At 44.8% G+C, this 50,910-nt stretch carries 45 protein-coding genes and 3 pseudogenes; 25 read left to right on the top strand and 23 right to left on the bottom strand.

Annotated elements, in window-relative coordinates; translation table 11 throughout:
• From ACYPWY_RS11785 to ACYPWY_RS11770, 4 genes are all read right to left on the bottom strand, one after another.
• Positions 1-250 (bottom strand): hypothetical protein (locus ACYPWY_RS11785; protein WP_459685725.1); only part of this gene is annotated, 250 nt, incomplete at its 3' end.
• Positions 251-506: 256 nt separating this feature from the next.
• Positions 507-839: a hypothetical protein gene (locus tag ACYPWY_RS11780; protein ID WP_459685724.1), complete on the bottom strand. Its 333-nt coding sequence runs from the start codon at positions 837-839 to the stop codon at positions 507-509.
• A 119-nt stretch (positions 840-958) separates the two neighbouring features.
• On the bottom strand, positions 959-1,453 hold the full coding sequence (locus ACYPWY_RS11775; protein ID WP_459685723.1) for a phage virion morphogenesis protein: 495 nt from the start codon (positions 1,451-1,453) through the stop codon (positions 959-961).
• A 143-nt stretch (positions 1,454-1,596) separates the two neighbouring features.
• Entirely contained in the window at positions 1,597-2,529 is a 933-nt protein-coding gene (locus tag ACYPWY_RS11770; RefSeq protein ID WP_459685722.1) for a CdiA C-terminal domain-containing protein, read from the bottom strand.
• Positions 2,530-2,592: 63 nt separating this feature from the next.
• Here ACYPWY_RS11770 and ACYPWY_RS11765 point away from each other — a divergent pair, with 63 nt between their 5' ends.
• The gene (locus tag ACYPWY_RS11765) at positions 2,593-3,828 is read left to right on the top strand and encodes a serpin family protein (protein WP_459685721.1); all 1,236 of its coding nucleotides are present in this window, start codon (positions 2,593-2,595) and stop codon (positions 3,826-3,828) included.
• A gap of 139 nt (positions 3,829-3,967) precedes the next feature.
• On the opposite strand, the gene ACYPWY_RS11760 is transcribed toward ACYPWY_RS11765, so the two are convergent.
• Complete coding sequence (locus tag ACYPWY_RS11760) at positions 3,968-4,816, bottom strand: 1-acyl-sn-glycerol-3-phosphate acyltransferase (RefSeq protein WP_459685720.1); 849 nt, start codon at positions 4,814-4,816, stop codon at positions 3,968-3,970.
• A gap of 279 nt (positions 4,817-5,095) precedes the next feature.
• Between ACYPWY_RS11760 and ACYPWY_RS11755 the strand changes: the two genes are divergently transcribed.
• The 8 genes and pseudogenes from ACYPWY_RS11755 (at position 5,096) to ACYPWY_RS11720 (ending at position 16,580) form a co-directional block, all read left to right on the top strand.
• Positions 5,096-6,526 (top strand): MBOAT family O-acyltransferase, encoded by a 1,431-nt coding sequence (locus ACYPWY_RS11755; RefSeq protein ID WP_459685719.1) that lies wholly within the window; start codon positions 5,096-5,098, stop codon positions 6,524-6,526.
• Between the two features lie 13 nt (positions 6,527-6,539).
• Positions 6,540-7,460: a hypothetical protein gene (locus ACYPWY_RS11750; RefSeq protein WP_459685718.1), complete on the top strand. Its 921-nt coding sequence runs from the start codon at positions 6,540-6,542 to the stop codon at positions 7,458-7,460.
• Positions 7,461-7,507: 47 nt separating this feature from the next.
• Complete coding sequence (locus ACYPWY_RS11745; protein ID WP_459685717.1) at positions 7,508-9,067, top strand: NAD(P)/FAD-dependent oxidoreductase; 1,560 nt, start codon at positions 7,508-7,510, stop codon at positions 9,065-9,067.
• 9 nt (positions 9,068-9,076) lie between these two features.
• Positions 9,077-10,348, top strand: coding sequence for an MFS transporter (locus ACYPWY_RS11740; RefSeq protein WP_459685716.1), 1,272 nt, complete (start codon positions 9,077-9,079; stop codon positions 10,346-10,348).
• Positions 10,349-11,063: 715 nt separating this feature from the next.
• A complete protein-coding gene (locus tag ACYPWY_RS11735) occupies positions 11,064-12,326 on the top strand; it encodes an ATP-binding protein (RefSeq protein WP_459685715.1) in 1,263 nt (420 codons plus the stop codon).
• A gap of 298 nt (positions 12,327-12,624) precedes the next feature.
• Positions 12,625-13,602 (top strand): annotated as a pseudogene (locus ACYPWY_RS11730) (family 43 glycosylhydrolase); the annotation flags it as partial.
• Positions 13,603-13,650: 48 nt separating this feature from the next.
• Entirely contained in the window at positions 13,651-14,757 is a 1,107-nt protein-coding gene (locus ACYPWY_RS11725) for a carbohydrate-binding protein (protein ID WP_459685727.1), read from the top strand.
• 464 nt (positions 14,758-15,221) lie between these two features.
• Positions 15,222-16,580: a Gfo/Idh/MocA family protein gene (locus tag ACYPWY_RS11720; RefSeq protein ID WP_459685714.1), complete on the top strand. Its 1,359-nt coding sequence runs from the start codon at positions 15,222-15,224 to the stop codon at positions 16,578-16,580.
• Between the two features lie 98 nt (positions 16,581-16,678).
• On the opposite strand, the gene ACYPWY_RS11715 is transcribed toward ACYPWY_RS11720, so the two are convergent.
• The 6 genes and pseudogenes from ACYPWY_RS11715 to ACYPWY_RS11690 form a co-directional block, all read right to left on the bottom strand.
• A complete protein-coding gene (locus ACYPWY_RS11715; RefSeq protein ID WP_459685713.1) occupies positions 16,679-17,059 on the bottom strand; it encodes a heavy-metal-associated domain-containing protein in 381 nt (126 codons plus the stop codon).
• A gap of 178 nt (positions 17,060-17,237) precedes the next feature.
• Positions 17,238-18,566, bottom strand: a complete 1,329-nt coding sequence (locus ACYPWY_RS11710) for an efflux RND transporter periplasmic adaptor subunit (RefSeq protein ID WP_459685712.1) — start codon at positions 18,564-18,566, stop codon at positions 17,238-17,240.
• 12 nt (positions 18,567-18,578) lie between these two features.
• Entirely contained in the window at positions 18,579-20,108 is a 1,530-nt protein-coding gene (locus tag ACYPWY_RS11705; RefSeq protein WP_459685711.1) for a TolC family protein, read from the bottom strand.
• Between the two features lie 11 nt (positions 20,109-20,119).
• A pseudogene (locus tag ACYPWY_RS11700) lies at positions 20,120-21,496 on the bottom strand (efflux RND transporter permease subunit); the annotation flags it as partial.
• Positions 21,497-21,573: 77 nt separating this feature from the next.
• Positions 21,574-23,983, bottom strand: a pseudogene (locus ACYPWY_RS11695) (efflux RND transporter permease subunit); the annotation flags it as partial.
• 101 nt (positions 23,984-24,084) lie between these two features.
• A complete protein-coding gene (locus tag ACYPWY_RS11690) occupies positions 24,085-24,525 on the bottom strand; it encodes an HYC_CC_PP family protein (protein ID WP_459685710.1) in 441 nt (146 codons plus the stop codon).
• A gap of 185 nt (positions 24,526-24,710) precedes the next feature.
• Here ACYPWY_RS11690 and ACYPWY_RS11685 point away from each other — a divergent pair, with 185 nt between their 5' ends.
• From ACYPWY_RS11685 to ACYPWY_RS11670, 4 genes are all read left to right on the top strand, one after another.
• Positions 24,711-25,010 carry a hypothetical protein gene (locus tag ACYPWY_RS11685; RefSeq protein WP_459685709.1) on the top strand — a complete coding sequence of 100 codons (300 nt, stop codon included), beginning with the start codon at positions 24,711-24,713 and terminating at the stop codon, positions 25,008-25,010.
• Between the two features lie 112 nt (positions 25,011-25,122).
• A complete protein-coding gene (locus tag ACYPWY_RS11680) occupies positions 25,123-26,640 on the top strand; it encodes a DUF4301 family protein (RefSeq protein WP_459685708.1) in 1,518 nt (505 codons plus the stop codon).
• Positions 26,641-26,698: 58 nt separating this feature from the next.
• Positions 26,699-28,810, top strand: coding sequence for a cation:proton antiporter (locus ACYPWY_RS11675; RefSeq protein WP_459685707.1), 2,112 nt, complete (start codon positions 26,699-26,701; stop codon positions 28,808-28,810).
• 74 nt (positions 28,811-28,884) lie between these two features.
• Complete coding sequence (locus ACYPWY_RS11670) at positions 28,885-30,564, top strand: M23 family metallopeptidase (RefSeq protein WP_459685706.1); 1,680 nt, start codon at positions 28,885-28,887, stop codon at positions 30,562-30,564.
• Between the two features lie 72 nt (positions 30,565-30,636).
• On the opposite strand, the gene ACYPWY_RS11665 is transcribed toward ACYPWY_RS11670, so the two are convergent.
• The 7 genes from ACYPWY_RS11665 to ACYPWY_RS11635 all read right to left on the bottom strand — a co-directional run bounded on the left by ACYPWY_RS11665 (position 30,637) and on the right by ACYPWY_RS11635 (position 39,061).
• Positions 30,637-31,638: an acyltransferase family protein gene (locus tag ACYPWY_RS11665; RefSeq protein ID WP_459685726.1), complete on the bottom strand. Its 1,002-nt coding sequence runs from the start codon at positions 31,636-31,638 to the stop codon at positions 30,637-30,639.
• A complete protein-coding gene (locus tag ACYPWY_RS11660; protein WP_459685728.1) occupies positions 31,577-32,026 on the bottom strand; it encodes a hypothetical protein in 450 nt (149 codons plus the stop codon). Before ACYPWY_RS11660 ends, ACYPWY_RS11665 begins: the two co-directional genes overlap by 62 nt.
• 42 nt (positions 32,027-32,068) lie before the next feature.
• Complete coding sequence (locus ACYPWY_RS11655) at positions 32,069-33,685, bottom strand: ABC-F family ATP-binding cassette domain-containing protein (protein ID WP_459685705.1); 1,617 nt, start codon at positions 33,683-33,685, stop codon at positions 32,069-32,071.
• Between the two features lie 75 nt (positions 33,686-33,760).
• Positions 33,761-35,176 (bottom strand): PDZ domain-containing protein, encoded by a 1,416-nt coding sequence (locus ACYPWY_RS11650; protein ID WP_459685704.1) that lies wholly within the window; start codon positions 35,174-35,176, stop codon positions 33,761-33,763.
• 159 nt (positions 35,177-35,335) lie between these two features.
• The gene (locus ACYPWY_RS11645; RefSeq protein ID WP_459685703.1) at positions 35,336-37,573 is read right to left on the bottom strand and encodes a S8 family serine peptidase; all 2,238 of its coding nucleotides are present in this window, start codon (positions 37,571-37,573) and stop codon (positions 35,336-35,338) included.
• 12 nt (positions 37,574-37,585) lie between these two features.
• Complete coding sequence (locus tag ACYPWY_RS11640; RefSeq protein ID WP_459685702.1) at positions 37,586-38,380, bottom strand: hypothetical protein; 795 nt, start codon at positions 38,378-38,380, stop codon at positions 37,586-37,588.
• A 12-nt stretch (positions 38,381-38,392) separates the two neighbouring features.
• Positions 38,393-39,061, bottom strand: coding sequence for a hypothetical protein (locus ACYPWY_RS11635; RefSeq protein ID WP_459685701.1), 669 nt, complete (start codon positions 39,059-39,061; stop codon positions 38,393-38,395).
• A gap of 184 nt (positions 39,062-39,245) precedes the next feature.
• Here ACYPWY_RS11635 and ACYPWY_RS11630 point away from each other — a divergent pair, with 184 nt between their 5' ends.
• The 9 genes from ACYPWY_RS11630 (at position 39,246) to ACYPWY_RS11590 (ending at position 44,394) form a co-directional block, all read left to right on the top strand.
• The gene (locus ACYPWY_RS11630) at positions 39,246-39,848 is read left to right on the top strand and encodes a riboflavin synthase (protein WP_459685700.1); all 603 of its coding nucleotides are present in this window, start codon (positions 39,246-39,248) and stop codon (positions 39,846-39,848) included.
• Positions 39,849-39,857: 9 nt separating this feature from the next.
• The gene (locus tag ACYPWY_RS11625) at positions 39,858-40,403 is read left to right on the top strand and encodes a nitroreductase family protein (protein WP_459685699.1); all 546 of its coding nucleotides are present in this window, start codon (positions 39,858-39,860) and stop codon (positions 40,401-40,403) included.
• A 3-nt stretch (positions 40,404-40,406) separates the two neighbouring features.
• Positions 40,407-41,357, top strand: a complete 951-nt coding sequence (locus tag ACYPWY_RS11620) for a DMT family transporter (RefSeq protein WP_459685698.1) — start codon at positions 40,407-40,409, stop codon at positions 41,355-41,357.
• Positions 41,354-41,848 carry a metallophosphoesterase family protein gene (locus ACYPWY_RS11615; protein WP_459685697.1) on the top strand — a complete coding sequence of 165 codons (495 nt, stop codon included), beginning with the start codon at positions 41,354-41,356 and terminating at the stop codon, positions 41,846-41,848. The genes ACYPWY_RS11620 and ACYPWY_RS11615 overlap by 4 nt, the downstream gene beginning before the upstream one ends.
• A gap of 65 nt (positions 41,849-41,913) precedes the next feature.
• Positions 41,914-42,108: a hypothetical protein gene (locus ACYPWY_RS11610; protein ID WP_459685696.1), complete on the top strand. Its 195-nt coding sequence runs from the start codon at positions 41,914-41,916 to the stop codon at positions 42,106-42,108.
• Positions 42,109-42,206: 98 nt separating this feature from the next.
• Positions 42,207-42,464 (top strand): hypothetical protein, encoded by a 258-nt coding sequence (locus tag ACYPWY_RS11605; protein WP_459685695.1) that lies wholly within the window; start codon positions 42,207-42,209, stop codon positions 42,462-42,464.
• Between the two features lie 2 nt (positions 42,465-42,466).
• Positions 42,467-42,637, top strand: a complete 171-nt coding sequence (locus ACYPWY_RS11600) for a hypothetical protein (RefSeq protein ID WP_459685694.1) — start codon at positions 42,467-42,469, stop codon at positions 42,635-42,637.
• 51 nt (positions 42,638-42,688) lie between these two features.
• Entirely contained in the window at positions 42,689-43,537 is an 849-nt protein-coding gene (locus ACYPWY_RS11595; RefSeq protein WP_459685693.1) for a hypothetical protein, read from the top strand.
• A 14-nt stretch (positions 43,538-43,551) separates the two neighbouring features.
• Positions 43,552-44,394 (top strand): hypothetical protein, encoded by an 843-nt coding sequence (locus tag ACYPWY_RS11590; RefSeq protein WP_459685692.1) that lies wholly within the window; start codon positions 43,552-43,554, stop codon positions 44,392-44,394.
• 210 nt (positions 44,395-44,604) lie between these two features.
• Here ACYPWY_RS11590 and ACYPWY_RS11585 read toward each other — a convergent pair whose 3' ends face one another.
• The 5 genes from ACYPWY_RS11585 to ACYPWY_RS11565 form a co-directional block, all read right to left on the bottom strand.
• Positions 44,605-45,633, bottom strand: coding sequence for a hypothetical protein (locus tag ACYPWY_RS11585; RefSeq protein WP_459685691.1), 1,029 nt, complete (start codon positions 45,631-45,633; stop codon positions 44,605-44,607).
• A gap of 38 nt (positions 45,634-45,671) precedes the next feature.
• Positions 45,672-45,899 (bottom strand): hypothetical protein, encoded by a 228-nt coding sequence (locus ACYPWY_RS11580; protein ID WP_459685690.1) that lies wholly within the window; start codon positions 45,897-45,899, stop codon positions 45,672-45,674.
• Between the two features lie 201 nt (positions 45,900-46,100).
• The gene (locus ACYPWY_RS11575) at positions 46,101-46,322 is read right to left on the bottom strand and encodes a hypothetical protein (RefSeq protein ID WP_459685689.1); all 222 of its coding nucleotides are present in this window, start codon (positions 46,320-46,322) and stop codon (positions 46,101-46,103) included.
• Between the two features lie 12 nt (positions 46,323-46,334).
• Positions 46,335-46,616 (bottom strand): hypothetical protein, encoded by a 282-nt coding sequence (locus tag ACYPWY_RS11570; protein ID WP_459685688.1) that lies wholly within the window; start codon positions 46,614-46,616, stop codon positions 46,335-46,337.
• A 19-nt stretch (positions 46,617-46,635) separates the two neighbouring features.
• The gene (locus ACYPWY_RS11565; RefSeq protein WP_459685687.1) at positions 46,636-47,364 is read right to left on the bottom strand and encodes a hypothetical protein; all 729 of its coding nucleotides are present in this window, start codon (positions 47,362-47,364) and stop codon (positions 46,636-46,638) included.
• A gap of 515 nt (positions 47,365-47,879) precedes the next feature.
• On the opposite strand from ACYPWY_RS11565, the gene ACYPWY_RS11560 reads away from it, so the two are divergent.
• Genes ACYPWY_RS11560 through ACYPWY_RS11550 form a run of 3 tightly spaced genes read left to right on the top strand, consistent with a single transcriptional unit; the run spans position 47,880 to position 50,850 of the window.
• Positions 47,880-48,467 (top strand): hypothetical protein, encoded by a 588-nt coding sequence (locus ACYPWY_RS11560; RefSeq protein ID WP_459685686.1) that lies wholly within the window; start codon positions 47,880-47,882, stop codon positions 48,465-48,467.
• A gap of 23 nt (positions 48,468-48,490) precedes the next feature.
• Complete coding sequence (locus ACYPWY_RS11555; RefSeq protein ID WP_459685685.1) at positions 48,491-49,909, top strand: T9SS type A sorting domain-containing protein; 1,419 nt, start codon at positions 48,491-48,493, stop codon at positions 49,907-49,909.
• 20 nt (positions 49,910-49,929) lie between these two features.
• The gene (locus ACYPWY_RS11550) at positions 49,930-50,850 is read left to right on the top strand and encodes a hypothetical protein (RefSeq protein ID WP_459685684.1); all 921 of its coding nucleotides are present in this window, start codon (positions 49,930-49,932) and stop codon (positions 50,848-50,850) included.
• The last annotated feature ends 60 nt before the right edge of the window (positions 50,851-50,910 follow it).

Genomic DNA, 50,910 nt, shown 5'->3' with positions numbered 1-50,910 from the left:
TTATAAATCCGTACCAAGTTACAAAATTGAGTAAAGAATCCGCCAACCTAATGACGAAAGCATTCAAAACAGTCGTTAAATGTAATATGGTTTTTATTATATAACAAGCTACTTTGTGAAAGAAGGTAGAAATATGCAGTATTTTGGGTGGAATTCCCAGATCAGCCCTGTGCATTGCACGACACAATTGTAGGGGCGTATGGCATACGCCCGATACACGCATTGTCGAAACGCGCAAATGTTTCATCATTGCATGTATTTTGATTGTCGTGTGCTGGGCGTATGCCATACGCCCCTACGATGCGTTCTGCAATGCATGAGGTTGTGTTCGCGCTTGGGGGATTGCGGGTCGGGGCCGCAATGACAGACAGACAAAAAAGGGCGAATAATAAAATTATTTGCGAAAATTTGTGTAATCTGCGTAATTTGCGTTCTATAATCTCCAAATCAAAAAGTACATAGCACATTAAAAAATTGATTAATGTCGCTTTGCGCCAATCAGCAAATCAGCAAATCAGCAAATCGGTAAACTGCGTTTCAAATACTGTCTGATAGACGAACAGGTCGGGGCGCTGCACTTCGGTCTGCGATTTGCGGCTAAGGCTGTCGAACTCTGCGGTTCCGTATCCTTGCAGCAGGCCGACTACCCCGTTAATCACGTCGTAGGGGTTGAGGCCCTGCTCGCGCACCTCTTCGGGCGCATTGGCGGCTGTGCGACCATAGCTCTGCGGGTCGAATGACAGGGTAACTGTTACGCTGGCGCGGCAATCCTGCACGTTGTCCGTCAAGTCCGTCGCGCTGATTATACCCATCCTGACCAGGGCACAGGGAAATGCCACCGGATAGCGATTTTTAACTGACTTCTTGAGTTGTCCCCTGTCGAGGTCTATCCAGCGCAGGCGCTCCTGCTCGACAAGCGGCTGCAATTGTGCCATAATGGCATTGTAGATTGTTTTCATTACACTATTTTTTTAAGTTCACGTACTATTTTCTCGTTGATTCGCCTGTTCAGTTCAGGCGTTGCCTTCATAAATGGGCGGGCGGGCATCTGGAAAGCTTTTTTTCCGTATATTTTGGCCGGCAGCCCGAATTGATGCACGCGGGCGTAGGGCGTGTTGTTTATGATTTTCACACCATTCTCGGTGCGTTGGTAGCTGAACGAATCGCCCAGCAGGCCTGTTTCCCCGGTCAGGACGCTGCGCGTTGTGGCCGCGCTCGAAAACCGCTTGCCCTCGGCATTCTTTTCGCTGCTGTGTCCGAACCACTTGCTTGACGGGTCCCTGCGCTTCACATCCTGCCAGTTTTCGCCATCCATACCCTCATTCTGGAACGATTCCCGAAAATAGCTTATCGCTTCCGTGGCCACAATATCTTTCATCGGCTCGCCGGTTAGCAGTTCCTCTATTTCGGCCAGTTTATCGGGCAGGGCTTTTTCAAACTGTTCCAAATCCATATTTTTTTGAGCGTTTAATTATTATTTAAGGGGCGGTTAATTGGTTATTCAATAATTATTTGTATCTTTGTGGCATTCGGGGTAGGGAACCAGTAACCATTCTGGCAATTCGTACCTTTTAAGATGAGGTTCTTTCGGGAATCTCATCTTATTTTTACTACCTCTTCCTGCACTACACAGACTATTTCTTTTATTCGGACATTTTTGGTCTCGTTTTCAAATAAATTCCATTGGTGCAGCGCCTTTTCTTCCGAGAACATTTTTTTATCGTGGAAGTACAAAACAACGACCTCAGCGCCTTGTCTGTTTGCCTTTTTAAAAGCATTTTTGATGGTGTATTTACCATCAACCTCAATGCCTTTTATGTCCATTATTTTCCCGTTCAGTTTTCCGTCGGGCGTTTTCAAACCATTGATTGACTTTTCGCTTTCAAGCACAATTTTATTGCCTTTCGCGAACAGTGCATTCACCGCCAGTCGCTCGTATTCGCCGCGTGCAATGCCCAGCGCGCCAATTTCCCTGTCAAAATTATGCTCCTTGTGAATAGCCGTCATAGCGCCTGTTTTAGCATCGAATCGAATGCCGCTATAGTTTTTGTCCGATACCAGCCTGCCGTATTCTTTTTTGCTGTTTTCAATTTTTTCTTTCGCGGCTTGACTTTCAGCCTGCAGCCTTTGCCCCTCTTTTATCACCGCCTCCCTCAGTTCCGGATCGGTATGCCTGTAATACGGCGTCTGCCGAATGTTGACAAACGAGGCGTGCAGGTAGGCATTGTTGTCGAATAGCGGGTCAAAGTCGTCGGGTTTTTCCGGCGCGCCTGTAACCGGCTTGTCCGTCTGCCGCACGCTGCACAAGCAGCCCCAGCGCGAGGGTGGCATCAGCCACATCCATGCGGGGTGATGGAACGGCAACACCGTGCCCACATAGCTCTCGTGGATGCCATCGGGCACGGCTGCCCGCGTATGCAGGTATTCGAGATTGGGATACAGCTTGAGGTTCTTCTCGTAGCCCTTGAGGTTCGCCGCCGTATTCAAGGCCCGTACCAGGGTGTTGTTAACAAATTTTCCATTTCCCATGCAACAAAACGAAAATTCCTGCATCTATATAATGGAAATATTTACCATTAAAAAACAATGACCATGAGAATCAAGCTATTAGCAGTAATTGGGTGCTGTATATTTTTTGCATCCTGCGAAAGTAACGAGCCAAACCAACCGCAGAAACTTCAGGAGCCGATAAAAATCAGATTGACGACTAATGAATCGGACATGACGGAGATGAACAGTAATTTTGCCTTGAAATTTTTCAGCGCTGTTTACGAGAACGAGAGCAACGAAAATATAGTGATCTCGCCGTTTAGCATGAGCATGGCGCTGGCTATGGTGCGGAATGGCGCGGAAAGCGAAACCAAACAAGCCATTCAGGAAGCCATGGGGATGGGCGATTTTCCCGAAACGGAAATAAACGACTATTTTAAGAAATTGCGCGAAAACTTTATCAAGACAGACCCTTCGCTCTCACTGGCCATTGCCAATTCGATATGGTACGATAAAAACCGGTTCCAAATCAAAAACGACTTTGTTGAGCTCAACCGGACGTACTACAACGCTCCCGTTACCGGCTTGGATTATAGCTCGCCCGATGCCCTTAAAACCGTCAACAAATGGTGTTCGGACAATACCAACGGACTGATAGATAAAATATTGGATAGACTGTACGATGTGAATATTTTGAATGCCTTATACTTCAAAGGCGACTGGACATATAAATTTGACAAACAACGCACCCGAAAGCAAGCCTTTAGCAAAGAGGACGGAACGAGCGTCAATGCGGACATGATGTCGGCCTCCGTTAGGCTGGATTATTACGAAGACGAATATTTGTCGTCCACTGCCCTGCCATACGGCAACGAGGCCTACCGGATGCTGTTCCTGCTTCCAAAAGCGGGCGTTTCGTTCAACGATATGCTGAACCGGTTGCAGGCGCCTGACTATTGGGCAACATGTATCAGCTATCGCAATCCGTGCGAAGTGGATGTTCTCATTCCCAAGTTCAAATTGAGCTATGAAAATAAGGAATTGACTAAAGTACTTTCGCAAATGGGAATGGAAATTGCTTGCAACAAAGGGCGGGCATATTTTCCGCACATAGCCGAGAATGTGAATTTTTACATTGCCAACGTTACACAGAAAACCTATATTGAGGTGGACGAAGAAGGGACAGAAGCCGCTGCTGTTACATCAATCGGGATGGCAGTTACCGGCATCAGGGAGACTCCATCTTTTGTAGCCGACCATCCATTTTTGTTTGCCATACAGGAAAATTCTACCGGAAGTATTCTGTTCGTGGGCAAGATTGGCAATCCAGCCCCCTAATTCCCCCGTGAGAGGCTGCCTCAAAAGTCTGTCATCCCGTGCCTGACACGGGATCTCCTAACAAAATCATTTGACTGTTAGGAGATTGCGGGTCGGAGCCCGCAATGACAACCTCAGAAGAACAGTTATGAGACAACCTCTACAAAGCCTCCACGGGAGGCGGGGAGGCTAAAGCATACGTCTTAGCTTTCAGAAACTCGCCAAATTTTTTTAAATTGGTATGTTGGGCTTGTTCGGCAGGCGTGATGGGGTTGCCCAGACGGATGTAGATGGTCTTGCCCTTTTTGTTATAGACTTCGTGCCCCAGCCTTAGCGAGCGCAAACGCCAATCGACCAAATCGAGGAAATTGAATATCCACGAGTTTTTTCCGCTGAAATACATCGGTATTACGGGGACTTTCGCTTTTTTTATCAGCTTGAGCACCGAGGCTTGCCATTCCCTGTCCTCGACTTCCAGCCCGAAATGCCTGATTTTTGTTTTTGAAACAGCTCCGGCAGGGAAGAAGCCCAGCGGGTGATTTTCGTTCAGGTGATTGATGGAAGCTTTTACTCCTTCAAGGCTCGACTTGTCGGCCAGTTTTCCACTGCTATACGGGTTGACGGTAATAAAATTCATGGCCATGGTGTCAATCATTCCCAGCACGAAGTTGACCATCATTTTGTAATCGGGACGTATGGAGGCCACAGTAGCAATGGCGGCAATACCGTCGATATGCCCGTAAGCATGATTCGATACGGTAATAAAGGGCTTGTCTTTAAATTGCTCCAGTACCCCGGCATTTTCCACAACGATATTTACGCCCACATCGGCCAGTAAATGCTTGCAAAATTCCACCCCTTCAAATTGCTTGGAGGAGTCATATATGCGGTTAACCTTGTTCATTCCGGTCAACCTCATCCCCAAATAGATGAGAATATCGCCGAATCGCCCTCTGAACAAAGGACTTATTTTCCGAATATCGTCTTTACTTATTAGCTTTTCTTTCATCGAAATTTACCAATTCTCTTAATCCGGTGCAAAGATAGGGATTTTTGAGATTGGTTTCAAAACCAGAATACTTCAATGTAGGGCAAACGCATGAAAAAAGTTAGAGCCTGCTCGTAAGGCAACGCCATAAGGTTAAGGCTGAAGGCCTTTAAGCATTAGCCTATCAGGACTTCTTTCATGCGTTTGCCTCACACATACCCCGAATCTGATAAAAAACAACTACATCTGTTTATCGCCTTACAAAAAATATATACCTTTGCCCAACTAAAAAAGATGTGAATGTTTTTCGATTCGTTGCAGTATGCCCTATTTCTGCCGGTGGTATTTATTCTCTATTGGCTCGTCTTCCGAAGCTATAGGTGGCAAAATGCGCTACTACTGGCAGCCAGTTTTTTCTTTTATAGTTGCTGGGACTGGCGGTTTGTGTCTTTGCTGGCATTCTCAATTCTTATCAACTACTGGGCGGGCCTACGCCTCAGCAAACCCGATAAACACAGCAAACTTTGCCTGACAATTGTCGTGATAGCGAATCTGGCTGTTTTATGCTTTTTCAAGTATTTCAACTTTTTCATCGAATCGTTCAACGACTTGCTTATTTCTTTTGGCTCCGGTTCGGGCTTGAAATCGCTGCATATTATTCTGCCTGTGGGTATTTCGTTTTATACCTTCCATGGCCTGTCCTACATTTTCGATATTTATAACAAGAAGATAGAACCTACCCGGAATATTATTGATTATTCGCTGTTTGTCAGCTACTTCCCCTTGCTGGTTGCCGGGCCTATCGAACGAGCCTCTCACTTGCTCCCACAGGTAAAAAAGCCGCGTTTGTTCAGTTACAGGCAAGCGGCTGACGGATTGAAACAAATATTGTGGGGGCTATTCAAGAAACTGGCAATTGCCGATGTCTGCGGGCAATTCGCCGACAGGATATTCGATAATTCGGCCAATTATTCGGCCAGCACATTGCTTTTGGGCGGATTGTATTTTACCTGCCAGATATATTGCGATTTTTCGGGCTATTCCGATATTGCACTGGGAACATCACGGCTTTTCGGCATCGAACTGCTCAAGAATTTCAATTATCCCTACTTTTCGAGAAACATTGCCGAATTTTGGCGAAGATGGCATATTTCGTTGTCATCGTGGTTCAGAGATTATCTCTACATTCCCTTGGGGGGAAGCCGGGGCGGAACATGGATGCGCATAAGGAACACATTTATCATATTCATTGCCAGCGGATTTTGGCATGGAGCCAATTGGACATTCATCTTCTGGGGAGGCCTGAATGCATTTTTTATTCTGCCGTCAATCGTCCTTCGCACCAACCGGAAGATGCTGAATACGGTAGCCGAAAACCGGTTGTTGCCCAATATAAAGGAGCTGGGACAATTGCTGCTGACATTTGTATTGTGTATCTTTGCCTGGATAGTTTTCAGAGCCAACAGCATTACACATGCCTACGAGTACATCACTGGAATATTCAACAAGAACTTGTTTTCCATGCCTGAGGTATATTACAAAGCCCCGCTCGTTTTGTTCGCTTTTTTGATGGTAGTAGAGTGGTTTGCCCGCACAAAAAATCATGGGCTCGAAAACTTGGGCAGCAACTGGCCGAGAGCTGTCCGGTGGGCTTTTTATTACCTGCTCATCATCCTGATTCTCGCATACAAAATAGTAGGGCCGCAACAATTTATCTATTTCCAATTCTGAAAGACTAAGGGCAATGAAAAAATTACTGGCAAATCTGTTTCTTTTTGTTGCAATCTTTGTGGTTGCGGTTATTCTCTTGTTGCTTTTTGCCCCTGTTCCCGAGATGCGGAAAACCAATATGCTCAATGGTATAGTTCAAAAAGATTCGTTGATGGAGCATGTTCCTCAGCCACGCATTATTGTCATCGGAGGTTCAAATGCGGCATTCGGACTGAATAGCCGGATGATAAAAGATTCGTTGAATGTGAACCCCATCAATGCAAGTCTGCACGCCGGTATCGGATTGGTTTTTGCGATGAATGAAGCCAGGCATTACCTTAAACCCGGTGATGTTTTAATCATATCGCCCGAATACAATCAGTTTTTTGGCGAAGTAGCTTATGGCGGAACAGAGGCGCTTCATGTTATATTTGATGTTTCCCTGTCCAATCTCAAATACCTGGATTTTTCCAATTACCACGCCTTCTCCAATTATCTTTATTATTACCTCCGCAGTAAAATTGATGAAGCCGGGTCGTTGAAGAAATCGGAGCTGTTTTATTCCGATAAGGCATTTAACCAGTATGGAGACATTGATACTCACTGGCCGCTAGAAAGAAGGAAGGCCACAACCATGATAGAAATTCTGGGAGAAATAAACCCCGGCGTGGTAGAAAAAGTGGAAGCGTTTTCGTCCGAAATGGAAGCGAAAGACATAAAAGTATATCTTGCCTATCCCGGATTACAGGCTTTTTCTTTCGATTCTTCCCGCGAGAGCATACACCAGCTGGACGACTTGTTCAGGAAATACAAGCTGAACTTGCTGGGGACGCCCGAAAGGTACCGGATGCCCGATTCGTTGATTTTCGACACACCCTACCACCTCACCGAAGATGGCGCAAACTACCGTACAAAACGCCTGATTGAAGACCTTAGAACGGCAGGATACAAATAAGGCGATCGGAAATAACCGGACGCCTCAAAAAACAGAAGCTAAATTATATGCAAAAAGATGTTGACCTGCGCATTACGCCCAAACAAGCGGCGGATGCGGATACAATAAAAACGATTTTTTCCGCCGAAACAGGCGTACTTTACCGCGACATAACATCGGTACGGATTCTCCGCCGTTCCATTGACGCCCGCCAGCGTAACATATTCGTCAACTTGCGTGTGCGCGCCTATATAAACGAAACGGCGCCCGAAATTCAGTTCGAGCGAGTTACATATCCCGATGTATCATATTCGCCCAAGGCGATTGTTGTGGGGGCAGGCCCTGCCGGTTTGTTCGCCGCCCTGCGCCTCATCGAACTGGGGATATGCCCTGTGGTGGTTGAGCGAGGCAAAAACGTGAAAGACAGGAAACAAGACACGGCGCTGATGAACCGCGAGCACATTGTCAATCCCGAATCGAACTATTGTTTTGGCGAAGGTGGAGCCGGAGCGTTTTCGGACGGGAAATTATATACCCGCAGCAATAAGCGCGGAAATATAGCGAAAATACTGACTGTTTTTTGCCAGCACGGCGCCAATTCCGATATACTGGTAGATGCTCATCCGCATATTGGGACAGACAAATTGCCGGACATCATCGAAAAAATGCGTCTGCAAATCATCGAATCGGGTGGCGAAATTCACTTCCTGACGCGTATGGATGCGCTTATCCTCGAAAATAAGGAGGTCAAAGGCATCGAAACCAATACCGGACAGACTTTTTATGGGCCGGTTATCCTTGCTACCGGCCATTCGGCGCGTGATGTCTATCGCATGTTACACCGGCAGGGCGTGCGTATCGAAGCCAAAAGCATGGCCATAGGCGTCCGCATAGAGCATCCCGCAGAGCTGATCGACCAAATACAATACCATAACCCCGAAGGCAGGGGCGAATACCTGCCCGCTGCCGAATACAGTTTTGTGGAACAAGTCAACGGACGGGGTGTTTATTCGTTTTGCATGTGTCCGGGTGGGATTATCGTTCCGGCGGCAAGCAACGGGCGACAGGTGGTAGTGAATGGCATGTCGTCGTCGAACCGGGGGTCGAAATGGTCTAATTCGGGCATTGTAACCGAAATTCATCCCGAAGATTTTCCCGAATATGCCAAATACGGAGAACTCTCCCTGCTTCATTTTCAGGAAGAATTGGAAGAACAAGCCTGGATACACGGCGGAAAAACCCAGGTGGCTCCCGCCCAGCGAATGGACGATTTTGTAAACAAACGCCTGAGCAAAGACCTGCCGCCAACATCCTACGCGCCGGGTATTGTTTCATCGCCTCTGCACGAATGGATGCCCCAGCCAATCAGTTCGCGTTTGCAGGAAGCATTCGGACTGGTCGAGAAAAAACACAGAGGCTACCTGAGCAATGAGGCCGTTTTGTTAGGGGTCGAAAGCCGCAGCTCTTCACCGGTCCGGATTGTTCGCGACAGGGAAAGCCTGCAACATACCGAAATCGCAGGGCTGTACCCTTGTGGCGAAGGCGCCGGTTATGCGGGAGGAATTGTCTCGGCAGCCATGGACGGTGAGAAATGCGCCGAAGCCATAGCTCTCCGGTTGAAAAAATAACAGAACACGATGGAGAACAACAAAACGAATTGGAAAAGGACATTCGCTATTATATGGGCCGGACAGCTGTTTTCTACGCTCACTAGTTCTATTGTTGGCTATGCGGTGGTATTCTGGCTAAGCATCGAAACCGGATCGGCTGAGGTGCTGGCTTTTTCGATGATTGCGACTCTTTTGCCACAGCTCGCGCTGGGCTTGGTTATGGGTGTATTTATCGACCGCTGGGACCGGAAGCGCACCATGATATTCGCCGATGGCTTTATAGCTGCCTGTACGGCTGTGCTTTGCCTGATGCTCTTGTTTGGAGAAGCGGAGATTTGGCATATTTACGTTTTGCTGGCAGCCCGCTCGTTGGGCAGCGCTTTTCATTCTCCGGCCATGCAAGCAAGCGTGCCTCTGCTTGCCCCCGAATCGGAATTGATGCGTATAGCAGGCGTTAATCAAATGATTTATTCGATAAGCAGTATAGCAGGGCCTGCTTTGGCGGCATTGCTCATCAGCTTGTTCAACATAACCTGCGTGCTTGTGCTCGATATTGCCGGAGCTATTATCGCATGTACCTCCCTGCTGTTCGTTACCATTCCCAATCCCGAAAAGGAAGAAGGGAAAGAGCGGCACATTTTCAGGGAAATGAAAGAGGGGTTGTATGCTATTTTCTCGAAACGCGGACTGGCCTGGTTGTTTTGTTGCGATGTGTTGGTGATGTTTTTCATTATCCCCATCTCGGTACTGTTCCCCTTGATGACGCTCAATCATTTCATGGGCAATACTTACCAGATGAGCGTGGTGGAAATTTCGTGGGGAATAGGTATGCTTGCAGGCGGGGCGGTAATAAGTTTGAAGCGAATGAAAAAAGCCAATAAAATTATTCTGATAGCCCTGACCTGTATCACCATTGGGTTGACGTTCTTTTTATCGGGACTGTTACCCGCCACAGGACTAATCGCATTTGTTTTGCTGACAGCCATCAGCGGCCTGGCAGCCGCCATTTGGAACAGCGCGTTTACGGTAATACTGCAAACCAAAATCGACACGGCTCTGCAAGGCCGCGTATTTTCTACCTACGACAGCCTGATGCTAATACCTTCCATACCCGGCTTGCTGGCCACCGGCTTCATCGCCGAAAGCATCGGCTTGACAAACGCCTTCGTTTATTCAGGAATAATCATCTGCATAGTAGGTATTGCCCTGTTCTTTATACCATCGGTTATGGAATTGGGGAAGATTCACCTCTCCCCCGCCCCTCTCCACAAGGAGAGGGGAGAGAGTACGCTCCCGTGATTTTGTTATATGATGATTTTTTTCTGTCGCTATTGCCGCTGGCGCGGGCTTGCAGCCCGTGCCCCAATTGTCTGAATCAGAATTTACAGGATTATAGGATTTGCAGGATTTCAACATTCCCCGGCTGTCATTGCGGGCCTGACCCGCAATCCCCCAAGCGCGAGCCCAACCCCGTGCATTGCACAACGAATTGTAGGGGCGTATGGCATACGCCCGATACACAAACTATCGAAACCGGCAAATGTTTCATCATTGCATTGATTGGGGTTATTGTGTGCTGAGCGTATTCGATACGCCCCTACGATGCAACCGATATTGGTTTTGATTATTGTGTATTTCGAACGTACGCCATTCTCCAAATTTATTTGCGAAAATCGGCGTAATCGGCGTAATTAGCGTTCCACCGATGTTCGAACACGCACCATCAAAACGCGCAAAACACAGAAGTTTTGTTCCATGCACAGGAAATTGCAGGTCGGAGCCCGCAATGACAGTTGAACGGAAGAGCTGTTCCGCCGATTGTTTGGTGCAGGAATTGGGAATAATATTTGTTCTTTTCTACATGACAGCAGCACGCCCATTCTTTCGGTACTAATTGTTTGGCAGTTTAATAAAAAACACTACCTTTGTGGTATTATCTAACAAATGAAAATGGTATTATCTCACAAATGAAAATGGTATTATTTTACAAATATACTTTTAAATAACTGATTATATGACATATATAAACAGATTGGTCGATAAAGAAATAGAGGAACGTTTAGGATTCTCCGGGGCATTGCTGATACGCGGAGCAAAGAGTTGTGGAAAAACTTTTGCAGCGCAACAACATGCCCAAAGCGAGGTGTTTGTTGATACGGATGCGAATGTTGCCGGATGGATGGCTGCCGACCCCACATTACTACTGCGTGGAGAAACGCCTCGTTTGCTTGACGAATGGCAAATATACCCGGAACTTTTCAACTATGTCCGTAGGGAGGTGGATCGTAGGCAGAGTTCGGGACAATTCATCCTTACCGGTTCGGCAAATCCTGTACTTGAGGCAAAGATTCACTCCGGCGTTGGTCGATTTTCAATATTGCGGATGAGGCCGATGTCTCGTTTCGAGTTGGGGTTTTCTAGCGGACAAGTTTCTCTTCGCGATTTACTCAACAGCGAAGGTAGTCCCGATTTTAAGGGCATGGATGAGCGGGTTTATTCTGTAGAAGAAGTTATCGAACAGTTGATTTTCGGAGGTTGGCCAGGCCTTTTAGGGAGAAATTTAAAATCGGCGATTCAATTTTCTCGCGATTATGTGGGGCTGACTGCCGATACGGATATTTCACGAGCTGACGGAGTGAAGCGAGATGCGGCAAAAGTATTGAGGTTTATACGTTCATTCGCTCGTAACATTGCAACGCAAACTCCCATTTCTACCATGGTTGAGGACGTAAAAGGCTCGGAAGGAGAAGTATCCGAAAATACAGCGCTTTCGTATATTGATGCACTTGAAAAACTGATGATTATTGAAGATTTGCCTGCTTGGAACACCCACATTCGCTCTACTGTTGCCCTTCGGACAACGCCCAAACGTCATTTTGTCGACCCCTCTTTAGCCATTGGAGCATTGGAACTTTCGGTGGATGATTTATTGAATGATTTGAACTACACCGGCTACCTGTTTGAATCGTCTGTTGTTAGAGACTTGCGTGTTTATGCCGAAATAATTGGAGCCAAAGTAAGTTTCTTCAGGGATGCAAAAGAGAGGGAAATTGATGCCATTGTACATAAAGCGGATGGAACATGGGCAGGTTTTGAAGTAAAATTAGGAGACCGCAGAATAGATGAGGGCGCTCAATCATTGTTGAAAATTCACACCATTTTAGACTTCGACAAAGTTAAACACCCATCTTCTCTAAATGTAATTACCAGTAGCGGTTTCCCCTATCAACGCAAAGACGGAGTCAATGTGATTCCCATTTCCGTACTTGGGTGTTGAAGTAAATGCAAGTAATCGCCTCTTTATCGGCATTCCCATTCCTCAAAACTAATACCGCGCCACATTTCCGCATAAAATTTTCAAGTTATTTTCCGACAAAAAGCCTTGTTTCGGAGATTGTTATTTATGCAGGGTTTTATAATTTACGTAATAACTATTTACTACACAATGCCAAACATGCTTCTGTATCCGGCGTTGTATAATTAATTTATTGTAGTATCTTTACCCTTGATAAGGGTGGGTTATGGAGAATAACCGACTTATTATTTAGCTATTAAACAAAATTAAATACAGAACCATGAAACAGTTGAACCCTTTTAATCTGAAAAAAATCTTGTTTGCTGTCGCAATTCTTCTTTGCGCACAAAACACTATGGCTGACGAACCACTGGCTATGCCCGAAAATCCTTTTATTCGCGTGGATGCCAAGGGCGACCGTATTTTTACTGCCGACCCATCGGGACATGTTTGGGCTGACGGTCGTTTGTATGTGTATGCTTCACACGATGTTCAACCGGCAAAAGGTTGCGACCGGATGGACAAATACCACATATTTTCAACGGACGATATGGTCAACTGGACCGACCACGGCGAAATACTCTCCTCTCAGGATGTACCCGAAAGTTGGAGGCACCCCGACGGTGGCTGGATGTGGGCGCCCGACGCTGCTTACCGGAATGGAACCTATTACTTCTACTTTCCGCACAAAGACGGCACAAACACCTGGCATATAGGCGTGGCAACCAGTACCGAACCTGCCGCCAATTTCACAGTACAAGGCTACATTCAGGGCATGTTCTCGGGCATAGACCCTTGCGTATTTATCGACGACGACGGACAAGCTTACATTTATCAAAATGGTAGCGGAGGCCCTGCCGGAGGCAAGCTGAAAGAAAACATGATAGAACTGGATGGAGAAATGAAAACCATGTCGGGCGTAACAGGCTTTCACGAAGGAACTTGGGTGCATAAATACAATGGCCTTTATTACCTGTCGTATGCCGATGGTTATGATACCGATTACACACACAACAGGATGCAATATGCCACCAGCACAAACCCGCTTGGCCCATGGACATCCCGCGGCGTTATGCTGAACGGAACAACCGAAGGAACAACCCATGGTTCGATACTCGAATACAAGGGCGAATGGTACTTGCTTTACCACAACAATGTACTCTCTCACGGCACAAATCCGGGTGGGGGCGCCCGGTCGATATGCGTTGATAAATTGTATTACAACACCGATGGAACCATAAAAACTGTTATTCAGACAGGACTTAAACCGGCTGATCCGGTTATCGGAACAAAATCGATACCCAACATGGTTTTGGCCGAAAACTATACAACCGGAGCCAAAGGCGTAACATGGAACGATACCGACAATGTAAACGATGGTGAAATATACCGGAACGATGGCGCGGATATTCAGATTTGCGCCGAAGGAAAAGCCAATATCTTTAACATTGTTGCAGGCGAATGGCTCAGCTATACACTCAGCGTTCCGCAAACGACCAAATACAAATTGGAATTTAGAGTAGCTTCGAAAGATGGGGTGCAGGGCGCTTTTCATGTGGAAGTGGACGGCGTAGATAAAACCGGACCAATAGCAGCGCCCAGAACAAATGATCCGCAGATATGGACTTCCGTTTTCCTTTCGGATATTACGCTGAATGCCGGATCGCGCAAAGTGCGTATTTGCATGGACAAACCGGGTTTTAACTTTGCTAATTTTCTGATTAGCTACGATAGACCGGCGCCGGCGACAGGCAAAAAAATTACCCTGAAAGCTATGGATAAATACCTGACATTCAACGCGCAAAACCAACTGGTTTGTGATGCTACCAGCATAACGCCCGAATGCGTGTTCACCGTTGAACAATCTACTACGGGTAAATATGTGCAGTTGAAAGCCTCTAACGGAAGGTATGTGAGCGCAAAAGGCCTCAAAGTGCCTATGACAGTTGAAACTGCCAGCTCTAGCGCATCCATGTTGGTATGGAATGATGCGGGAACCAATCAAGTTGGGCTGAAAGGTGCACTTATAAACGCTATTGTCTGCTCCGAAAACGGTACCAAACCGGTGAATTGCAACCGTTACGAAATAGGCGCCTGGGAAAAATTCACCTGGGCGGAATATACAGGCTCTTCGATTGAAGCACAGGAAGTTGTTGAATCTGAGTTACAGGTATATCCTGTTCCTGTTGCGGCCAGCAAGCCGGTTACCGTAAACTTTAATGTAAAAGAAACATCGCAGGTTTCGATACAAATAATAGATTTACAAGGCCGTGTATGCAAAAGTCTGGAACAGGCATACAATGCAGGCAACCAAAAAATTGACGTATCCACAAGCGGAATTCCAAGCGGACCGTATATGTTACGCGTACTTTCGCCCGAATTTTCGATAACAAAGAAACTCCTTGTTCTTTGATAAAAACAAGGAAGTATTAGTCAATAACAGCATACGAAATACAGGAACGCCAATTACCAGGGCAAACCCTGAAAAATTTTAGTACTACTGTTACGAATGAGATTCCTCCCTTTGGTCGGAATGACTCGCCCATTGGTGGTTTAAGGGATGAGGAAGTGGCGGCGAAGCCGCCACTTCCTCATCCCCTCTCCCAAAAAGGAGACCGTCATTCCGACCAAAGGGAGGAATCTCCTGCTCATATCAGCAACTTTACCGAAAGGCATAAGCAGTAAAATTTTTCATGCAGTTGCCCTGGTAATTGGCGTTCCTATCTGTGTTTTTTCAGCTTTTTGACCTATATGAATTAAAAAAAGCTTTATAAATTCGTCTTTTATACATAATATTTGTACCTTTATCACACTTGTCCAAAGGGTGTATCTATACTTGTTGGTCAAATGAAACAAAACCTTGAAAAACAACTATTTATGGAGAGAAGAAAATTTTTAAAAACGGGCGGAGCTGCCGTTGGTAGTATGATGGCGTACTCTGCTCTTGGAAAAACATTGGCTGATGCGGTCGCAAATGCAGGCCCATCGAAAAAAATCCGCTATGCACTGGTGGGTTGCGGACATCGTGGCTCGGGAATGTGGGGAAAACAACTGGTTGATACCGGCTACAAAGATTACGTCGATTTTGTGGGCTTCTGCGATTCCAATCCGGGTCGGCTCAATTACATGAAAAAGGCGACCGGAACCGATTGCCCGGTTTTTACCGACTTCGATCAGATGTTGAAAGAAACCAAACCCGATATGGTGATGGTTACAACGCCTGATGCAACTCACGACCAATTTATTATCAAAGCCTTGGAGGCCGGTGTTGATGTGATTACCGAAAAACCGATGACCACAGACGAACACAAATGTCAGGCGATATTGGACGCTCAGGCTCGTAGCGGGAAAAAGGTAACGGTTACGTTCAATTACCGGTATTCGCCTCACCGCGCCAAGTTGTACGAATTGTTGCGGGCAGGCGAAATTGGCGAAATTACCTCAGTTGATTTCCATTGGTACCTCGATACTTCGCATGGCGCCGATTATTTTCGCCGTTGGCACGCCTACCGTAAAAACAGTGGTAGCCTGTTGCTGCATAAATCAACGCATCATTTCGATTTGCTGAACTGGTGGCTGGCTTCCGAACCCGAAGAAGTATTTGCTTTTGGCGGATTGGAATTCTATGGGAAGAATGGGAAGCAGAGAGGAAAAAATTGCCGTTTATGCGACCACAAAACAAGCTGTGATTTTTACCGCGACTTTTCTAAAGATAAACGCCTGACGGAAATATACATGGCTAACGAGCATTACGACGGCTATTTCCGCGATGGTTGCGTTTTCCGCGAAGATATTGATATATTCGACAAAATGGCGGTACAGATACGTTACGCCAATAAAGTGCAGGTAAGTTACTCGCTCACCACCTATTCGCCCTACGAAGGCTATCGCATTGCCTTTAACGGGACAAAAGGCCGCTTGGAGGCCTGGATAAAAGAACGCCAACCCTGGGAAGAAGAAGATGGCGATGTGATATACCTGACCAAAAACTTCGGCAAGAGAAAGATTATCCGCGTGATGCCCCAATCCGGCGGACATGGTGGCGGAGACCCGATACTCCATTCTCATGTGTTCAAGAAACAAGTGTTGCCCGATACGCTTAATCAAGCTGCCGGTGTGCGCGAAGGAGCCATGTCGGTGCTGATAGGGATAGCCGCACGAAACAGCATTGACAGTGGGAAACCCGTCAAAATTGATTCGCTGACTACCTTGAAACCAAAGGCGAGCACGTTGTAAAAAAGCCCCCCAGCCCCCCGTAGGGGGGAAGCCCCTCCAACCTCCCCGGAGGGGAGGCTTTTGAAATCCCCCCTACGGGGGGTGGGGGGCTTGGCTGTTTACCTGTACTTGCAACAACCCGGCAAAGCGTCATAAACCGCATCGTCGGCCTTGTCTTTGTCGGTATCGTGTCCGGATTTTGCTATGGCTTTGCTGATGGCATCGACCGATGTTTGATGCGAATCGAAGTTCAGGTGAACTTCTTTTTTCTCGCCGTCCCATGTTGCAGCGCTTACGCCTTTAACCCCTGAAGCCGCTTTTTCTATGCGGGCTTTGCACATATCGCACATTCCCTGTACACCCAGCATAGCATGTTCGTCAGCCACCACCGATACTTCTTCGCTGGGAGTAGCTTCGTTGCCCGCAGCGTTTGAATTACTCGAATTACAGGCCGATAATATCAACATGCCGGCAACAATTGTCAAAAAATACTTTTTCATTTTTAATTCTATTTTTAGTTAGTACTCTGTCTTTTTACCACCAGCCTCCCCTAGAGACTGCTGTCATCCCGTGCTTGACACGGGATCTCCTAACAGAGGGGCAAAACATTGTGCCTTTATCAGGAGATTGCGGGTCGGAGCCCGCAATGACAACTGGTTCAAAAGCCTCCAAAAGCTTTTACCTTTTCCTTTCTCCTTTTGGAGAAAGTACCCGTAGGGGGATAGAGGCCGGGGAGGTTGGAGGGGGCGTATTCATCATACTCCGTTTCCCTTCCAGTTGTGCGCTGGCATCAATCGAGAAGGCGCCGTTTGTTACTATCTCATCGCCATCGGTTATACCCGAAACAACTACATACGAATCGCCCAGGGCTGGTCCCAATTCAATCTCCCGAAGCATAAACGCAGGCGATTCCACATCGGGTTGTTTGAGGTAAACAATCGAGCGTTTTCCCGTCCACAAGATGGCCGATTTGGGTATGACCAGCTCGTTGTTGTATTGTTTTAATGGCGCTTTCACATTGGCGGAAGCATACATCTCGGGTTTCAACTGCATTCCCCGATTGCCTGTTTCTACCCTGACTTTGGCTGTGCGGGTTGTTTTGTCGAGCAAGGGATCGATAAACGAAATCTTACCGCTGAATGTTTTTCCGGGGATGGCTTGCAAGGTAAATTCTATCCGGTCGCCCACTTTCAGAAAAGGAAGATCGACTTCGTATGCATCGAATAGTACCCATACTTGCGAAAGATTGGCAATGTCAAAGAGCACATTCCCCTGATTCACATATTCCCCCTGATTCACATTTTTCCCAACCACAATGCCGCTGGTATTTGCTTTTATCTCGATGTATGGATTTGCCTTTCCCGATTTCTCCAGCCCCTCTATCTGCTCATCCGTCAATTTCCACAAGCGCAGCTTTTCTTTTGCCGCTTGCAGAAGCAGTGGTTGTACCGATTGCATTTTTGCCGCTTCCAGCAATTCTTGCTGGGCGTTCAATAATTCGGGCGAGTAAATGGTGGCGATTGTTTGTCCCTGCCGCACGCTTTCGCCTGTAAAGTTAACAAATAGTTTCTCAATGCGCCCGCTTATGTGCGATGTTTGCGATTGAGATAAGCGTTCGTCGGCCTGTACGGTTCCGTACAGTTGGATGTCCTTCACCGGATTCTGGCGGCTGACCTGGGTGGTTTGGATATTTGCCAATGCCACCGCCTCTTTCGATAGCAGGATGGCATCGGGGTCTATCGCCTCACTATCGGCGCCTGAGCTTTGCAAAGGTGTCAAATCCATTCCGCAAAGAGGACATTGCCCCGGTTTGTCCTGCTTTATTTGCGGATGCATGGAGCATGTCCATGTTTTCACAGTTCCTTCCTCGTGTACATGTTCTGCTGCATCGTTGTGCTCCGGCGAACCGCCAAACAGCAACCATCCCAGCAACAGTCCGGCTACAAGCACAAGTCCGTAGCGGATGTAGTTATTCTTCAGTATATCACTTATTTTAGTTGTTTCCATAAGGTTTGCTTTTTATTGTTCGGTATCTTTAAATGAAATCAGTTTTTGCAGGGATGCGACCAGTATATTGTAGTTGGCAATGGCTTCGGCATTCTTCAAGCGGTAATCCAACAACTGTCGCTGGATTTGTATCACATTGCTCAAATCGCTTTTCCCCGAAATAAATTCCTGTAAGGCTAAATTATAGGCTGTCTGCGCCAGTTCCGATTGCTTTTTGTATAGCGCTATTTTTCCCGAAGCATCCTCCAGCCGGTAATTGGTTTGGTACAACTCCGCTTCCAGAGCGTTGCGGGTATTGATGTATTTTTCGCGGTTGGCTTGTTGCAGGTAGCTGCTCTCCCGTTGTTGCGCCTTGTATTTATTCCGGTAGATAGGAATACTGACCGAGACCATCGGCATAATCATGTCAGCCCCCTCCATACCTCCCCCCATAGAGGAGGCTTGCATAGGATTCTGCATAGATGCCATTTCCGAAGTCCCCCCCTTGGGTGATTTAGGGGGCTGTATCAGCATGTATTGCAATCCTATTCCAAACATCGGGTAACTCATTTTTTTATCCATTTCGGCTTTGGCTTTGTAGGCCAGCCCTTCTTCGCTTATCATTCCCAGCATCGGGTTTTGTGCCGCTATTTTATTCATTGCCGAAGAAATATCGAACAGAAAGGGAATGGGCGAAAATGAATCGGGGATGCTAACCTCACTCCCCGAAGGGCGATTCAGCAAAGCATTGAACCGGGCTTTTGCCGCCTTTATTTCCGATTGAATACTTTCGATGTTGTTATCCAGTTCCGCCATTTCCAATTGAATGCGCAACACATCCTGCATACCACCGGAAGAGCTGCCCATGCCCCCTTGCATACCTCCGGAACTGCTCATGGAAGTCATGCTGTTGCTTTGAGCAGGCTGTTGAAGGCTTGCATTTCCCATTGATGCCATCCCGCCACCCGTTGAAGCAGATGTGCCGGATGGAGAAGTGGGAGGGGCTGGGGAATATCCTGAAGTCGAACCGGCGGAAGGGGAAGCAAATTTTCGCAAAGCCAATTCCTCCAACTGGGTCAGATAGCTTTTGTTCTCGCGGTTATTTGCCAGTTTTTGTTGCAAACTGCAAAGGCTAAACCACTGTGTATAAACTTCCAGATAAAGATTATCGCAACTTTCGCGGAATTGCTCGAATGCCATTTTTGCCATGTGGACAACTTCGGTTTGCGCCGCTTTTTTGGTTCCGAACCAAGGGAACATTTGCATCAACTTAAATTCGGCCACCTGTCGCCCGTCAACAATATCCATCGGTTTCAAGAAGAAGCCCATTTCGAGTTGCGGATCTTCGTAAGCGCCGGCTTGCGAAACTTTTTGCAAGGAGGCCTGATAGCTCAAAAAACCGGCCTTGACACCCGGATTGTTCCGTGCGGCAACCTCCAGATAATGACTGAGCGAATCGGTTTGTCCATAGCTTGATACCGGACAAATAATGATTAAGAACCACGATTTTAGTAGGATTCTCCTGATTCTCAAGATGCTATTTTGTATTTTTTCTTTTGTCATAATCATGTTCTTTAAATCTTGGTAATCACGTTAATCTTGCGAGAATCTCGGTTCAGAAGACTTTCCCTCCACCAGCATTGGAACACAGGTACAACAAACATCGTCATTGACTGAATCAACATGCCCCCGAATGTGGGAATGGCCATCGGAACCATGATGTCGGCTCCTTTGCCGGTGGATGTCAGTACGGGCAACAAGGCGATGAGCGTTGTTGCCGTGGTCATGGCAGCCGGACGGACACGCCTTAATCCTGCATACACAACGGCCTCCCGTATTTCGTCTTTTGTGCGTGGATTGCGTTCGAGAAAGGTGTCGTGGATATAGGTTCCCATCAGTACGCCATCGTTGGTCGCTATGCCGAACAAGGCGATGAAACCGACCCAGACCGCGATACTTAAATTAATCGGATGCATCTGGAACAAGTCCCGCAGATTGGCGCCACCCACCGAGAAATTCATAAACCAAGCTTCGCCATACAACCACAGCAAAATAAATCCGCCCGCAAAAGCCACGATAACTCCCGAGAAGTGGATAAACGATGCTGTAACCGTTTTAAACTGGAAGTACAAGATTAACAGAATAGCCAGCAAACTTAGCGGAATAACAATCAACAAGCGTGTTGCAGCCCGTTTTTGCTGTTCGTAATTCCCCGCAAATTTATACGATACGCCTGGGGGCAATTGCAATTCTCCCGAACGGATTTTCTCCTGCAAATAGCTATCGGCTTCGTTCACAACATCCACCTCGGCCTTTCCTGCTATTTTATCAAAAATCACATACCCCACCAGGAAGGTGTTCTCGCTCTGAATCATTTGGGCGCCCTTTGTGTATTCAATATCGGCGACCTCTTTCAAAGGAATTTGTATGCCTGTGGCTGCGGGTATTATCAGCCGCGACAATTCTTCGGGGTCATCCCTCAATTCGCGCGGATACCTTAGTCGTACCGAAAAACGCTCACGTCCTTCTACGGTTGTGCTGAGGGGCATTCCTCCCACGGCAGCGCCGATAACATCCTGCAAATCGGCTACCGTAATGCCGTATCGAGCCATGTTTTGCCTGTTTAGCTTGATTTCGATGTAAGGCGCACTCACGGCACGATCGTAGAATACCGTGGACGGAAGGATGGAGGGTATCCCCTTCAAAGCTGTTTCGAGGGCTTTACCTCCCTGTTCAATGGCCTCCAAATCGGGACCCGAGACTTTTAAGCCCATAGCTGCGCGCATACCTGTCGATAGCATCACCAACCGCGCCTCAATAGGTTGTAGCTTGGGGGAAGAAGTCAATCCGGGCAGATGCGACACATTAACGATTTCCTGCCAAATATCGTCTGTTTTTTTGATATGCGACCGCCATTGACGGAAATAATCGCCGTCAGGATCAGGAATCAAAGCCTCCCGTCCCCCCGGAGGGGGGCTCCCGTCTCGAATAGTAGCAAGTCTTCCTTCGGGGGATTCAAGGGGCTGCGCTTTTAATATGAATTCCCCCTTACTGTTTACCTTGAAGCGCATCCGATGCCCGTTTTCATCCAAAATATATTCGGAGCGGTAATTGATGGTGTTCTCAAACATCTGAGCCGGAGCCGGGTCGAGCGCCGAGTTGACGCGCCCCCATTTACCAACGGTATTCTCCACTTCCGGTATATTGGCTATGCGTTTATCCAGTATTTCGATAAATTGCAGGTTTTGCTCAATGCCCGTATGTGGCATACTTGTCGGCATCAACAAAAAAGACCCTTCGTTGAGGCTGGGCATAAATTCTTCGCCGATGCCCGGGAATCTATTACTGGATGCCTGCCAGAAGCTTGTTTGCCGGAAACTTTTCCAACCGACAGATTCAACCCCTTTTGCCACGAAGCCAAAAGTAGTATCGAAACCCAACCAAATCAGCAGGCCGAAAAATACGGTAACAATCGGAATCAGCATAAATCTCATCCGGTGATTCAGGCACCAGCGCAGTATTTGCTCGTAATAAATAACCAATGCCCACAGCATAGCCAATATAATAGCGATGCAAATGACAACGAACAACGTATTAAGTGTGAGTCCTTTCTGCGGCCCGATGGGCAACCATTCAACCGTGAGGTAATAGATAATTACCAAGAGAGCGATACCTATATTAATGTAGGTGGCTGTTTTTTTGTTTTGCCAATAATAAGCAAACAGGTTGTTCAGCCCGAATAAACTAATCCCCAGGGCTGCATATACTCCGGTGAAAGCAAAGAGGAAGGCGCCACCGGCAACAAGAACAATGTTGGCAATCTTCCGCAACTGTCTTGAATTTATCTTAATGGAAAAAGCAAAGTAAGCCAAAGTCGGCAACAGCGACAATCCGAGCAGCAACGCAGAGATTAGCGCAAATGTTTTGGTAAAGGCCAGCGGTTTGAATAGCTTGCCTTCCTGCGCTTCCATAAAGAAAACGGGCAGAAAACTGACAACCGTAGTCAGCATGGCCGTTGTAATGGCTCCCGACACCTCGCTTACGCTTTTATATATCAAATTAGCCAAGGCTTTACCTCTCGTTACATCTTTATTCTCAGGTATTTCCATGTGCCGGACGATATTCTCGACAAAGACAACCCCCACATCCACCATCACCCCGATGGCGATAGCTATGCCGGAGAGCGCCACAATATTGGCCTCAACGCCGGAATATTTCATGATGATGAAAGTTGCCAGAACAATAACAGGAAGCATACTTGATATAACAACGGATGCCCGAAGATTGAACACCAGCACGATTACAACAATAATACAGATCAGTATTTCGTGCGAGAGCGCCGTTTCAAGTGTTCCAATCGTTTCCTGTATCAGTCCCGAGCGGTCGTAGAAAGGAACCACTGTTACTTTGGAAACCGTACCGTCGGCCAACACTTTTTGAGGAAGTCCGGCTTCCATTTCCTTTATTTTGGCTTTCACATTGTCGATAACCTGCATGGGATTGGAACCGTAGCGGGCAACCACTACCCCACCCACGGCCTCAACGCCTTCCTTGTCCAAGCCGCCGCGACGGGTTGCCGGGCCCAAGTTGACAAAAGCTATATCTTTAATTTTTACCGGAACGCCGTTGCGAACGGTAATAACCGCTTCCTCCAAATCGGAAACGTTTTTAATATATCCCAGTCCTCTGACCAGGTATTCGGCTTTGTTGATTTCAACTGTTTCGGCGCCTATGTCCAGGTTGCTTTTTTGTACGGCATTCATCACATCCATCACCGATACATTGAATGCCCGCATGGCATTCGGATTTATCTCCACCTGATATTCCTTAACGAAACCGCCAATTGAGGCCACTTCGGAAATTCCTTCTGCCGATGCAATGGAATATTTGACATAGAAGTCCTGAACAGTCCGTAATTCGTCGGGATCCCATCCGCCCGTTGGTTCTCCTGTTTCGGGATTGCGGCCTTCGAGCGTGTACCAGAATATTTGTCCCAGAGCGGTGGCATCGGGGCCTAGATTGGGCTGTACGCCTTCGGGTAAAACACCGGCAGGAAGCGAATTTAACTTCTCCAAAATGCGGGAACGGCTCCAGTAAAATTCCACATCATCGTTGAATATGATGTAGATGAAAGACATACCGAACATAGACGTACTGCGAATAGTCTTCACCCCCGGAATACCGAGCAAAGAGGTTGACAGGGGATAAGTTATCTGTTCCTGTATGTCTTTGGGAGAGCGCCCCATCCATTCGGTGGCAACAATTTGCTGGTTCTCGCCAATATCGGGAATGGCATCCACCGGAACGGGGTCCCGGGGCAATAAACCGCCGTGCCAGTTGAAGGGGGCGGTGGACAATCCCCAAACGATGACCATAACAAGCAGCAACAATGTTATAATCCTGTTATCAAGAAAATATTTAATGATTCTGTTAAGCATAATCCTTTAATTAATTAGTAAATTCGGTAATCAGCAAATGAAAAAACGAAAACCTGTCGGTTTTACGAATTTAACAATTTGCTAATTGACAAATTTGTTAATTAAATACGGAAGATGCAAATGTAGGTAAGGATGTCGGAATTTTGAAAGACGGATGTTCCCGGTGGAAAGATACTTTCGGCAAGCCTAAGCGCTTCGGGGGTTGTCCATCCGATAGGGTAGGCCGGTGCGAATCCTATATGGTCGGACGAGGTCAGTAACTTGCTCAAATCCAATTGCTGTACCTGATTCCGGTAGTTGTCGGTAGCAATTTTTATTTTCTGCGTATTGCAGCAGTCGCTATGCGATTTGGTTATGCTCTGCTCTTTTTCGGAATAGCCGGAACGTGTCTCGCCCTGTGCCGAAGCGCAGCAGGATTTTTCGACCGGGTTAGTCAAGCCAAAAGAGTGCAACTCACCTCCGCAAAAATGCAATGCCAGTACAGGATGCGCTCCTGTAATCAGCATTATAAAAAGCAGCAATATGGATAAACTCTTTTTCATCCCCAATTTGTGCGACTGACTGATAAGTAATTAAAATACAAAGTTATCTTATATTTCGATAAAATCAAATTTAATTTGGGTTATTTGCCCTATTTTAAATCCACAAAAGTTTGCATGATTCAAAATCACTACCTACCTTTGCCTAATCAAAAAACTTGGCAGTTTTAACACGACTTATGCGAAGAATGAAGTTTATAAAAAAGATATTGTTTTTATCTGTTTTTGTATTGGTAGCAAATCTTGCAATTGCTGTAACACCAACTAGTTTTCTCCCCAAAGAAGATGGCTACTACATGTTGCGCGATGATGCCGCTTATGGCGCGTCGATAGAATCTATCAAACCATTTCGCCAACCATTAACGATTAACAACCATGAGTCTCCCATTTTTTTAGGCTCTACGGATGTTTTGATTTGTGTATTGCTTCTCGGCGTTTATTTTGCGTTTACACATAAAAAATCGCAAACGCGGAATATCGACCTTTAAGAGATAAGAATAGTTATATTTTTTGATAAAATAACCAAAAGCAAGCTCCTGATATTAGTGAGTTTGCTCTTTTTTATTTGTAACTTTGCCCCGTATTTTAATTTGAACATTTATGATGACGGAACAAGACTTGAATCTTTTGAGGCAGAGGGGAATATCGGAACAGGAAATACAGGAACAATTGGATTACTTCCGCACGGGATTCCCTTTTCTGGAACTGGTGGCTGCCGCCTCAACAAGCAAAGGCATCCTGCAAATTGATGACGAAAAGAAGTATCTGGAGGCATGGGATGCTTACTGTAAACAAGATAGGAAGATAATAAAATTTGTGCCGGCCTCGGGAGCTGCAAGCCGGATGTTTAAAAGCTTGTTTGAGTTTATCGAAGCGCCATACGCTGTACCGGCAACCGGCGCCGAGAAAACGTTTTTCGATAACCTGCCAAAGTTCGCTTTCTATAAACAGCTGGAGGATTTGTGCCTGAAAAACGAAGCTAAGTCTATCGCCGAGCTTCTCGCTTTGGGGAACTATAAAGCCATCGTAAAAAATTTGTTGGAAGTTCAGGGAGCAAATTACGGCAATCTGCCCAAAGGCTTGCTGTTGTTCCACCGTTATGGCGACTACGCGCGTACACCTGTTGAGGAACACCTGGCCGAAGGCGCTTTATATGCACAGAATCACGATAAAACAGTAAATATTCACTTCACGGTTTCCCCCAATCACCGCTCGTTGTTCGAGACCCTGATTGCAGCAAAAAAGAGCGATTACGAAGCTAAACTGGGCGTGAAATACCGGATAAGTTTCAGCGAACAAAAGCCAAAAACCGACACCATAGCCGCCGATGCCGACAATAATCCTTTCAGGGAAGAGGGCAAGCCGCTTTTCCGCCCCGGAGGACATGGCGCACTCATCGAGAATCTGAACGACTTGGATGGAGACGTCCTGTTTATCAAGAATATCGACAATGTGGTACTCGACACATTCAAGGTCGATGACACCAAATGCAAAAAAATACTGGCCGGCGTACTCGTTCAAACCCAAAAGCAAATTTTTGAATACCTCGAACTAATTGATTCGGGAAATTACACGCAGGCACAATTGATCGAAATACTCTATTTCGTACAAGATACTTTAAACATCAAAAACCCGGATACAAAATTCCTCGAAGACGTTGAACTGGTATTGTATCTCAAAAATAAACTTGACAGGCCTATCCGTGTATGCGGCATGGTGAAGAATGTGGGAGAACCGGGCGGCGGCCCATTTCTTGCCGTAAGTCAGGATGGAACCGTTTCGCCTCAGATTCTCGAAAGCTCGCAGATAGACATGAGCGACCCCGCTAAAAAAGCCATGTTTGAGCAAGGCACCCATTTCAATCCGGTTGATTTGGTTTGTGCCGTGAAAGATTACAAAGGAAATAAATTCGACCTGAAAAAACGGGTGGATAAAAACACCGGATTCATCTCTATCAAATCGAAAAGCGGAAAAGAACTGAAAGCCCTGGAATTGCCCGGCTTATGGAACGGAGCCATGTCGGACTGGAATACCATTTTTGTGGAAGTTCCTGTCGAGACATTCAATCCGGTGAAAGCTGTGAACGATTTGTTGCGAAAACAGCATCAGGGGGCATAGTTGCTCCGGCGAGCGATAGTTTGTAATTATAGGCTTAGAGTTAGTAAGAAAAAGATTGATGGTTATACTAGATAGCATAGGGTTTGATATACCGTTTAAGGATCCAATAATAATTTTTACATTAATATTGTTTATTATTCTGTGCGCCCCCATCCTTCTCAACAAGTTAAGGATACCCCACCTCATTGGCTTGATTATAGCAGGAGGGATTATTGGCCCCAATGGCTTTAACCTGATACTGAGGGACAGTAGTTTCGACTTGTTCGGCACAGTCGGACTGCTCTATATCATGTTTATTGCGGGTCTTGAACTGGATTTGAACGATTTCAAGAAGAATAGCGGAAAAAGTATTGTCTTCGGCCTTCTCACCTTTTCCTGCCCATTGATTCTGGGTACAATTGCCGGTTATTATATATTGGGATTTTCCGCCATCAGTTCTGTGTTGCTGGCAAGTATGTTCGCATCGCACACCCTGATCAGCTACCCGATTGTAAGCAGATTGGGCGTGGCCAAAAATCCGGCGGTAAACATCACCGTGGGAGGGACAGTAATTACCGATACGCTGGCCCTGTTGGTGTTGTCGGTTGTATCGAACATGGTTGCGGGTGAAGAAATAAACCGCGAATTCTGGGGGCGGATTATTATCCCCTTTATTCTTTTTGTCGCCATTGTTTCGTTTCTATTGCCCATTTTAGGCCGGTGGTTCTTCAAACACATCAGCGACAATATATTACAGTATATCTTTGTGTTGTCGATGGTATTCTTATCCGCTTTGCTGTCTATGTATGCCGGGGTGGAAGCTATTATTGGCGCATTCTTTGCCGGATTAGCTCTTAACAGGCTGATACCCAAAACATCGCCCTTGATGAATAGAATTGAGTTTGTGGGCAATGCCATTTTCATCCCTTTCTTTTTGATAGGGGTAGGTATGCTGATTGATTTAAAAATATTGATAGGACATTCCAACTCCGTCTGGATTGCCTTTATTATAACAACACTTGCGCTGTTGGGCAAATTTATCGCCGCTTTTGTTATGCAGAAGTTGTTCAAATACTCTAAAGATCAGCGTCATTTGATTTTTGGATTAAGTAGCTCACATGCTGCTGCAACGCTTGCCATCATCATGATTGGGCACCGCTTGGGATTGTTGAACGAGGACGTATTAAATGCAACCATCCTGTTGATTTTGGTAACATGTACGGTATCTTCCTTCATCACACAAAAAGGGGCGCAGAACATTGCCCGTACCGACCTCACCGAAGCCGAAGAAGACAAAAAAACCGAAGAACGCATATTAATTCCTGCAAACGACAACGAGTTGGTTATCAGGTTGATTAACCTGAGCATTGCGCTTAAGGATCCCCGATTGATGAATAACTTGTATGCGCTGAATGTTATCAATAAAAATAACGGCAGCGACAATACCGAAGATGAACGAAGAGCCGGGAAAATACTCGAAAATGCCTCAAAAACAGCTGCTGCAACCGATAATTACGTCAACGAACTGATACGCTACGACAACGATTCCACCAACGCCATCAGCAGTGTGGTAAAGGAACAAAAAATTACCGATATTGTACTCGGATTACACAAAGAAAATGATATACCCGATTCATTCCTTGGTAGATTGGTTGGAGGGGTATTGGACGAATGCGATACAACTACCTTCATTTACAAGCCATACCAGCCAATGGCTACAGTCAAACGGCATCTTGTGGTGATTCCTCCTCGCGCCGATTCGGAGATTGGCTTCCTTTTCTGGATGAATAAGGTATGGAATATCGGAAGAAACACCAAAAAGAAACTCGTTATTTATGCAACACCCGATACAATCAAATTTATACGGTTGTATCAGGAAAAGCATCCGATAGATGTAGATTATTATGTTTTCGACGACTGGAACAACTTCCTGATGCTGCTTAGAGATATAAGAACGGACGACAGTATGGCCATCGTAATGAGCCGTCCGAATAAAATATCTTATACCCCGGCCATGGAAAAAATCCCAACCTATCTGAACCGGTTTTTTAAAGACAATAATTTTATTCTCATATATCCCATTCAGACCGTTACGGCCTTAGGAGCCGATATAGACAGGCTGAATCCGGCATTGGACTACAACAAGTTCACTATTTTCAGACGGAAAATGCGGAATATTTTAAAGAAATAAAGCCCCCCTGCCCCCGTAGGGGGGATTCAGAAGCCTCCCCTACGGGGAGGTTTGGAGGGGCTTTTAAAATAGAGATGAGGAAAACTATACTTCTGACAGCATTCTTACTAACGTTATTGGGCAGCGCTTTTGCTCAATACCGGAAGCCTATGGATATTCCCTTGTATCTGAGCGGAAACTTCGGCGAATTGCGCAACAACCACTTCCATTCGGGGATAGATATGAAAACACAGGGTGTTATCAATAAACCGGTGTATTGTGTGGCTGACGGATACATTTCACGCATATTTGTTTCGCCGGCAGGTTACGGCAGGGCCTTGTACATCACACATCCGCAAACCGGACAAGTGAGCGTGTATGGCCATTTGAACAATTTTATGCCCCAAGTAGCATTGTATGTAAAAGAGAAGCAGTACGAAGAAGAAAGCTTCCGCGTCAATTTACTTCCCGAAAAGACCGTCTTTCCGGTAAAGAGAGGCGAAATAATTGCATACAGTGGCGATGCCGGTTCATCGGGCGGCCCTCATCTGCATTTTGAAATAAGGGACGAAAAAACCGAAAATGCCATCGATCCCTTACAGTATTACAAAACAGTGATAACGGATAATGTCGCTCCCGAAATCAGGGGCATTGCCGTTTATCCAATGGAAGGGGAAGGGATAGTGAATGGCAGCAATCAACCGCTGCGTCAGAACATTACGATAACAAAAAAGGGAAATTACAACCCCCTCAGAATCCCTGTGAAGGCTTGGGGAAAGATAGGTTTGGCAGTAAAGGCTTACGACCGGATGACCGGAACAAGCAATATTTACGGGGTTAAACGCATCCGGTTATATGTCGATAAGAAGAAGGTTTTTGAATCCAATATCAATTCTTATAGCTTCGACGATTCGGCCATGTTAAACAGTTTGATTGATTTTGATGCCTGGCGAAGAAATAGCTCGTTCTACATGAAATCGTTTGTCGAACCCGGGAATCGGCTTCCGTTTTACGAAACAATAGACAAGGGCTATATCATCATCGATCAGGAACGGCTGTACGACCTGAGATACGAACTGTCGGATGCTTATGACAATACTACTGTTTACGATTTTCAGATAACGGGGCAAAAGCAAGCCATCAGCCAGTTGAAAAAAGGGGCAATGTACATGACTTGGAACAAGGAGAATCGTTACGCGAACGACAGTTTTTCGCTGTTTATTCCCAACGGCAACCTCTACAAAGATTTCAACCTCAGGCTGAGACAAGAGGCTGCGAAAACTTATTTTTCCGATATTTTCTCCGTCAACGATAGCTATATCCCTTTTCGGGACAAAGCCGAGATGCGGATAAAGCTGAAATCCGATACATTATCCAATAAAAATCAGTATGGCTTGGTGTCGGTAAGCAACGGAAAAGAAAGCTGGATCGGCGGAACTTATACCGATGGCTGCATTGTGGCAGATGTAAGGGAAATAGGCCGGAAACTAGCCGTCTCCAGCGACAACGAAGCGCCGGTAATTACGCCCGTCCATCCCGAAAAATGGGAAGCAGAAGCCGCCATCAAGCTCCGTGTGAGTGATAACAAAAGCGGTATCAATTCATTCAGAGGAACAATAGACGGGAAGTTCGCCCTTTTTGAGCACGATGTAAAATCTCCGGTTTACACCTGCAAATTCGATTCCCAGCGCCTCACCAAAGGGAAGAAGCGCCAATTGGTTTTCACCGCCACCGATGCTTGTGGAAACACGAGCAGTTATAGTTCGGAGTTTTAAGTCATAGGCCTAAAGTTAAGGCTGAAAGCCTTAAATGGACTACTCTTATATCGAACTCAAGTTATATCCCACCTACTTCCTTTTCAAAAAAAGGCGTTTCACAAATTTATTGGCCGACCCTTCTATGTATCTGAAAGACAGATAAGAGAACAGCAAGGTGATTACCAGTACCAGTATAAAAACGAGGTATATGGGAATATCTATATTGAATATAACTCCGGCTCTTTTTACATAAGCTTTCACAAAAGTATGCAGCATGTAAAAAGAGAAACTTATCTCGCCAAGCAATACCCATCCGCTTGTTGAAAAAAACCTGGAGATATTACCCGCCTGATAATAAAAAGAAAAAATAAGAATACCGATAGGAATCCAGTACCAGAGCGCATGACGATATACTTGCGGCACATAAAAAGCAATACAGTAAAAAAACAGGAGCAGGATTAGAGCGCTCAATTCGAGGAGTGTGGGCGAAATGCGTTTGCGCCATTGGTCAAGTTTGCCCGATTTACACAGATTATATAATAGTATGCCAATGATAAAGTCAACAACACGAAAATAGGGAGAGGCATAAAGCAACCATTCCGAAAAATCATTGTCTTCGGACATGCAGGTGGTAATAGAAACCGTACCGATTAAGATGATAAAGCAAGCGATTAAACTTCGTTTCGATTTCACCAGCCAGCCAACGATAAAAGGAAACGATAAATAAAAAAACATTTCGGTAGAAAGGCTCCAGCTAACGGCGTTGAATTTTATCCCTTCCAGGGGGTAAACACTTTGCAATAATGTGATATTGCGCACCAAATTGACAAGGTATGTAGAATCGACCGGAAGATCTTTTCCCATCCATATCCATAATAGCATACTGAAAATATGCAATGGATATAATCGGGCCAATCGCGAAACATAGAAGGTTTTCTTCTCGATAAGTTTACCGATAAACCGTTGTTGGTAATTATACGCCAAAATAAATCCGCTAAGTATAAAAAAGAAACTAACCCCGGCATACCCTTCATAGAAAATGTGATAAAGAAACGGATGTTCGCTTTTGACAAATAAAGGGCAATGACTCATCAAAACCATGAATGCAAAAATGAAACGTAATGAAGTTAGCGGCTTTATCATTTGTTGTAGCAGGGCGCATTATATTTTTGCAAAGATACGATAAATTAGAAAAACGGGAAGCAGATTTTATTTTTAATGGAAACTGCATGAAAAAAAACCAAAGGACTTTTTTCGGTTTATCGGCAAAACTGGTGTCGTCCCATGCGAGACAAAAACACCCCGTTCGTGGCAAAAACGCCCGTTCGCGGCGGCGGGTGAAAGATATTTCGCCCCTACGATTATCGTGCAAATCAATAAAATCAGCTACAATCAACGGTTCAGACATGTTCGCGCCAGCGGGCATATGCAAAATAAGGGCGCGATTAATCGCGCCCCTACAATATTCACATTCCCGCATTATTCATATTGGCATATTATTCACATTATTCTAATTGCCAAATTACTTTTTATACATCTTTTCCTTCAGGGCTTTTATGTCTTCCGATACGATGTAGTCGTCGTAGTCCATAATTTTGTCAATGGCTCCGTTGGGGGTTAGCTCTATCACGCGGTTACAGATTGTTTGTATAAATTCGTGGTCGTGCGAGGCCATCAGTATGTTGCCTTTGAACTGCTTGAGGGTATTGTTGAAGGCTTGTATCGACTCCAAATCCAGGTGGTTGGCCGGTGAATCGAGCAGCAGGCAGTTGGCGTTTTTCATCATCATGCGGGCAATCATGCAGCGCATTTTTTCGCCTCCCGACAAAACCGTTGCGCTTTTCAAGATTTCTTCGCCCGAAAAGAGCATTTTTCCGAGAAAGCCTTTGATGTAAATCTCGCTTGTGTCGTCGGAAAACTGTGTGAGCCAGTCCACCAAATTTATATCGTCTTTAAAGTAGTCGCTGTTGTCCAAGGGCAGGTAAGCGGAGGTAATGGTTTGTCCCCAGCTAAACGAACCGGCATCGGGGCTGGTATAATCGTTGATAATCTCGAAAAAGGCGGTCATTGCCCTGGGGTCTTTCGAGAGCAGCACAATCTTATCGTCCTTTTCCACATTGAAGCTGATATTGCTGAAGAGCGTCTTTCCGTCAATGGATTTGCTCAATCCCGACACTTCGAGGACTTTGTTCCCCGGTTCGCGCGAGGGCGTGAAGATGATACCCGGATATTTTCGCGAAGAGGGTTTAATTTCTTCAATGTTCAGTTTTTCCAGCATTTTCTTCCGGCTGGTTGTCTGTTTCGATTTGGCTACATTGGCGCTGAAGCGGCGGATAAATTCTTCCAGTTCTTTTTTCTTTTCTTCGGCTTTTTTGTTTTGCTGGCTTTGTTGACGCAGAGCTAACTGGCTCGATTCGTACCAAAAGCTGTAATTACCGGCATACAGATTTATTTTACCGTAGTCAATATCAATGATATGCGTACACACCGAATCGAGAAAATGGCGGTCGTGGGAAACTACCAATACCGTGTTCTCGAAGTTGGACAGGTAATTTTCGAGCCACATTACCGTTTCAATATCGAGGTCGTTGGTGGGCTCATCCAGCAGCAAATTGTCGGGGTTCCCGAAAAGCGCTCTGGCCAGCAAAATACGCACTTTTTGCTTTCCGCTCATGTTAGCCATCAACTGGGTGTGCAACTCTTCGCCAATGCCCAAGCCGCTCAACAGGGTGGCGGCATCGCTTTCGGCATTCCAACCTTGCATTTCGGCAAATTTTTCTTCCAATTCCGAGGCCCGTATTCCATCGGCATCGCTGAAATCGGCTTTGGCATAGAGAGCATCTTTTTCCCGCATAATGTCCCACAGCACCGTATGTCCCTGAAGAACGGTATCCATGACCGACTGGTTGTCGAAAGCAAAGTGATCTTGGGATAAAATGGACATGCGCTCGTTGGGATCCATCGAAAAAGAGCCTTGTGTAGCGTCTTTTTCTCCGCTCAGGATTTTCAGAAATGTGGATTTGCCGGCTCCGTTTGCGCCGATAATTCCATAGCAATTGCCATTGGCAAACCTTAGATTTACGTCCTGAAACAATACTCTTTTGCCGAACTGAATACTTAAATTTGAAACTGTAATCATACCTAGTTGTAGAAAATAAACAAAAGGTGAACAGGGGTTAGCTATTCACCAATATTAAACTATATTTTATTGAAATTAAAATGTTCTGACACTTATCGAACTTCGTTCTTCGGGCGTAATCTTATATTTTTTCCCTTTTGTTTCTATCGAAAGCGTAGTTACCGGTTTACCGGAAATATATTTTTCGAAATTATACAGATACTTGAATATGGGAGTATAGATTGTTTGACCGAAAGCATTCTTTACATTCTTGTATTCACTCTCTTTCCAGTACATACAATCGGGGAATCCCTGGGCATCAACAAACAAGGTTTGAGGATTCCGGTACTTCATTGTTTCGGATATAAAACGCTTGTATCCGTTTAGCAGTCCGGTTTTGTTATATACAAATTTCGTATCATTAATTTTTTCTATCACCGCGCCCGGACGAATTCCAGCCCTGTAAGCCGGTGAATTTCGTTCAACATCGGTAATCGTTTTCATATCACCCGTACTATAATACAGGCCGGTGTAATAATATTTCTTCTTGCTTACAACATATTTGGCCGTTAACTTGCTCGAGGAATAGGGGTAGTGCATGAAAATCAGCGGTGCATGTATCGGTATATATTCTTCGAGTGTGAATTGCGATGTGGTGTATTCCTTTACGTGCGCTTCCCAAATTAAAGTGGCAGCATTGGGGTTGATGTATTTTTTATCGAAAAACCGGATACCGAACTCCAGAATAAACTGTCCGCTATGCTCTGCCAAGGGATTATCGCCCGAAAGGATAGGAAGCGACACCATTTCCTTGGTCAGCGGGTTGTATCGCCAGGCGCTTGTTTCTTTCGATGTATTCGCTAGCGGATTGTATTTGGGATTGGGCAGATAGGTATAGTATGTTTGAATGAGTATATCGGCATTATCGGCGCTAAAGACCAAGCCTTTTTCGTTCAACACTTTTTCCAGTTCGGCAGTAATGCGCCTATCGACCGGAATATTATCCTGCCTGTCGATAAAACTGTAGGTGCGGTAATCCGAATAATCTACATCCCTGCTTGTTGTGATTTGCAGCGGCAGGATAAAAACCCGTTCCTGCGTATTTTCGAGGCTATAGAACGAGAATGAGGTCGCCAGCTCCGATTCGCTGATAGAATTTACCGGACGGCATTGGCGTGGCAATTCATATTCTTTGAAGTAAGACTTGAGATTGCGTATGGTGAATGTAGCTACGCTGGCATCGCTATCGAATAGCCAGGGGGCAATTGTCTGATAATTTCTCAGGTAGGTTGCAGCGCCATTGATTTCCATAATAATATCGCCGGGCTTGATTCCCGCAATGTCGGCAGCCGAATTTGGTTCCACCGTCAATATCACCGGTTCGCCATATCCCCAGTTAGCATTATTACTGATTTCGAATGTGATGCCGAAGTGGCATGTTTGCTCAGTTGTTTGTGCTGTTATGCTAAAAATAGTAACAATGAACAAGATGACAGAAAATAAGCGTTTCATTTATTCCTTTTTAAGTGTTTTGTATTTAACTACTTCGTTAAGACTGGCAAAGATACGTTTTTTTATCTGTTTATTCAAACATGAAGGTATGTTAAATAAAAACCGCATTCCGAATAGTATCGAAATGCGGTTTTGTGAGGTATAACGCAGTATTGTTGCTTACTTTATTATCACCCTTTTGGTAGCAACCTCTTTGCCCATCAACAGCCTGACGTAATAGATACCCTGGGGTAAATCGGAGCGGTTAATGTTTACTGCCTCGGCATCGCAACTGGTTTTGCCCAGCATACCGCCCGAAGCATTGTAAATCTCCACCGTGTAGGGTTGTACCTCGCCCGTTATTTCCACCGTGAAATTCCCGTCGTTGGGATTGGGATATACGGTGAAGTTGAACTTTCCGGCTGGATTTTGTGTGGTTACTGCTTCTTCCAGCGAGGTGGCTGTTTCGGTGTTGTCGGCAGCTTTGGCAGATAGGAGGCTGGGGGAAGCCTGCGATGCTGTGATGGTTACATTGGAGCCCTCTTTTGCCCAAAAATCGGGGCCGATGGTTACGCCTTCTGTCGAGTTAATGTTTACAGTAGTATTTTCTTCTATTGTTGTGTCGGTAATTTCAACAGTACAACCAAATATATTGTGCGTACCAGTGTCATAAGTTTGGTTGTTGATATATGTTGTACAAGATTCCGGAATTGTGTTCTGTGCAAGTACAACGGCTGCATGAGCATCTACCAATCCATAACCCATCTCTTCGTGCCAAGCGCCGTTTGTCCGCCCTTCGGCAAGTTGGTAATCATAATCCCCTACTTTTTGTGCAGTAGATTCGATAATATCATTAACTTGCTTTACTGTAAGATTTGGATTGGCTGATAAAACAAGGGCGGCAACACCTGCTACATGCGGTGCTGCTGCCGATGTGCCATTGAAAGTAGCGGTATAATCCTCGTCCGCATAGTCGCTGGTCAGAATACTTCCTCCAGACTCTGTATGTGCATTCAAAAATGGATTAAGCCCTATATCTCCTTGCCTGTCAGTTGTTGGGATTAGTACCCCCGGAGCCATAATATCTAATCGTGGGCCGTAACAACTTCCCCACAAGGTTTCAGTATCGCAAGAAGTTGGGCTTTTTCGTTCCCCGCAAGGGCTTACTGCTCCAACCACCAATATCAATGAATCTCTGTTTACTGGAATTACTATGTTTGTGTTATTAGCATTTCCTGCTGAAAAAACGATGATAGTTCCTTTACCATTGCGTCCACGAGTCAATGCACTGTCAATTGCATTTTCTAAAACATCTGATGGCGCTGACGGAATAGTATTCCATGAATTATTGATAACATCCACCTCATGTTTCCATGCCCAGTTAAATCCATTAGCTAGCGACTGAGCACTAGGAGAAGTAAGGAGAGGGGCGCCTATGGAGATTATTTTAGCATTGGGTGCAACTCCACTTAGGCCTTTTGAGTTATTTTGTGGGGCGCCGATAATACCGGCACAATTATTACCATGATAATGCGATACAAAAACAGGACTCGTATCTGTTGATGCATTGTATCCGGTTCCATAAACATTATCTTCCAAGTCGGGATGATCCAGCTCAAAGCCGAGATCAAATACCGCGACCTTTATATCGGGTGAACCGGTAGTTATGGCCCATGCTTCTTCCGCTTTTATATCAATACCCGGCGTACCTCCGTACTGTCCCGTATTTTTCAAGCCCCATTGATCGCCAAAGTAGGGATCACTTGAGGCTAATTTAATATCATACAAAAACTCCGGTTCCGAACCTGCAAACAAATTAGTCTCGTAAAACAAATTAGCTGCTTCAAAAGCATTGTAGGGTGTTTCTTTGGTACAAGCCACCGTAAACCACAAAGGCATATACTCATTACGCCCCAATACCTGCATTGCATGTTGATTGGCCAAATTGTATAAAATGGGTGCATCAGCCGCATCCCAAAGTTTCACATAAAAATTGTTGGATGTTCCCAATGGCTCATTCAAATACTTGTAGGAAGGGGTAACCTTGATTATGTTATTCACCTCCTGCAAATTCTGAATAATATTAAAATAGGTTGTTTGGCTAACATTGTTCGCCAGCTTCATCTCAGCCAAATATACATCGCCATTCTGAGACGGATTAGGTATATTATCGGCAATAACTACATTTTGCCGTGCATAACTTTTCCCTGCTTTCTCAATCGTAGATGCAGGTAGGGTTACAGATGTGGCAATAGTAGAAAATTCGCTTGTCGATGCTATCGAAATACGGGAATAATCGGCTTGCAAATATACTTTATCTCCTTTATAGTAATAAAAATGTTCGCTATTCAATTGCTCTTGAGCATTCAAAGATAAACACAAAAGGGCAAAAGTCAATAAAATAAATGATCGTTTCATGATAACAGAAATTTAAGGATGTTGTAAATTCAATTCAACAACTGCGTCTTGAGAGATTTTGGACGTCAATACGGCTATTCGCCATGATCCAGGTGATGCCAACCCTGTTATAAACGCTTCAATATTCATCTGATACTTGTTTGGCTCAATTTGTGTTAGCTGTTTTCGTGCTCTATATACTATACTTGGATAATGTCCACGAGCAACAACTAGTGTATATTTCTCAAAATCAATTCCGGCATTCGGAATATTACAGCTGAAATGTGTATTCCAATCCTGCTGCGAATTTATCAAATAGAGTTTTTTATCTTCTATATTATTCGACCAGCAAATAACAGGTATCGCGAAATCTTGTATGTCTATATTTTTAGGTTCTCCCGCACAATCCGCACACACCCTGACAAAGGAAACTTCTTTCCTTGCTACACCGGCATAATAAAAAAGATCAGCATCTTTTAATGTTTGAATGGTCAATCTCCCATCTGCTATAGTGAATTTACAGGTATCAGTCGCCTCATAGTATTTATTTGTCAGAAATAGAGTATCACCTGACTCTATATAGCTAACAGCATTTTTTATGTCGCGTTCCTCATTGTAAGCCTCATCATAGATATAAAAATACTTCCCTACTACGCCGTCTTCTTCAAAAACAATCGTATCGCGAAACCCCGTGTAAGGGAGTTCCTCAACCCATGTTCCCAAAAGACTGACATTTTCCGGTGGTTCAGGAATAACCATCTCATCTTCTTTGCAAGCTAAACTTGTCAGGCATATCGCTAATAAAAGAAAATATAGTTGCTTTTTCATAATCAATCCCCCCTATTTGTTTTCCAATTCGTTTACTTTCGTTTTCAAACTCTGTATCTCGTCATTCTGCTGAATAACATACAGCGTCAGTTCTTCAATTTTTTGCAGCAGCTTTACCTGCAATACGCCCAAGTCGGTGTCGCCGCTTGTCATCTCGGCGGCAGAGGGTATTTCGGGCAGGTGTTTGTTTTCCTTGATAAAGTCCTGCACTTCGTTAAGCGATTTTAGTTGGTAGTTGGCGTCAAAAACAAAGTCGGCGCCAATGTTTAGGGTTACTTTAATTTCTTTGGCTCGGAGCGTGCCGTTTATATCTAGTGGACCAGCAAGGCAGTTGTCGGTGTTTACCGTCAATATCCTGTTCCACGAGTTCCAGTCTCCGCTGTGTACTCCTGTTCTATAAAATAATCCGCCATCGTTGAAGTTTAGCTGGTGCACAAGGTTTCCTGTAAGATCCGACCACGGTGTTATTGTCAGGCTGGTAGAATATGAATTTTGACCGGGCACCCCAATCGTACTGCGCTCTTTAAAATCGGCGCGAATAACCTGGCTATATCCTGATGCGCCGGGAGCATCATCGACTGTTCGCGTGTCAGGAATAAGCAAATGCAGAGCGCTTTGTCCAAAGGCCGTATTTGCCAACAGCACGGCAAATACCAATACTAAAAGTTGTTTTGTATTCATAATTTAATTATTTTGATTATTAGCTCAACGAATGTAAATAAATATTTTAGAATTTCCTCATTTTATATGGTTAAACAAGCTTAAATACACTAGCAAACAATATTAAAGGATAGTTTAAACTATTTTCAATCCAGCTTTGTTTAAAATGTCGTATCTTTGTTCTGAATAATAAAAATTACATACTATGTTTTCGGGAATTGTTGAAGAAGCGGCAACAATCGTTGCCTTGAAAAAAGAGAATGAGAATCTGCACCTTACACTCGCCTGCTCGTTTGTTCACGAGTTGAAGATAGACCAAAGCATTGCCCACAATGGCGTATGCCTGACGGTTGTTCGCATGGACGAAAGTTCTTATACGGTAACGGCCATCAAAGAAACCCTGGACAGGTCGAATTTGGGCTTGCTGAAAGTGGGCGATAAAGTGAACCTGGAACGCAGTATGCTGATGAACGGTCGCCTCGACGGGCACATTGTTCAGGGTCATGTCGATCAAACGGCCAGATGCATACAGATTGATGAAGCCGACGGCAGCTGGTATTTTAGGTTTGAATACCTGTTCGACAAGGAAATGGCGAAGAAAGGCTACCTCACCGTCGATAAAGGTTCGGTTACCGTCAATGGCGTAAGCCTCACCGTGTGCAACCCCACGGATAACACATTTCAGGTGGCGATTATTCCATATACATACGAACATACGAACTTTCACCAGATAAAAACCGGCTCGGTTGTCAACCTGGAATTTGACATTATCGGCAAATACATCAGCCGTATCATCGCCATTAAATAACTCTCGAATATGGATTTTCCCGAACTTGTAAAAAAACGACAAAGCACGCGTGCATACGACAAAGACCGTCCGGTTGAAGCCGAAAAAATAGAGCGGATACTCGAGGCTGGCCGCTTATCGCCCTCGGCATGTAACGCCCAACCCTGGCATTTTATCGTTGTAACCGACCCGGAATTAAAAGATAAAGTAGCTGACGCTACATCGGCGCATCTTTTGGGCATGAATCACTTCACCAAGCAGGCGCCTGTTCACATTCTCATCGTGGAAGAAAAAGTGAATTTAAGTTCGGGGATTGGCGGTATAATCAAAGACAAACATTTTGCCTTTGTGGATATTGGCATCGCCGCCGCTCATATTTGTCTGGCGGCAGAAGCGGAAGGTTTAGGCAGTTGCATTTTAGGATGGTTTAACGAAATAAAAGTTAAAAAATTATTGAATATTCCCGACTCAAAAAGGGTATTGCTCGACATTATTATTGGCTACGCGGCACAAGATATAAGGCCGAAAAAACGGAAAGAGGCCGCCGAAGTTATATCCTACAACAAATACAAATAAGCGATGAAATTTTCCTCAAAGCAACAGGGACATTTAATTATGTTCTTTGTTGTTACTATATTTGCCATTAATATTCCCATAAGCAAGGCCTTGTTGTCGGGGCATATTTCCTCGTCGGGACTGACCTTGGCACGCATGTTGTTTGCGTCTGTTGCCTTTTGGATGACCTCCCTGTTTGTAAAAAAAGAACAAATACAATTGAAAGACCACCTGATTATTTTCGTATCCGGTATTCTGGGTATTGCCGTCAATCAGGGACTTTTTGTTTACGGGCTGGGAAAAACATCCCCCGTAGATGCCTCTATTATTATTACGAGCGGCCCCCTGTTTGCCATGATAATTGCCGCTATTGTGCTCAAAGAGCCGATTACATCGAAGAAAGTGATTGGCGTAATTACCGGCGCTTTGGGAGCTATACTGCTCGTTTACACCAGCCATCAGGGCAATTCTACTCAAAATTCGAGTACAACCGGAAATCTGGCTATTTTGTCGAGCGCCTTCTGCTATGCTTTTTATCTGGTGCTGTCCAAACCGCTGGCTTCGAAATATTCTTCGATTACCCTGATGAAGTGGATGTTTTTGTATTCAACCATCTTCCTGTTCCCGTTCACGTACAACGATATTCTCGATGCCGAACTGTTCCGTCAAGCGGACATAACGCCTTATCTGATGATTTTCTTCACGCTGTTTGGCGCTACCTTCATCACCTATATGCTTATTCCTCATGCACAACAGCGGATAAGGGCTACTACCATCTCCATGTACAACAACCTGCAACCCCTCATTGCCTCGTTCATCGCCATATTGGCGGGCATGGATAAAATTTCGATGGGGAAAATAGTGGCGGGCGTACTGATATTTCTGGGCGTGTATTTCGTTACAAAAAGTAAATCGAAAGCCGATTTGGATGCCGAAAAAGAAAAATCTTTATCAACCCCAACCACCGGACAATGAAAAAAATAGGTCTTTTGTCGGATACGCACAACCATTGGGATGCAAAATATGAAAAACATTTTGCCGATTGCGACGAGGTGTGGCACGCGGGCGATATTGGCTCGATGGCTCTGGCCGACCGCTTCGAGAAGTTTAAGCCTTTCAGAGCAGTGTATGGCAATATAGATGATGCAAAAGTAAGAACGGCTTTCCCCGAATTTCTGCGGTTTACCATCGAAGAGGTTGATGTTTTGATGACCCACATAGGCGGCTTCCCCGGTAAATACGACCCGAAAGTCCGTCAGATATTGCGCTCTTCGCCGCCAAAACTCTTTATCTGCGGCCATTCGCACATACTAAGGGTAATTTACGACCGGAAATACAATTGCCTGACAATGAACCCCGGAGCCGCCGGAAAATACGGCTTTCACAAAGTGCGCACCCTGGTGAAGTTTGTGCTGGATGACGGGAATATTCGCGATTTGGAGGTTATTGAGCTTGTGGGGGAATGATAGTTTTGAAGGCTACGACGAACTAAGAGGAATCTCTTTAACTACTAATTTGGAATTGAAAGAAAATGAGTATCTTTGTAGATATGACTAAGGAAACAAAAAAGGGTGAACTTGATTTTGAAATAGATTGTCTGACAAACTCTATTCGGAATGTTATTTCAAAGGACAGTTTTGCAACTGACGTTCTTCGATTGACAAAAGGCGATTTGAAACATGTCTCGAAAAAAATAAATGGCTATTCAATTGGAAAGCGGAATTAGATGATAACAGCAGGGAAATTTATAAACTCACAATTGTAAATAATCCTGATATTATTCAAGGACTTGTAAGTTTAACGATTGAATCTGATCATGTTTATATGAATTTGTTAGAAAATGCGCCGTTCAATATTGGGGAAACCAAACTGTATGAAGGTGTTGCTGGAAATCTTGTAGCATACGCTTGTAAAATATCGTTTCAGCATGGATTTGAAGGGTATGTTTCATTTACTGCCAAAACAAAATTAGTAAAACATTATCAGGAAACATTGGATGCCCAATTGTATAGTGGACAACTAATGGTTATAAATACACCTGCGGCAAATAAATTGATAGACAGATATTTTAAAAATGCATAGTTATGGGATACATTAAAGAACCGGAAGGAATTGACTTTGTTATCAATGGGAAACCATTGACCGAAGATGAATTGAAAGGGATTAGTGAATTTATCAAAGCAGATAAAGCAAAACGGAATAATCGGACTTCTGTTGTCCAAAAAACAAAAAGAAGAAAAGGGTTATATGCATAACTTCAACGGATAAATAGCCTAGCTACAACCCGTGGATTTAACAAACTGAATATGACAGCAAACAAACTAATAGTAGGGACAGTGCTCATCACCGCCTGCATACTGACCAGCGCTTGTGAAAATAACGATGATACTGTTGATAACGGCAACTATTTGTATTTGCCGAAAACCTTAAACATCACCGATTCGCTCGCCAATACACGCCGGACGGAATATACCTACGATGCCAACAACCGCATGGTGGAAATTGCCGATGAAATTACATTCAAAAGAGGGACTGCCGACTTGACAAATACCAGCCTTTCGCAGATAGAATACGATGCACAAGGGAGAATTACGAAAATGACCTCTCATACCAATGATGCCTTGGAAGGTGGCCTTGTTTTTGAGAACGTAATCGTCCGCAATTTTAGTTATCCCTATACGGGCGAACCGGTGGTTATTGTGGATGTCGAAAATCAGACGGGCTTTACCGAAACACATACAATTTTGTTAAATCAAAAGCAGCAGGTCCTGAAATACACTCAAGGAAATGGCCGGTTCAGCTTGTTTGAATACGATAATAAGGGCAATGTGCAGAAAATTACCGATGAATCGGGTAAACAATATTCTTTCGGTTCGGATGCCAAACGGGGTGTTTATCGCGAAGTGAATATACCTCAATGGTTTATCAATATCGTGCTGAATATGTCGCGCAACGGTGTTTGGTTCGACATGTACGAAACGCTCGGCGTACAAAATAATTGCACAAAAATAGTGGAGCAGCATATAAATCTGGATGATAATTTCAGCCCTTTGGAGCGTAACTACATAATTCAGTACAACCCCTTTGCTTATCCGGTCAGCCAATCCGATAACCTGAAATTTAAGATGACGGTTGCTTATACGAGGGCAAATTAACCCATTCAGCTTCTATGATGAAGTTTGCTTGCTTTTTACTTTTGATTATCCTCTCCCCTATTTCCGCATTGTTTTGTGGAAATGCCTTGGATGTGCCGGATGCCGACAGCAAAAAGGAACGGAAATATTTACCGGTAAGCATCCTGAGCGATTCCATTCAAGATAATTACACCCTGTTCCGGTACGACGACAAACGGCGGCTTATTGAATATGAAAACAATGCATCGGGGGTGTCGCGTGATGGCCGGTTCAAACAAAGTGTAAAAATCGTCATCGAATACGATAAGCTTGGCCGCATAAAAAACATCCTGAGAACGCAACTTTTTATTACTGATAATGAGGATAATAAACGCTTGCCCGCAAAACCCGAATCGACTAAAATAACCTGTTCGTACAAAGGTTCTATCCTAAAATTGACCAACGAACAAGGCGCCATCAATACCTGTCTGACTATAAACGGAAAGGGGCAGGTGGTAAAAAGTTCCTCCATGTTTAACAAAAGTGAGGAAACATCCTTATTTGAATACGACGAAAACGGCAATCTGCTGAAAACCAATACTATTTACAGCAGCGTGGAACCAACGATATTTGAAAGTACAACCGTATATAAATTCGACAATAAGGCATCCATCACGCGCGATATAACTGTTCCGCAATGGTTTCTGGTCGTATATCTGGGAGTTTCGGGTATAAAAAACAACTTGCTGGAACGGGAATACTCCGATTCGATGGGAACCGCCACAAGCACGTCCATATCTTACAAATACAACAATGCCGGTTACCCGTCAAGCATAGAATCGACAGAAAACGGGCAGCCTCAGGCGATGGATATTGAATATATGGAAGTGAGGAATTGAGAAAAGTTTATTGTCCAGCAACGCCTTTATTGGATTTTTTTTGAGTTGTAAATTTATAAGACAAAACAGAGTCCATCTGACTTATAGTAATAGTCTTATCTCTTATTTTCTGAATCTTATTTTCCAATTCCTCTATTTTTTCGTTGGTCCGGAGATTTATTGAATCCGATCGGATTTGTGCCTGCTTTGAGTTTTGATTGTTTACACTATTTAACTCAATAGCATTACCCAAATAGCAAGGCCAACACTAATCACCCCTAGTATAGCGCTAACCCATCCTAGGTATTTACTTTGCTTGGCTATCTTATCTCCTGAGATAAGCATCGCATTTGCTTTATCAATTAGCTTTGTTGTTTCTTTTATTGCGAATAGATCAAACTCAGTATGATTAATAGATCGTATCGTTTTTATGTTCCTTCGAGCATTCTCTATATTTTGAACCCATTTATACGAACCTTTTTCCAGGCCTGACTTTTGATGGGGCGGACAAAAAGAACGGTTATATTTGGAATTGAATAAACAGCGATAATAAGTATATTGCCCAATTGCTCCATCACAATAAAGATTCAAAGCGTTACGTTGGACCAAAAGTCTATCTATCTCTCCAACCCCAAGACTACTTGCCTGCTGATTTTCTTCAATGCTTCGTTGTGTTGTTCTGATTTGTGATAAAAATATTGAACCCGAATCCGACAAGGCCTTAAAAATCTTTTCATAGTTAAAAAGATAATGCATTAAGGCTTTATTGTCTGGAGTATGAATAAACACATAGTCTTCGTCAAAATACGCTTTTAATATGGAGTCTTCACCGTGCTCGTGGTGTTCATGGTCATGATAAAATCCTTTTGCCAGATGGTAGATCGCAACAGGCAAGTCCCATCTTTCGTCTCCGTCTCCTGCGAAAAGAGGAGACTGGGCGCTTTCATCTATTTCATACGAATATAAAAATAACCCGTTCCTGCTATAATCTTCATATCTAAGCTCGACAACAAAATCTTGGCAATTATTTGGAATTGCCAAGGATGTTATGGTTATGTTTTTATTCTCTCTTAAATCTAATCTTACTTTAAAGGGATCTCCTACTCCGTCTGAGAGATCCCCGCTGATATAATATTCCCTGGCAGGAAAATCTTCTTTAACATAAAAGATTGTTGGATACCAAAATACACAATAGCGTTTAATCATATTACTACACAGCCAAAATAGAATGGATAAAACTTTTAAATAAGCCCTATCCATTCAAACGTTATTTCCCCATCGAACAATCGTCGTTGTGATTATGCGGATTCAGAAAAAACACTCATCTTCCTCCCCATATCAGTTATCCTCCACGTTACTCGGCTTGGGGCATCTTTCTGAGGCATCACACCATGGCTAATAAAGCCACACCGACTAAGCTTTTCAAATAACTCCAAGCCTCCAAGGCTTTTCACCAACTCATCTTTGTAACCTTTCTCTTTTTCATTGATAAGTCGAATGGCTTTTCCAATTTCTTCTAAATTCATATTCTCTTTTGTTTACAACGTATATGAGACTAGAGAAAAGACTTCATATACCTTTATTTATAACTTCCTGATAAATCAGGGTTTATAACATTACTCGATCTGCAAATATACAAAATAGTTAGAATAATCAAAGTTTTTTTTAGAAAAAGCCGTTTTGGTGTGCAAAAATTCACTTTTTAACTAAATCGAATTACACTCCTTTCACACGCTTATTTTTCTCTTCTTCCTCGGCGTTTCCACAGCATAAATATTGAGCCAGGTCCGCAGTTTATTGACTTTGCGGATAAGGCAGCTGGCACATGCCTGGGGTGTTTCGTCTGTTTCAAATACTTGGTTGTAGAGTGCATAGATGCGGCTCATGCTGTAACGGTGTGTGCTGTCGATTTCGGTAATCAGATTTTCTACTTGTTGTTTTATTTCCATAACTTATTCGGTTTATTGGTCTATTTTATTGTTGTTATCGCTATACAGGAGGATGAAAACGATGAAGGCGCAAGCCAGTCCAATCAGGAAGAAAGTGAAAGACTCTATATGCACAGCCGCTATTCCCTGCAATAGCCATATCAAATGGAAAGTGGTGCATGGGCGGCAATTAAAGGGTTTTCGATTGAGCTTCGGAAAATGCCCGGCCAATGCAAAATAGGGATGCTCTGTCAGAATCCAGCCTAAGAAATAGCCTGTCAGCGAAAGAAGCAGGGTCATTAAAAATGCTGTCATAAGTTTTGAATTTTGGGTTTTAGTTCTGTTTCCATACGGGTTTTATCGAGGCGGTAGAGGAGGAATCCGAAAATTTCGACAACCGGTTTTGCAAGTATTTCGTCAAAAAGAAGAATTTTATCCTCCGCCAAATCGGCAACGATTTTGTACCAGCCCCATTTCCGGCAAAATCCAGCATAAGATGCAGATAGAGTTTGCCCTGTTCCTTTATTTGTGAATAGAGGCTCGAAATTGTCTCCGATCTTTTGTTTTGAAGCAAAAAAAAAGCCAGCAACGGCATCGCTTTATCCATCGGCAGATTGGCGAACAATGGTCGGCGTGTTTCGCTCCGCTTGCTGTCGTAACCCTCACCGGCAGGGCGACACAGGATGGCGAGTATTTCCGACAAGCGCGTCCGGCTATCGCCCTCGAAGACCGATTCTATGTCCACCCATTCGGCCAAAGTCAGTTCGTCTCCCGATGAAATGGCGTAGCTTATCCCCTCAATTTCAATCCTGTTTTCGGGTTGACCGGTATTTTCATCGAAGAGAAAATTGGTGGTACGGGAAACTAGGTCGAAAACCTGTACCGGACTTTCGAGCAGAACGTCCGGGTCGATATGGCATATACCGGCAATGTAATTAATCTGTTCGAGCCGGTTAGAGGCTTCGTAGCAAAACCATTGCTCGTAATCGCCCAAGCGAATTTCCGCCCACGATTGTGGAACGCTGATGTTTTGTCCGCTGTTGTTTAATGTAATTGTTATCATGGTTTTATACATAGATAAAAAGAAAGCCCCTCCCAACCTCCCCGTGGGGGAGGCTTAAAATCCATCAGGACAAACTTAAGGTTTGCCCTGATGGTATAGCCGTCAGGCTAAGGCTTTCAGCCTTTAAAATTTTCATGCATTTCCCCAAAAATAACCGCCTCAACTTTGCATTTATCAAAATAATTCTTATAACCTTGTTTTTTAGTAATAATACACAAAAATAATTTGCCTATGGTATAGGAGCGTGGTAATACGCGCATTTTAAAATATTGGAAAAAAGCGTTTAACTTATTTCTTGTTTGCTGAAATCTCGACAATTTCAAAAAAACTATCAAGAGTAAAGTGATGACGCTCACGCTACGGCGTGGGCTTTACTCATTTATTTGATAGTTTAGGTAGTCGAGAACCTCAGTGAACAAATAATCCAGAGTTTGCCCCCGCTTTTTTTATGCGTGTATGTGAATAAGTATTTGGGCAGAAACAAAATTATTATTCACTTGAAAATTTTATTTATCATGAAAAAAATTCTTTTTATTTCAGCTCTGCTGATCTTATCCGGCGGATTGAACCGGCTTTCCGGCCAGCAGGAACCTGCGCCCCTGAAAGTAGCCGAACTCTGTAAAATGGTTGAACTCGACAATGAACAGTTAGCCGTTTTAATTACTATGAACGATACTTACTCGGCCGAAATGGATTCTGCCATAAATAAGGTGGCGGACAGGCTGGAAGCATCCAGACTGATTTATGAAACCAAGAAGAAATTCAACACGGGCTTTATGGATCTGCTTTCCGAAAAGCAAAAGGCCAGTTACACACGGGTTTCTGCCCACTCCGAAATTATGGAGAAAGCCGCCGAAAAAGTAAGGGCGCTGCGCAAAACCGGAAAATACGCCGAACAGGAGCTGGCGCAATATACCACCGAGATTTTTGAGTACCTGATGCTGGAAAAAATCGCCTACACCTGCGACAAGTACAACATCGAAAGGCAAAAGGAAAACATTGCCCAGCTGAAGAAGTTCGAGCCCAAGCCCCTGAAGGCAGCCAATACATTGCAGAAGGCCAAGCACCAGGGCGTTGTTTACCAAGGTGGATATAAATGGTAGCTAACCTCAAAAAAATCAAGCAAATGAAAACATTAAAAAATCGGGCATTAAGAAGGATACTTCTTCTTGCCGTGTGTTTCGGCGCTGGTTTTGGTTATTTACCGGCACAAAAGGGGGCAAAAAGCGACTTGCCCGACAGGGACAAGGCCATAAGCTATGCCTACCGTTGCCTGAACGGGGTTGGCACAACGCTGGATTATAAAAAGGCGGTCGGCATATTCCTGCGCCTGGCGGCAACCGGCGATGCCGAAGCCTGCAATGCCGTGGGCATGATGTACAAGCTGGGACTGGGTACTGTGCCGAATGACGAAAAGGCCTTTTCGTATTTTACGAAAGCCGCAGGCCTGGGCTATGCCAGGGCCAACTACAACATTGGGCTGATGTACAAGTACGGGCATGGCGTGGAGCAGGATTTGACGAAGGCGATGGAATACATCGAAAAAAGCCCGGGCAACGATTATGTGACAGGCTATGCCCACTACAAGGGCATGGGCAAAAAGCAAAGCTATACCGAGGCCGTCAAGTACTTTAAACAGGGAGCGGAAGCCGGTGATGCCGGCAGCATGTACATGCTGGGGCTTTGCTACTTCAAGGGGCGCGGCGTTGAGCGGAACATTGAACTGGGGAAATACTGGTTTGAACAGGCAGCAGACGGAGGCGTAACCCGGGCCATTGACCTGATGGCGCGCAACGACTCGAAAACCTACGGCAGCAAAAAAGTAAAACTGCGCTCGGCAGCCCTTGAACCCATCAATGCACTTGTCCCCAAGAAATACCTGAAAGTGGCCAATGCCGTAAAGGACAACAGCATAGCCGGAAACTGGGAAGGCAAAATCATTTCCTACGACTGGTCGGGCGAGGAAATTGAGGGCGAAACCAAGTTGCAGGTATCCCTCAGCACCGCCGGCGGAACGGTAGAGGGAAGCTGGACGGAATCGGACAGCGCAACCGTTGCCATTACCGCTACAATGGACGAAAGCGGCTGGACATTCGACAACATTGTGCTGCACGAAGGCGGCCGCCCCATCGAAATGAAGAGCGGAAGCTTCAGGCGGGAATACAGGGACGGCGAGGAATACCTGACCGGGAACGTCAGCTTCTACTGCGAGCAGACCAGGGAATACACCTCGCCCAGCTATGTGGCGCTGAAGCGCATAAGCAAGATAGCGTCTTCCATCGAAGCCAGCCAAACCGCATCGCTCGCCGTATATCCCAATCCCTTCGACGACTGCATAAATGTGGCTTTTGCCTTGGAAAACGCCGGCAGCATCCGCTTCGTAATCTACGATGCAGCAGGAAAGCGCATCTATACCAGCGACCTGGAGAACTACACCGGTGGCGAACACAACTACGTCATACCGGCAGGTTCTATCCCACCGGGTTCCTATACCCTGAAAATTATCGGCAAATCGGTGAATAAATCGGTCAAGCTTATCAAGTAACCTGTAAAAATCGAACGATTATGAAAATGAATTTTAAAAAGAAATACATATCTTTGTCCTGCGCCTTGCTGGTATGCCTGTCGGCTTACTCCTGGGATATTTATGGGGATGATGATGATATGTGGTATGGCGGTATGCTGCCCGAAGTTACAGTATATCCCGAAGATGACTTTTGGGATGATGATTTTTGGAACGATGATGATGACGACTGGTGGTATGATGACGATTGGTGGGACGATGACGATGATTATACTGACTACGATACTACCGATGGGGCGCGCGGACAGAGTGGGGTGAATAACAATGGAAATACCAATAACAATAATAGTTCATCCAAAAAGCCGGCTACACGTACTGATTGTCCACCAAAGGCAGCTGCTAATAGCAATGATGTAACCAATACGATGAGTAACTATGAAACTGATCTTATGTCAGCTAGTGATGTTGTTGATGATCTAAGAGACTATGCTGCCAACCGGGATATTGAATATGGCATGGCTATTAATAATATTGATGGGGATATTCATGCTCTCTCACAGCCATCAGGAGAATATGCTGAACCTGGAACAGCAAATTATGTTAGCATACGTCTTAGTACTTATACTTATATGGTTGGGCATACCCATCCCATATCCGCAGCTCCATCTACTCCGGATGCCGCTATATTGGTAGCAAATTATAAGAAAGGTTATTACAATATTCGTGCCAGTGTTATTTTTTTGAAAGACGGTTCGGAATACGCTATTTATGTGGATGATATAACAAAATTCGACACTTTCTGCAACAGCGCTGCCTCCAATGATTTTTCCTATTTGGAATCTCCGGGTTCCGATGTAGGTATCTTGCGCCCGGGTTCTACAATGGAGTCGGACTATAAGAAACTGTTTAAATTTTATTTGAGATTTATTTTATTGAGCATAATCATAATAAAAGCAAGATGAATCATAGCCTCACTTGAGCTTATTGTATATTCATAGTCTTTAGCCAAGCGTCTGAAATTT

Source organism: Viscerimonas tarda, from assembly GCF_054601255.1.
This window is presented reverse-complemented; position numbering and strand designations above follow the sequence as displayed.

Bases quoted from the DNA above. Each gene is read 5' to 3' on its own strand.
- ACYPWY_RS11775 (WP_459685723.1), bottom strand. From the start codon at position 1,453: ATGGATTTGGAACAGTTTGAAAAAGCCCTGCCCGATAAACTGGCCGAA.
- ACYPWY_RS11770 (WP_459685722.1), bottom strand. From the start codon at position 2,529: ATGGGAAATGGAAAATTTGTTAACAACACCCTGGTACGGGCCTTGAAT.
- ACYPWY_RS11765 (WP_459685721.1), top strand. From the start codon at position 2,593: ATGAGAATCAAGCTATTAGCAGTAATTGGGTGCTGTATATTTTTTGCA.
- ACYPWY_RS11760 (WP_459685720.1), bottom strand. From the start codon at position 4,816: ATGAAAGAAAAGCTAATAAGTAAAGACGATATTCGGAAAATAAGTCCT.
- ACYPWY_RS11755 (WP_459685719.1), top strand. From the start codon at position 5,096: ATGTTTTTCGATTCGTTGCAGTATGCCCTATTTCTGCCGGTGGTATTT.
- ACYPWY_RS11750 (WP_459685718.1), top strand. From the start codon at position 6,540: ATGAAAAAATTACTGGCAAATCTGTTTCTTTTTGTTGCAATCTTTGTG.
- ACYPWY_RS11745 (WP_459685717.1), top strand. From the start codon at position 7,508: ATGCAAAAAGATGTTGACCTGCGCATTACGCCCAAACAAGCGGCGGAT.
- ACYPWY_RS11740 (WP_459685716.1), top strand. From the start codon at position 9,077: ATGGAGAACAACAAAACGAATTGGAAAAGGACATTCGCTATTATATGG.
- ACYPWY_RS11735 (WP_459685715.1), top strand. From the start codon at position 11,064: ATGACATATATAAACAGATTGGTCGATAAAGAAATAGAGGAACGTTTA.
- ACYPWY_RS11725 (WP_459685727.1), top strand. From the start codon at position 13,651: ATGGTTTTGGCCGAAAACTATACAACCGGAGCCAAAGGCGTAACATGG.
- ACYPWY_RS11720 (WP_459685714.1), top strand. From the start codon at position 15,222: ATGGAGAGAAGAAAATTTTTAAAAACGGGCGGAGCTGCCGTTGGTAGT.
- ACYPWY_RS11715 (WP_459685713.1), bottom strand. From the start codon at position 17,059: ATGAAAAAGTATTTTTTGACAATTGTTGCCGGCATGTTGATATTATCG.
- ACYPWY_RS11710 (WP_459685712.1), bottom strand. From the start codon at position 18,566: ATGGAAACAACTAAAATAAGTGATATACTGAAGAATAACTACATCCGC.
- ACYPWY_RS11705 (WP_459685711.1), bottom strand. From the start codon at position 20,108: ATGACAAAAGAAAAAATACAAAATAGCATCTTGAGAATCAGGAGAATC.
- ACYPWY_RS11690 (WP_459685710.1), bottom strand. From the start codon at position 24,525: ATGAAAAAGAGTTTATCCATATTGCTGCTTTTTATAATGCTGATTACA.
- ACYPWY_RS11685 (WP_459685709.1), top strand. From the start codon at position 24,711: ATGAAGTTTATAAAAAAGATATTGTTTTTATCTGTTTTTGTATTGGTA.
- ACYPWY_RS11680 (WP_459685708.1), top strand. From the start codon at position 25,123: ATGATGACGGAACAAGACTTGAATCTTTTGAGGCAGAGGGGAATATCG.
- ACYPWY_RS11675 (WP_459685707.1), top strand. From the start codon at position 26,699: ATGGTTATACTAGATAGCATAGGGTTTGATATACCGTTTAAGGATCCA.
- ACYPWY_RS11670 (WP_459685706.1), top strand. From the start codon at position 28,885: ATGAGGAAAACTATACTTCTGACAGCATTCTTACTAACGTTATTGGGC.
- ACYPWY_RS11665 (WP_459685726.1), bottom strand. From the start codon at position 31,638: ATGAGTCATTGCCCTTTATTTGTCAAAAGCGAACATCCGTTTCTTTAT.
- ACYPWY_RS11660 (WP_459685728.1), bottom strand. From the start codon at position 32,026: ATGCGGGAATGTGAATATTGTAGGGGCGCGATTAATCGCGCCCTTATT.
- ACYPWY_RS11655 (WP_459685705.1), bottom strand. From the start codon at position 33,685: ATGATTACAGTTTCAAATTTAAGTATTCAGTTCGGCAAAAGAGTATTG.
- ACYPWY_RS11650 (WP_459685704.1), bottom strand. From the start codon at position 35,176: ATGAAACGCTTATTTTCTGTCATCTTGTTCATTGTTACTATTTTTAGC.
- ACYPWY_RS11645 (WP_459685703.1), bottom strand. From the start codon at position 37,573: ATGAAACGATCATTTATTTTATTGACTTTTGCCCTTTTGTGTTTATCT.
- ACYPWY_RS11640 (WP_459685702.1), bottom strand. From the start codon at position 38,380: ATGAAAAAGCAACTATATTTTCTTTTATTAGCGATATGCCTGACAAGT.
- ACYPWY_RS11635 (WP_459685701.1), bottom strand. From the start codon at position 39,061: ATGAATACAAAACAACTTTTAGTATTGGTATTTGCCGTGCTGTTGGCA.
- ACYPWY_RS11630 (WP_459685700.1), top strand. From the start codon at position 39,246: ATGTTTTCGGGAATTGTTGAAGAAGCGGCAACAATCGTTGCCTTGAAA.
- ACYPWY_RS11625 (WP_459685699.1), top strand. From the start codon at position 39,858: ATGGATTTTCCCGAACTTGTAAAAAAACGACAAAGCACGCGTGCATAC.
- ACYPWY_RS11620 (WP_459685698.1), top strand. From the start codon at position 40,407: ATGAAATTTTCCTCAAAGCAACAGGGACATTTAATTATGTTCTTTGTT.
- ACYPWY_RS11615 (WP_459685697.1), top strand. From the start codon at position 41,354: ATGAAAAAAATAGGTCTTTTGTCGGATACGCACAACCATTGGGATGCA.
- ACYPWY_RS11610 (WP_459685696.1), top strand. From the start codon at position 41,914: ATGAGTATCTTTGTAGATATGACTAAGGAAACAAAAAAGGGTGAACTT.
- ACYPWY_RS11605 (WP_459685695.1), top strand. From the start codon at position 42,207: ATGAATTTGTTAGAAAATGCGCCGTTCAATATTGGGGAAACCAAACTG.
- ACYPWY_RS11600 (WP_459685694.1), top strand. From the start codon at position 42,467: ATGGGATACATTAAAGAACCGGAAGGAATTGACTTTGTTATCAATGGG.
- ACYPWY_RS11595 (WP_459685693.1), top strand. From the start codon at position 42,689: ATGACAGCAAACAAACTAATAGTAGGGACAGTGCTCATCACCGCCTGC.
- ACYPWY_RS11590 (WP_459685692.1), top strand. From the start codon at position 43,552: ATGATGAAGTTTGCTTGCTTTTTACTTTTGATTATCCTCTCCCCTATT.
- ACYPWY_RS11585 (WP_459685691.1), bottom strand. From the start codon at position 45,633: ATGGATAGGGCTTATTTAAAAGTTTTATCCATTCTATTTTGGCTGTGT.
- ACYPWY_RS11580 (WP_459685690.1), bottom strand. From the start codon at position 45,899: ATGAATTTAGAAGAAATTGGAAAAGCCATTCGACTTATCAATGAAAAA.
- ACYPWY_RS11575 (WP_459685689.1), bottom strand. From the start codon at position 46,322: ATGGAAATAAAACAACAAGTAGAAAATCTGATTACCGAAATCGACAGC.
- ACYPWY_RS11570 (WP_459685688.1), bottom strand. From the start codon at position 46,616: ATGACAGCATTTTTAATGACCCTGCTTCTTTCGCTGACAGGCTATTTC.
- ACYPWY_RS11565 (WP_459685687.1), bottom strand. From the start codon at position 47,364: ATGATAACAATTACATTAAACAACAGCGGACAAAACATCAGCGTTCCA.
- ACYPWY_RS11560 (WP_459685686.1), top strand. From the start codon at position 47,880: ATGAAAAAAATTCTTTTTATTTCAGCTCTGCTGATCTTATCCGGCGGA.
- ACYPWY_RS11555 (WP_459685685.1), top strand. From the start codon at position 48,491: ATGAAAACATTAAAAAATCGGGCATTAAGAAGGATACTTCTTCTTGCC.
- ACYPWY_RS11550 (WP_459685684.1), top strand. From the start codon at position 49,930: ATGAAAATGAATTTTAAAAAGAAATACATATCTTTGTCCTGCGCCTTG.